This is a genomic window from Nitrospira sp., assembly GCA_029194675.1.
Taxonomy (GTDB): Bacteria; Nitrospirota; Nitrospiria; order Nitrospirales; family Nitrospiraceae; genus Nitrospira_D.
This window is the reverse complement of record JARFXP010000001.1, coordinates 575649-633319: the sequence shown is the minus strand read 5'-3', so window position 1 is coordinate 633319 and position 57671 is coordinate 575649. Positions and strand designations below refer to the sequence as shown.

Below are 57671 nucleotides of genomic sequence, written 5' to 3'. Positions count from 1 at the left end.
TCCCCCTGGATTAGATGAACGGCACCCCTGTTGATAGAGCCGCCGCGCGGTAGCATAATATCAGTAAAAGAAGGCCTCCGTCGCATGAAGATCGCAACGTTCCTGTTATTAGCAAGCCTCCTGTTCGCAACCGGATGCAACCGGGGCCTGTCGGCGCAGCTTGATGCCGATTTTCCCAACTCAAATCAGGACCATTTGAAAATCGCTTCCTATTACTCCCGACAGGCCGTGCTTTCCCGCCAAAAGGGGGCGGAACAAGCCAATCGCGCCTTGATCTACGAACAGATCTTCGGACGTGATTCGGACTGGGTGGCCGGTGCGCAAATGCTCACGCAGTTTTACGAAGACGCGGCGCGTGAACAGGACCGGCAGGCTAGCCTGCATCTGGAACTGGCCGGCAGACGACCCTCGAATCGTTAGGTCCACCAACCTGTTATGGGTTCTGGGACCTGTGCATCAGCGTTTCTCATGCGTCAGGTGCCCGTCCGGTCGCGCCGCCCGGAGAAATTCCGTCCCGAGTACCCCAGGCGGCGTCATCTGAACGGTTCCTCTGGAGGAAAGTGGAATAGAAGAGGTACTGGGACTCTCTGTGCCACAAACGCATTTCCTTCCAGTTACGTCCGAGGCCGCATGAGAGGTTCGCGCCCATCTCTTTTCCACAGGGTCTCCTGTTGATTGGTGACAGAGACCCCTATTCATGGGAGGCCAGCATGGAGAAAGAAGCGATACGCAGTAAGGTCAAGGCCGCTCGACTCGAGAAGAAACTCATGATCGCCGACGTTGCGAGGGCAGTCGGCAAGAACCCCACGTTCGTGGCGGCGGCGTTGAATGGTAATCACCGATTTACCCCGGACGAAGCGGTGAAGGTCGGCAAGCTTTTGGATTTGGACAACGAGATTGTCCAATCCTTGAGCCGCTTTCCGGTACGCACGGATCTACCGAACATGACGGACCCGTTCAAGTACCGGTTGCTCGAAATTGTCGGCCTGTACGGCGATTCCTTGCGTGAGATGGCGAACGAGATGTTCGGCGACGGCATCATGAGCGCGATCGATTTCACGGTGGACATGGAGAAGGTCACCGGCAGCCAGGGTGAAACCCGCTGCAAAATCACGCTGAACGGCAAATGGCTCGAGTATAAGTCATTCTGACGAGAAGTGCGTCCGCGGCTGGGTTTGAAGCTGCTCAAGCCGGGTGGGTTTCTCGTGACCTGTTCCCATCCCGTCTCAGAGACAGATCTCTAAAATAGCATTCGCCTCGCCGCCCGCGACGCTAGGCGAGACATCCGGCTAATTGAAAGACTTTGGTCAAAGCGCCGACCATCCGATCCTCGCCAGCATGCCCGAGAGGCGGTATCTTAAGTGTTATATTGTGCAGGTGTTGTAGCGGAAGGCGACTTCGTCAATCCCGCCGCGATGGACCTCGAGACAGTTGCAAGGTCGTAGTAGCAGTTTCTACAAGCAGTAGTCGGTCTGAGCGCGATCCTGCAATCAAGCCAAAAGGATGGTCGAAAAAGGCTGTCTCGATCTCCGACACTACACCTGGCAAAGGTGGCGGCAATCTTGGGTTTCGGCCTCATGAGCTTCTTGAGGCCGCCCTGGCCAGTTGCATGAACATGAGCTTACGCATGTACGCCGAGAAACAGAGCATTCCGCTTTCGGGTGTATCCGTCGCTGTTTCCCTCAATCGAAACAACCCAGATGGGCCGTTGTTCGAGTACCGCGTAGAGTTTCATGGCGCGCTATCAGAAACTGAAAAGGGCCAACTCCTCTCGGCCTTGGAGAATTGTCCTGTTCGCACGACACTGTCAAAGCCGTTGCACTTCAGGCTTCGCGACCGTTGATGGGGCCTGACCGTGCGGTCGAACGGGAGACGCGAAAAGGCACCATGTACGCTGGTCCGAAAAGAAGCGTTAGCCATGCACGGCTAGCTTTCTGTATACTTTAGCGGGGAGGAACAAACGATGATCCGAACCGTCGAGGCCGTGATTGATGAGCACGGGAATGTGCGCCTGCTTGAGCCTGTCCATCTTCCTGCAGCCCGGCGAGCACTGGTCATGATCTTGGAGGAACATGCGGTGGCCGGGGTGCCCGAAAGTGCGTTACTCAGTGAAGTTGCGCTAGCCGAGGATTGGAATCGGCCGGAAGAGGATGAGGCATGGTCTCACCTACAGCAGGTGCGGTAGTCCTCGTTCGCTTTCCCTTTTCTGACTTGTCACAGACCAAACTTCGTCCGGCTGTGGTGCTTGCTGAAGCCGGACGGGGCGACTGGATTCTCTGCCAGGTGACAAGCAAGCCTTACAGCGACACCCGGGCGATCAAGCTGGAAGATACAGATTTCTCCACGGGGTCGCTGCGAGTCCTGAGCTATGCCCGTCCCGGCAAACTCTTCACCGCCAATCGGGATCTCATCGTTTCGGAAGTTGCCACACTGAAATCGCAATCGTTGAAGCAGGTCGTCGATGCTGTGGTGAACCTCCTCCGTGCGGGCAACGCGTCATGATGAGTGCGAATCTGAGAGAAAACATGCCTAACAAGGCGATGGAGTCCGACGCTCTAAAACAGCGCGGCTCATCGCTCCGTTAGGCAGCACAAAATCGAGACCCCTCGTCGTGCGGGCCGTCTAAATCCTTGCGTTCGGAGGCACAGCGAAAACCATGACCGACGAAGATGAATTTGCGAAACTACAGCGTAAGCTTCACAGCCAATCCAAAGAGGCTCACGTACCCAAAGATGACTTAGCCGAGGTTCGAGAGATAGCCAGGCAAAAGGTTGCTGGCTTCTCTGCATGCCTTGAGAAGAGGGCTGTTGCCATTAGCTCCGTGAATGCCGATCTTTCCCCAATTGAATGTTGGCGAGAAGAAGGGGTTGGAGGTCAGCGTCGGCGAGCGGAAATGGTTGGAGGCGCGCGCCTAGACCGCGTCGTCCTGTCATATTGGACCGAATTTGATACCGTTCCTAGGCCTGCTTTTCAATCTCCTCGTCCCTGGGATCTCATGCGAAAAGGTCACTATCTCCACATAATGTTCTTCAGAGATCGTAAAAGCATCGACGATCAAGAACTATGGTTCAAACTTCCTCTGGAACCATTCGAAAGCTCTTGGGTAATGACAGTTCAACATATGCGTGAGGCAGTATACGGACAAACAGCGCAGTCCGAATCGCAGACTTTGCACACATTTGCCAGTGATCAAGCGCTCGCAGATTTCTGTCTCGACCGTCTCATCAGAATTGCCTATTAGCGTAGCGAAAGGTAGCAATAAAGGGGTCGCCCATCTCGAAGAATCCAGTCAAGAGGCACACAACACCTTCCGCACGTCGCTTTCCATCCTCAGGCATCGTGCGCCGATACTTTGTGGACACCACTCCCCCGTGTGAGGCCTGACGCGCGTCCCCGTTCTCGTGCCGGTGGTGTCGACTCCCAACACTGAGTCGCACCAGTCACCCATCAGGATCAAGGCATGGGAGGGATCTTCCAGGAGGATCCATTCCGGCCCCTGGCACGTCGTGCCCCAGACAACCGTCGGTCCTCGACCGCGTCCATAGGAGAACGGAACAGGATGTGTGGCTGCCCTCTGGCGCCAACCCCGTGCTGGTTCATGGCCGAGGCGACTCAGTTCCCACGCCGGTGGCGAAGGAGCATGAAGGAGTGGGGGCTGGGGCTAATCGGGAGTCCGGGGTCGCCCCCAACCCCTTTGCGAGTTCCCACTCCCACCACGGAAACAGATAAGGTACCGGGAGTCTTTTATTGAGGTCGCCGCACAAGCTATCGGGACGCCACCGCGGTTCAGTCTTCCACGCCCACGCCGATCACGATGAGCACTGCATAGTCCTGCTTCGTGCAGCCCTTGACCGGAGGCATCGTTCCCCCTGGCGCAACTGGAAACGCCGTCTGCTTCGCGTTGGCTGGCGAACACGAATTACCCCCCGTCGCCGGTGTATAGCGTGCGGAATGGCAGGCCAGGTGGGTCACATCGTAGAGCGTCGCGCCCTGATCGAGCTCCCAGCGCCTGTCGCCAGGAGTCTTCGCACAGGCCACTGAGTTGCCCTTCAATCCTGAATTCACACCCTGCTCAGTGGAATTGTCAAAGTATGCTAGCATAGGCGGAACTCATCGCCGGTTTCGGAACAGGGACGTTGGTACGTACTAGGGGAGGTGACCCGTGAGACAGGTGATTATTTACCGTGGAGAGGACGACTATTGGGTGGCGGAGTGTCCAAGCTTACCGGGTTGTTTGAGCCAGGGGAAGACCAAAGAAGAGGCCGTTGGCAATATCCGAGAAGCCATTCGGGGTTACATTGCCGCTTTGGAAGAAGACAAACTTGCCGTGCCTGAAGAGCGGTTCGAAGCTGTGTTGATGGCTGTATGAGTAAGTTGCCGAGTCTTTCCGGCCGAGCCTGCATGAAAGCGTTGGAGCGAGCAGGTTTTGTGATGAAGCGGCAGGAAGGCAGCCATGTCATTCTTCGACGGTCGCAACCCTTCGCCCAACTGGTGGTGCCGGATCACAAAGAACTCGATCGCGGAACGCTCCGTGCCATTATCCGTCAGGCGGATCTCACGGTGGAGGAGTTTCTTCGATTGCTATAGATCGCACAGACACTGAAAAGGTATCGAGCTTTATTTATTGAAGTCGATGCGCAAGTCGTCGGTGCGCCACCGCGGTTCAGTCTTCCACGCCCACGCCGATCACGATGAGCACTGCATAGTCCTGCTTCGTACAGCCCTCGACCGGAGGCATCGCTCCCCTGGCGCAACTGGAAACGCTGTCTGCTTTGCGTGAGCCGGTGAGCAGGAACCACCTACCATCGCCGGTGTATAGCGTGCGGAACGGCAGGTCAGGTGCGTCACGTCATAGAGTGTCGCGCCTTGATCGAGCTCCCAGTACGTGTTGCCATGAGTCTCCGCTCGGGCCACCGGTGTTGCCCTTCAACCTTCATTCATACTCACATAGATGAAAGCGGATATTCGTCTATGTGGATGCAGTCGCTAACCCACAGTTCGATATGGCATATAATGACATATATTGCCATTTCTCGCCATATGTGGCATAGTCGAAAAGGTACATTACTGAAGGAGGCACCCGATGCAGAGTATGAACATTTCTTTGCCTGATCCCTTGAAGCAATTTGTAGATGGGCAGATCGCCCAAGGTCGGTACAGCAGCGCCAGCGAATATGTGCGGGAACTTATCCGGGCCGATGAAAAGCGCAAAGCCGAGGATGAGCTGGAAGCAAAATTGCTGGAGGGATTGAGGAGTTCGAAAGCGGCACTGACGCCGGCAGATTGGAAAGAGATTCGCGCCGAGGCTTTAGCAAAGGTGGCTGCCCGAAAGAAGCCGCGCTGATGGCGACGGTCTACCGGCACGCGGCGGCCAGGCGCGACCTGGTCGAGCAATTTGTGTATCTCGCAGAAGAAGCGGGGCTGGACATGGCAGAGCGGTTCCTGACCTGTGCCGAAGCGAGTTTCAATGATCTGGCCCGTCAACCGATGATCGGCGCACAGCTGACGCTACGTCATCCTGATCTTGCCACGATGCGCAAGTGGCACATCAAAGGATTTGAGAACTACCTGATTTTCTATATTCCACACTCGGATGGTGTTACCATCGTGCGCGTGCTACATGCGGCACGGGACTGGTGGAGCTTATTGGAGATGGAAACCTAGCAGGGGACGGGGAATTCTTGTTTGAATAGCACGTCCGACACGTAAGCCGTCGGTGCGCCACAGCGGTTCAGTCTTCCACGCCCACGCCGATCACGATGAGCACTGCATAGTCCTGCTTCGTGCAGCCCTCGACCGGAGGCATCGTTCCCCCTGGCGCAACTGGAAACGCCGTCTGCTTGGCGTTGGCCGGCGAGCAGGAACCACCCCCCGTCGCCGGTGTATACCGCGCGGAACGGCAGGCCAGGTGGGTCACGTCGTAGAGCGTCGCGCCTTGATCGAGCTCCCAGCGCCTGTCGCCATGGCTGTCGGCGGGATGAATAGTCAGCGCTGCCGTCACCTTGCGGGCGCCCGTGACCAGGTATTTGCCGGGAGGAAGTGGGACGGTCGGTTGCTCCATGATCAAGCCGTGTTCCTCCAGCCACCAGTCCGTCTCGTCGAACTTCCAGCGCGCCGGGGCGACGCCACCGGAATTTTTTAGTGATTGATAGCGGTTCAGCTTCACGCCTCGAGGACCTGGGTCCAGCGGCCACAGACCCCACAATTGCGCACCGCTCCCGGAGGTCGCACGTGGATCGCCCAAAGCCGCGATATACTGAGTCGAGATGCGCGTGAACTTCGTCTGGCCCCCGTCTTCGGTGTGCACCGGCTGAGCCGAGGCGGTGATCGTCACCAGCAATGCCGTCGCAAGGCAGGCGCGGCTGATGAGGCGCTGCTTGCTCCTCGTGCGCCCCGACGTGGTATCTCGCGGTACATGGGTGCGCATCCTGCTCGTCCTGAGTGTTGACATCATCGCGCAACATTCCTTTCCGGCTGGGTCAGCAATAACCAGATCACCGCTATCTTTTACCAGCCCGGCCGTGCGGATATCCAGAATGACATCAACCTCGCTTCGGCGACACGTCAGCCGTCGCCGGGGCGCTGGCTGGCAAGATGGCGGCTGTGAGTGGCGACGGAGCGCACAGAGGCACAACCAGCAGCGCGAGCGGATGGGTCGCGAGGGAGGCACGGCACCGGGGTGACAAAGATCGCTGGTGGAAAAGGCCCTTCAATTGTCCTATACCCTCCGTGATTTCGCGAGCCGCATCTTTTGCCTTGATGGCGGGCAATGATTGGTGTATACGCTCGCACCGTGACGGACGAGAGCAAGGCGCCGAAGGGTCGGCGCAAATCGGACTTCACGCGAGGTTCGCCGTGGAATTGCCGCTGATTCTGTCCGGTCCCATTCTTCGCCGGGTTGAGTCTGGGTTAGTTTCTGTGTGGGTTGCACTGAGCAAGGCTTGCTCAGTGCAGCTGTCCTTGTTTGAGGGCCTCGCGAAGGCCGGCGACCCGCCGAAGGTCAGCCGCGATGCCGACAAGGTAGACTCGCTGGCGATCGGTGACAAGCTTCATCTTGCCGTCGTGATGATGAAGCTCACGGGCGCCGATGTCCTCAAGCCCGGCCAACTTTATTCCTACAACATCTCGCTTACCGAAAAGACGGGTGGTGCGAAGAACGACCTGAAGTCGCTGGGCTTGCTCCAAGACAACGTCCTCAGCACGACGCCTGCCGAAAAGCGGAGGCTGGCGCTCGGATACGTGCTCGATCAGTTGCCCAGCTTCGCGCTTCCGCCGGACAAGCTGACGGATCTGAAGATCATTCACGGTTCCTGCCGTCTTCAGGTGGCGGGGTTATCGGACGCGCTTCCCGGGGTCGACGATCTGATCAAAGAGAAATTCCAGGACCCGAACCAACGCATCCATCAACTTCTCCTTGCCGGCGATCAAATCTATGCGGACGACGTGGAACGGCGAGTGCTTCCTCAGATGATCGCCCTTGGCCAAGACCTACTGGCCAAACGGGAGTTCTTGCCGACCAACGAGCCCAACGGACTCGCGGCGAAGTTCAGCCTGGCCGATGAGCAGAACTTTCCCGCGGGGATGCGCAAGAACCTCGTGTTGTCGGAAGCGCGAATGACGACGGTGGACAATCACTCGCATTTGCTGTCCTTCGGTGAACTGGCGGCGATGTATCTCTTTGCGTGGAATAACGAGTTGTGGCGGCCAGCCGCGATCAAGGACTTCGACGACACCATCGCGGAGTTTCGCGCCAACTACATCGCCAAGGTTCCCGACACCGCGCTGCCGCTCTTCCGCCGTCGCGACGACAAGAATCAACCCAAGATCGCCGACGCGTTGCTTCGCCGATTCACCGACTTCGCATTCAAGACACTCACCGCCGATGAGCTGAAATCAGTCATCAAGAAGAAGGACGATTTCGATCCTGTCGGGCGAGATCCTATCGATACGGATACGTTGCAGCCCGGCAAACTCCCGGCGCAAGGGTCGCCGGTGCGCGCCACGTTTCCCAAGGTCTACACGTTTGCGGAGGGGCTCACGGCGGATGAACTCGGCAAGTTCAAAGACTTCATGCAGCAGGTCAAAGACGATCTCGGGGGCTTGTACAAAGTCATTCTTGATCGAGGTCGGGACAACTGTCTCGAAGCCCTCAAAAACCAACACAAAGTCCGGCGCGCCATGGCCAACGTTCCGACCTACATGATGTGGGACGACCACGAAGTCACCGACGATTGGAACTTGAACCCGATGTGGCGTGATCGCGTGATGACCAATCCGTTGGGTCGCGCCTGTGTCCGCAACGGCATGTTGGCGTTCGCGCTGTTTCAAGGTTGGGGCAACGATCCTGAAAAGTACACGCAAGGAAAGCCCAAGAGGCTCTTGGAGCTCGCGTCGATGCTGTACACCGGCGCATCAACATCGGCGACGCAACAAACCGCGAACGATGAAATCGAGCAGCTCTTGGGTCTGAATCGCCGCACGATCGACGTGACGAAGTTCGACGACCAATTATCCTGGCACTTTTCAGTGCCGGGCACGCGGCATCTCGTGGTGGCTCTCGATAACCGCACACAACGGAACTGGGTCACTCGCGGGGGGCCGCCGACAAATATCATTCTCGGGGCGATCGAGAAACAGATCCCAGCTGGTCCGTTGCCGTCGGAAAAAGAAGTGCTGATTGTTGTCGCGCCGCTGCCGGTGCTCGGTCCGCCGATGTTCGATGAGCTGATTGCGCCGCTGGCGTACCGGGCCTTCGATGTCAAAGAGATCATCGCCAACGGCAACGAAAACCTGCGTGGCATGCCCGGCACGAATCCCGATGCGATTGAAGCATGGGCATTCGATCCGAAAGCGACCGAGGCGCTGCTCAAGCGGCTGGAACCCTACCGCAAAGTCGTCCTGCTTTCCGGTGACGTGCACTTCGGCTCGGCTCAAGCGATGAGCTACTGGAAGAACACCGATCCCGACGGCAATCCCTGCCGCTTCGTGCAATTCACGTCCAGCGGCTTCAAGAAGGTCTTGCCGGAGTATTTACGCGATATCGATCTGCGCCTCTCTCGCGCGCAGCAGCTCGTGCGCGCTCACATCAACGCCGAGCGTCTCGGCTGGAACGCGAAAGCCGATGTGCTCAATGACAAAGCGAAGCGGGCCGTTCCCGCATTGCGGGCGCGGTTGGAAGACGAGCCTATGTTGCTTCCCGCCTACGGTTGGCCGGAGGGAATAGCCGTGAAGCCGGCCACGCCGCCCGATTGGTCGTGGCGGATCAATGTGCTGCTCGACGAACGGCCGGAATTCAACGGTCAGCCCTATGAGCCGGACAAAGAGCGTCCCGAGGCAGCGAAGCCTCCATCGGCGGGGATCGATATCGTCTCCACGCCGATTCCGAATCCCAACTTCCGCAGCAATTTCGCCGACGCCTATCGTCGTCTGGTTGCACGCCATCATCGAAGCTTCGACGTCATGCGCAATGGCAGACAGCTGTGTATCGGCCCCAATCTGGGGCTGATCCATTTCAAGATCCTCAAGGACCCCCAGAATCAAGACGTCCTGCACGCGATTCAGGAACTGCACACGGTCTTTCCGTACGAGTTGCCGAATGCTTCTTCCGATCATCAGCCGTTCACCACTCACAAGGCGCGTCTAACCGGTAATCCTACGGAGAAGCGCCCCGTGCTGCGAGGGCAACCATGAGCGCCGAGGACATTCTGCAGACCGTCGTCGGCAAGGTCGGCGAATTCTACGAGTGGCTGGCCGACCGTTTGAACGACGATGCGGCGCGCGCCGAGGTCCTCATCGATTTGGGGCTACCGCCCAATATTCCCGTGGGGCAGCCGTTCCCGCAGCACCGGATCAAAGGCATCAATGAGTATCGCAAGACGATCAGCGTCGAAACGGAGGTTTCTACGGCGCACGCCCAAGATCTCGGCAAGGTGTTGGGCCTGTCGTCGAGCAAGGCGGCGAAGCTGGTGCTTCCGGAGAAGAATCTCGCCGACATCCGCGCCTATCGCGATGCCAAGGATCCGAGCTTTGACGATTTCAAGAAGGCGCTCGGCGATATCAAGGAAGTCTTCACCGCGCTGACGAACTTCGTGAAAGCGCTGGACGTCGAGGGCATCCATAACATCCCGGAGCTGGTCCACCGCTTGATCGACATCTTGATGGTGGACTATCTGCGTCTGCACTTCGTGCCATACGGCCCACTCATCTATTGGTTGGCGCAACCGCTGGGTTTTCTGGAAGAGCCGCTCACCGCCACGATTCCGCATGTGGTGTGGAACCGCTTTGTCACGATCTTTAGAAAGCGCGGTTGGCTGCTCGACGACGAAGAGCAAGCACGCACGTTTTCGGACAGCGTGTTCATTCCGCTCGCGGCCGCGCTCGTCATTCTGGAGTTTAAGGGGTTGACGTCCTCCACGTCGCGCGAGGACGACGGCGATCTTTCGACGCTGGCCATCGAGCCGCTGTACGGCTGGGAACCCGCGCCCGGCTCCGCCACGCCGCTCCTCGACAAGATGTCCGAGCGCACGCTCTCTCTCCGCTTCAATTGGAAGGAGCGTAGCCCTACTGACCCCAAGAAAGCCATCGACAAGAACGGCACACTCACGTTGCTGTTCATACCCAAGATTCACGGCGGTCCTGGCTTGTTGGTCTCTTTTGAGTTCGGCGCGAGCATCAACGTCCCAATCAACAAAGATTGGCGCTTCAAAGTCACGCCGTCGGTGACGTCCGGGGACTTGTTCTTTCATCTCGACGAGTTTTCCAAGTCCAGCGCGGGCGGTCCGGGACAGCCGAGCATCAAGTTCGGCTTCGAAGGCGGCAGTGCCGAAACGCCGCTCTACCGGCTTGGCAAGGAAGACGGTTCGCATCTGCAATTCGGTAAGTTTGAAGCGGAATTCGAATTGTCTCCGGCCGTTGCAGGCGTGCGGGCGCTCTCGCGCGAGAGCGAGGTGGTGCTGAACCTCGACAAGTCCGGCAACGGGTTTCTGTCGCAGATTCTGCCGGGCGAGAAGCAGATTCCGCTGAACTTGGGGCTGGGATGGTCGACGGAGCGGGGATTTTTTCTCGAGGGCGGCAAGGGTAACGTCATCAAGCAAACCAATTCGCCGCCGCCTCTGCCCTCATCGCCGCGTCTCGCTTCACTGTCGAGAGCCCCGCGGTCTCGCGAAGTCGATGCCGCCGCCGCCGCTGATCTCAATCGCATCACGCCTGTCGGCAAGACGTTCGGGCCTGCGCGGATTCAGTTTCTGTCGCTTGGCCTCAAGCCCCAATCGGAGGACGGGAACGCCAAACTCACTTTGGCCGCAACTCTCGCCGCGGATGTGCGACTGGGTCCGCTGACGGCCAGCTTCGACAAGATGGGATTCGCGCTGACCGTCGATTTCGTCAAGCCCGACGCCAACCTCGGCCTGTTCGATTTGGATTTCGGATTTCAGCCGCCCAAGGCCATCGGCCTGGACATCGACGGCAAGGTCGTTCACGGCGGCGGCTTCTTAGATCTCGATCGCGAGCACTCGCAATACGCAGGCGCTCTGCATTTGGAGATCGAAGGCTTCGCGGCGCTGTCGGCTCTGGGCCTGCTGAACACGAACATACCCGGCGGCGGCTTTTCGCTGCTCGTAATCATCACGGCGGACGGCTTCAAGCCCATTCCCATCGGCTTCGGTTTCATGCTCATCGGCATCGGGGGGCTGTTGGGCATTCATCGCACGGTCAATGAAGATGCGGTGCAGGCGGGCGTGCGCGCCAACACGCTCAACGCCGTGCTCGCGCCGAAGGACTTGGTTCGTAACGCGCCGCAGTATCTGAGCGTGATTCGCAACTTCTTCCCGGTGGCGCGCGATCATTACCTGTTCGGCCTCGTGGCGCAGATCACCTGGGGCACACCGCCGCTGATCACCATCAATCTGGCGCTGATTCTCGAGCTGGGCGTGCGGACGCGATTCCTCATCCTGGGACAGGTGTTGGCCGTCCTACCCAAGAAGGATCTCGCTCTCGTTCGTCTGCAGATGAACATCTTCGGCGGCGTCGACTTCGATCAAAAACGCGCGTTCTTGGACGCCGTGCTGTTCGATTCGCGCCTCGTCGATCGCTTCGTCATCACGGGCGAAATGCGCATGCGTCTGAGCTGGGGCAACCAGCCGTTCTTCGCGCTGTCTGTCGGCGGCCTGCATCCGGCGTTCGTCCCACCGCCGGGCTTGGAGCGCATGCAACGCGCGGCGATCGTCTTTGCCGACTCGGAGAATCTGAAGATCCGTTGCGATTCATATTTCGCCATCACGTCGAACACGGTGCAGTTCGGCGCGCATGCCGAGCTGTTCGCCAAGAAATCGAAATTCAGCATTTCGGGCCAAGCCGGGTACGATGTGCTGATTCAGTTTGATCCGTTCCATTTCATCGCCTCGTTGTCTGCGTCACTGCAGTTGAAAGCCGGCCCGACGAATCTGTTCAAGGTCAGCTTTGCGGGCGAGCTCTCCGGCCCGCGTCCGCTGAACGTCAAGGGTAAGGCGACATTCGAAATCTGGTGGATCGATTTCACCGTGTCGTTCAACGCTACGCTGGTGTCCGGCGAAAAGCCGCCGCTGCCTGCGCCTGTCGACGTGGGGGCCTTACTACGCACCGCGTTGGCCGACGCCGCTGCGTGGAACGCGGTGATGCCGGGAACCAGCGAGCGTCTAGTGAGCTTGCGAGAGGGCCAGGCCGGTGCGGTCCGCATTCATCCCCTGAGCACGTTGACGGTGAAGCAAAGCGTGGTGCCGCTGAACACGCCGATTTCGCGCTTCGGCAATACGCGGCCACAGGGCGGCACCCAAGAATTCCGTATCCAGCAGATTAAGGTGGGCAACGCCATGCTGACGCCGCTGGCCGGTGATCTGGTCCGCGATCACTTCGCGCCGGCGCAGTTTCGCGATTTGACGGATGACCAGAAGCTGTCGAGCCCGTCATTTGAGCTGTTACCCGCCGGCGTCAGCGTCGGCAGTAATGCCGTGGATTGCGGAACGCCGGTGCCGGCTGCTGCGGATTTTGAGGATATCGTCATCCCGAGTCCGCCCGAAGAGCCACGGACAACCACGACCGTTCGGTTCGACTTGGCAAAGCTGTTCTCGGAATGGAGCGCGGTCGGGATGAGTGACACCTCGCGTCTCGGTGCGATCCGCTACCGCGCGGCGGCGATCTCGTCGCTCGCGGAACCGAAGACGTTTACGGTGAAATCGAAGGTCGATTTGTCGAATTTTGAGGGGACGACGACATTCGCCACGCACCTCGAAGCCGAAGATGCGTTGAAAAAGATGAATAAAGAAGACGCAGCGAATTTCCAGGTCGTCGCGAAGCGGTAGTAGGGGAGTGGCGCAGTATCCAGACCGGAGGCCCTGCCACGCGACAGAGCGGGGGCAGAAAGGAGCAGGTTCTATGGCCGACAATGCAGTCCGACATTTCTTACCGTGGGTTCGACAAGGTGCTGCCTTCGGCATCACGACACCGGATTCCCTAGGCTCCGCGCAACGCGCCGACGTCTCGCTCCCGGTGAGCGTGCAGCTGACCAGCTTCACTGTGCCTGCTCGTGATGTTCGTCTTTACGGCCCTGCCGATGTCACTGCGATCGATCCGCGCCAGATCGTTCGGGTGCAGCCGCGCCATCAGACCACGAACTTTGAATCCAATTTCTTCCCGCTGGTCGAATTCGACCGGCCCGATTTCCCATGGCTCTTCACTCCTGCAAAAGCCGGCGCAGGGGAGCGACTGCGACCCTGGATCTGTCTGGTCGTGGTGCGCAAGAGGCCAAGCGTGACATTCGGCCGTACCGACACATCGCCGCTGTCGGTCCTCGAGTTCACAAGCCCTGTGGCGGAGGATCTGCCCGATCTCGAAGAATCGTGGGCGTGGGTACATGCGCAGGTTGTGGGTTCTTCAACCGATACGGTGCCCACGCTCAAGAGCGCCATCGAAAACGCTCCGACACGCACGGTCTCGCGGCTCATGTGTCCGCGGCGTCTCGATCCGGATGTGGCCTATCTGGCCTGTGTGGTGCCGGTGTTTGAAGTCGGACGTAAAGTCGCTCTCGGGCTTCCTGTCGCCGAGCAAGAGCTCGAAAAGCTTGAGCCGGCATGGCGTCTCGATCAGCCGACAGCGCCGTTCCAGCTGCCCGTGTTGTACTCGTGGGAATTTACGACCGGACCGGAAGGCGATTTCGAATCCTTGGTGCGCGACCTAACGCCACAGCCGCTCCCCGAAGAAGTAGGAACGCGATCGCTCGATCTTACCACGCCGGGATTCGGGCTTCCTTCGGGCGGTGTGATCGCAATGAAGGGTATCCTCAAGCCGCCGGAACCCGTGACGGTCCAGCCGCAACCGGTACCAAGCCCGTTGCAGGACAAGCTTGCGGAAATCTTGAACGCGCCTGCCGACGCGCTGAATACGCCGGTGGCCCAGGACCCCATCGTTGCGCCACCCATTTACGGCTCGATCTATCCGCCGAGGGAGCGTGTTGAGGTGGGTGCTACGCCATCGCATTGGATCAATGACCTCAACCTGGATCCTCGGGATCGCATCGCCGCGAGCTTCGGCACGCGCATCGTGCAAGAGGACCAGGAACACCTCATGGCTTCGGCCTGGCAGCAGGTGGATGCGATTGAGAAAGAAAACGAAGAGCGGAGGCGAAAGCAGTTGGCCGCTGCCACGCGTCAGGCGACTTGGGTACGCCACGTCAGGCCGATTGAAGCCGACGGCTTGCTGCAGATCACGGGATCGAGCTTGGCGAAAGTCGCGGTGTCGGTGAAGGTGGGCGACACCAACGTTCAGCGCACAGTGGCGTGGCAGATGAGCGGATCGGAGGCGCCGGGATTCCAGTCTGCCGCCTTGAGACGAGTTGCGCGTCCCCGCGGACCGATCAATCGGCGCGCGCTGACACCGGCGGTGGTTCAGAATCAAACATTCGCGCGGCCGATGGTGAAGCTTCTGCAAACGCTGCCGCCGGTGAACCGGGTCGTGATGACTCCTCCGCCGCGAATCTTCGTTGGCCGTATGGCGACAATCAAGAGCGTCTCGGATGTTGCGAATACGCCGCACATCGATCAGGCGAGACTTGTGCCCGCCAACTTCAATTCCACCGTGCGGCCTCCCGTGCTGACGATCCGTGAGACGCAGGGCGAAGGTTTTCGAGCCGTCGACGACGGAGGGCTGCGCGAGCCCACACTGATGGCGGAATTCCGCCAAGCCGCCGTCGCGCATTTGTCGAAGCTTGTGCGTATTGGAGTCACCGGCAAAATCGTTTTCCGCGTTCCCGACGTGGGGGTGCTGAAAGGACGTCTACAGCCCCTGCAGTTGTCGACCGGATCGAGACGGAGGGGACTAAAAGACGCCGCCATTCCGGACGAAGAGCAAATTCTGGCGCATCCGCGATTTCCGGCACCGATGTCCGAGCGCCTCATGGAACTCGCTCCGGAGTTCCTCCTGCCGGGGCTTGAAGACGTACCACCCAACAGCGTCACGTTGGTGCAGCCGAATTCGCGCTTCATCGAAGCGTTCATGATCGGCCTGAATCACGAGATGGGCCGCGAGCTGCTCTGGCGCGAGTACCCCACGGACCGCCGCGGTAGTTACTTCCGCTTCTTCTGGAATCGTCGTGGCTCGGCGCAGCAGGAATTCATGCAGCCCATTCACGCGTGGAACGGTCCGCTGGGCCGCAATCCTTCGGCCTCCGGAAATCCCGATCAGTTGGTGTTGTTGGTGCGTGGCGAGCTCTTTCGACGCTATCCCAACGCCGTGATCTACGCCGCAAAGGCCACGGGTACGGCCACCAATCCCAAACTCACGACGCAGGAGCGCTACCCCTTGTTCCGTGGCTCGGCGCCGCCCGATGTGGTGTTCTTCGGATTCGATCTGACGGCAAGTGTGGCCCGAGGCATTGATCCCGATCCCGGTTGGTTCTTCGTGATCCAGCAACAGCCCGGCGAGCCTGACTTCGGACTCGACATGCCGAAAGATATCAATCCGCAGCCGCCACGCGTCACGGACTGGAATCAACTGACCTGGCGACATCTGGTGCAATCCGAGGCCGAGCTGCGCGAGCTGATTCATGTGAACGTCGGTGTGAAGCCCGCCACGCCGCCACCGCTGCTCCCCGACACCTCGGCCGATCCGCCTGGAGCACAGTGGGGGGCGAATGGCGCACACATGGCGCGCATCACGCTGCAGAAGCCGGTGCGTATCGCGATCCTTGCCCGACACATGTTGCCTTGAAGGAATTCTTATGCCGGACCCGTTGCTGATACATGGTGATCGCCCGCTCGTTCTGTTTCCGGTTCGCCTGGAGACCCGCTTCTTCGGACAAGAGCTGCGTATCCGTGTGTTTCCGGACAAGATTCATGTCGACACGCACGAGCCGGAGCTCACTGCGGATGAAGTCGAATGGGGCAAGCATTTCCATACGTTGTTCTGGAACGCGACCACGGAAGAAGCGCGAAAGGACGCATGGCGGCAACTTGCGGAGCGTTACGGCGCGGAGCGTGCGTCATGGGTGGTGCGTCAACTGATGCCGACTAATCTTATAGAGCGTCCGACAAAACCGCCCAAATTCCCGTCTCCGCCTGTGCGCCTTGAAGCGCAGAACAATGAAACCTGGACTCGAGCCCCACGCACCACGGTGCTTCCCGATCAGTGGATCGCGACAGCATTCGTGCAGGGCACAGGCGCCGTGACCGTGGCCGGGCAACTGATTCCGGACATTCTGCCTGTGGGCCCGAACCCTCAAGCCACCGTCCTTCAAGGCGACGAAACGCTCGCCGTCGATGACGGCATGAAGTGGATGGTCGACTTCGACGAAGCCGAGCGCCTCGGCATGGGGCTGCGCTTGCAACTGCCGACGGCGACTCCAAGAATCAATCTGCTCCTGGTCTTTGGTGTGAAGAAATCGCTCGATAGCGCAGCGTCGGCGGCTCGGCTGAAGGAGCTGATCGAAGCGCACCAATACACCGACGGCGTGAGCCTCGTCGCGCAAGGCACGCCGACCAACAATACGGAAGACGTTGCGTCCGGCTTCAGCACCGACGATCCGGGATACGACAAAAGCTTTCGTCTGACTCTCGGCGACCCTCAGTTTCAGGCAGGAGACGGATCGGACGGCGATGAGCTCTCGAAGGCCCTTGGTGTTCCAACAGACCTGCTGGCGCGCACAGGCAACGCGGATGCGCGCGAGCAACGCGAAGCCCGCGACATGAATCGCGCGCTATGGTCATCCACCTGGGGTTACTACTTGGAACAAATGATAGGGCTCGGCCTCTTCAACGGCGATCGGCCAGGCCTGTTTCCTGAAGACCTGATCGATGTGAACGTGGAATGGGCGCGACAACACTTTGTCGATCACGTGCGAGCTGGTGGACCACTTCCCACAATTCGCATCGGCAAGCAACCGTACGGCGTACTGCCCGTCACGGCACTCGATTTGTGGGGGGCCACGCCTGAGGATGGAAAGCTGGCCTCAAAGGACGCCGCCGTGGTGGCGTTGATGCGCCGTCTCCAAGACTACTGGAGCGATGAAAGCCGGACGGCGGCGCGCATGGGCAATCACAGCAATCCCGACATCGACTTCAGCGAAGTCTTTGCGATGGACGCGTTGTCCATGGATTACTCCATCCGGAACATCTTCGGACTCTTTTATACCCAAGAGCTGTTCGAGTTCTTGCGGACCCCGACACCCGACGTTTGGAATCGAGTGCAAAGCTCGCAGGCAATATCGGCGCTGAGCCTGATCGCCGGACTTCGCGGGGTCACGCCGCGCGCGGCGCTGACGGTATGCGATCCCGCACGTTCTACCCTAGACTTGCCGTTGGTCCAGGCGTCGTCGACCGCGGACTTCACCTTCAACTACGTCGACCAGTTGTTGAAGGCGCCGAATCTCGATGCCGTACTCCAGCACGCGTCTATTCCGGTTCCATTCAGCCTGTTGTATCTGCTGCTGCGCCATTCGATAATGGTCGAATACGCGAATGCCGCGGCGCACGTGCTTGGTCGTGAACCGCATCTACGGGCTGAGCCGGAGCATGTCCGTTTCTCGCAGCTGCCGATGGAAACACCGCTCGACCGTATCATTGCCGCGGCACTGCACACCGGACAGGCGTTCACTCAACCTGTCGATAAGAACCTGCAGGATTTCCGCAAGAGTCTCGAGGCGTTGAAGGTGTTACAGCCGCAGAAGCTGTCGATGTTGATGCGCGGCACACTCGATGTCACGTCGCATCGCCTGGATGCCTGGGTGACGTCGTTCGCCACGAAACGCCTCAAGAATATGCGGCAAAGGGATCCCGCGGGTGTGTATCTGGGAGGCTATGGCTGGGTCGAGAACCTGCAGCCAGGACCGCCACGGACCGAGGTGCCGGCGCCACCCAACGAGCCCGGGCCAATCTCTGGATTCCGTCATGATCCCGGTTTCGTTCACGCGCCGTCGCTCGACCATGCAGCCACCGTGGCGGTGCTGCGCAGCGGGCATCTGACGCGTTTCGGCCGCACTCCCGATCCAGAAGCCGATCCACTTGCTATCGATCTTTCTTCCGAGCGTGCTCGCACGGCGCAATACCTGCTCGATGGCGTGCGGTCCGGACAACCGCTCGGCGCGCTCTTGGGCTATCGCTTCGAGCGCGGCCTGCATGAGCGTGGACTCGATGCCTTCATCGCGGCGTTCCGCGAACAAGCGCCGCTGAACGCCACGCGTGTCGACGAGAACGGGCAGGCGGTGGAGAGCGTCCAGGCAAACCATGTGGTGGACGGACTGAACCTGCTGCGCCAGATCAACGAACCGAATGCGCGTCCACGTGTTCTGCAGGTCGTTGGTAATCGGGCCGGGTTCCCCGTGCCGCCCATTGTGAATGTGGAGCTCGATGTTTTGGCCGACAGCGTCGACGCGTTGAGCGATGCGCTATTGGCCGAGAGCGCCTATCACGTCGTGCGCGGCAATCCCAGCCACGCCGCCGCCACTCTCGACGCCTTAGAGCGCGGCGAAGCGCCGCCGCCGGAACTGGAAGTGATCCGCACGCCGCGCACCGGTTCCGCATTCACTCATCGTGTGGTGGCGTTGTTTCCGGGCACTCCGGCAGCCATCGCAGACTGGACGCCGACCTCCCGATCATTGGCCGAACCGTTCCTCAACGCGTGGGCAGCGAAGCTGTTGGGAAATCCCATAAAGGTTCGCTGCGTGGTTGAACGTGTGAATAACACGACGGGCGCCGTCATCGATACACAAGAGTTTCGACTGAAGGACTTGAGACTCGCACCGCTCGATGTGATTCACGCACAGGAAGCGAGCGAAGACTCGCGGCTTTCGGAGCTTGAGCAGCGCTTCCTTTTTGCGGCGCGGCGAAAGGTGTCCCTCACGGCGACGCAAACGCTGCGGCTCAATCCCGTGCGGGATCCCTCATGGCCCATGACGGATCTCAGTTGGTCGGAGTTCACCGAAGTGGTGCGGACGGCGCGCAGTCTGTTGAGCGGGGGGCGCGCGCTTCGTGCGGGCGACATCAATGCCGCCGCTGTCGCCGACTCGCCGACCATTCTCGACTCGGCAAACTTGAAGGCGCGGGCAGATCGTGCCTCGGCATCGCTCCGTCAACTGCAGACCAAGTTGAAAACGGCGCTGACCGACGTCACACCGACCACGCTGGCGCCGCTGCGATCCGCGATGCACACGATCGCGTTCTTCGGCATCCCGGGAGCCATTCCGCTCTCGGCAGTCGGCCAGACTGAAGCGGATTTGAAGACGCTCGTTTTCCAAGCGCGATCCATCGACCGCGAAGCCACGGAGCGTCTGGCGAAAGCCGATGCCGCGACGGATTCCGCAGAGCGGCTGAAACATCTCTTCGGCAATAGCTTCGTGGTGTTATCACGCTTCCGTCCGCCGAATTTGCTCGAAATCCAACGGGCGTTAGGCGCGAGCACCGCGATTCAAGACGGCGACCCATTCGCGGTCGTGACGTTCCATCAGCGCATGGCGCGAGTCCGCGAGGGCGTCGCACGGCTCGACGATGCGCTGCAGTATGCCGAAGCGCTCAACAACGGCGACGCGCTCACACTGCAGGTTGCGCAGCTTCCGCAACGCGATGGCGATCGCTGGGTCGGGCTGCCCGCAGAGCCCGGCACGCCGATTCCGCCAGGACGACTCTCGCTGGTCGTGCACACGCCCGAAGCCATCGATTTCACGCAGCCTACCGTTGCCGGGCTGCTGATCGACGAATGGGTGGAAGTCGTGCCCAATGCCAGCGAAACCACCGGCGTCGTGTTCCAGTACAACCAGCCGGATTCTGTTGCACCACAGGCGATTTTGGTGGCCGCTCATCCCAATCCGGTGGAGCAAGCCTTCTGGACGATCCCGTGGCTTCAACAAGTGCTGAGCGAGACCGTCAGTTTGGTCCACATGCGCGCGGTGACTCCTGATCAACTCGACGAGACCAGTCACTATCTTCCTGCGGCGTATTTCGCCTTCAACGCGGAAGGCCATACCGTCTCGACAGACTTTTTTAAGAGGGACTAGCACCATGCCATCCATCACCACGTGGTCTCGGTTAGAGCCCAACGCTCGCGGAGCCTCGCAGAGCGAAACGCTGAAGGCCCGGATTTACGATCCGCTTTGGCTGTTGGCCCGTCAGTGGCAACTCGGAGAGCTGCAGGGAGACGACAACGGCACGCCTGTCTCCACGCGGCTGCGTGCCGAGTGCGCCGAACTCACGCGTTACATGCCGCAAGGCAGCGCGGCGAGACCCGCGAAGTTCAATCCGAAACAGGTCGCGTTGGAGACGTTGGTCGAGCAGGAGACCGTGCATCCGACGCCCGGCACGCTCGTGCGGTTGCGGGTTTGTGCCGAAGCCGGGCAACAGTTCCTGCGCCAGCTGGCGCGCGCGCCGTTCGGCACGAAATATCATCAAGGTTTCCTGACGGCATTCGCCTTGCCGGCTCGCAGCGCGGTAGCCGCGGCGGATGTTGATGCCGAGGCGCTGCGATTTCTGGAGGTGATGTCGGGCCGCGTTCCGGACGGCGTCAAGCTTTACGCCGAGCTCAAAAATGCCCCACTCCCAACGGCTCCGGCGATCGATCCCGCGGATGCTCCAGCGTTCGCCGCGCCGAAAGATGCATTTCTGCGCTGGTACGAAGCCTTGTTTAGGGAGCCTGCGGGTCAAGCCGAAGCGTGGTCGTCGCAACGCATGGAATACGCCTTTTCCGTGGAAGCTCCAACCAGTCCGCAGGGAGTCTTGACAGCGGAATACTACGAAGGTGATCTCGACTGGTACGACTTCGACGTGAAGATGGGCGAGACGCTCGGGGCAGAAGAAGATCGCAAACCCGGCGTGAATCCGCTGCCCATCACCCGAACCACGATTCCGGCGCCGGCGACATATCGCGGAATGCCTGCCTCACGCTGGTGGGAATTCGAAGATGCATCGGTCGATTTTGGCGCCGTGGAGGCCGAGCCCGACGACTTAGCGCGCATGCTGCTGGTTGACTTCGCCATCACTTACGGCAACGACTGGTTCGTGATCCCGGTGGATGTTCCCGTCGGCTCAATCTGCAAGATCAACTCACTGGTCATTACGGACACATTCGGCGTGCGCACGCTCGTGCCGTCGATCGATCAATCCGCCCATCCCGCTTCGAGGCACTGGCGCATGTTCAAAAACAGCGGCAACGCGGACACTCCAACGAATCTCTTCTTGGCGCCGACACTCAAACGCACAATGGAAAGCAAGCCGCTAGACGAGGTGCTGTTCCTGCGCGATGAAATGGCGAATCTGGCGTGGGGTGTGGAGCGCATTGCGGAAGGCGTCTCCGGCCGCCCGCTGAATCGTCGCGAGGACGACCTCGCTCGACAGCGCCGCAATCAACCCGCAACACCCGCTCCGTCCAACGACGGCGCCCTGAAGTGGCGCTTGTCGACAGAAGTCCCCAGCTACTGGATTCCCCTCATCCCCGTTCAGGTTCAACCGGGCCAAAAGTCAATCCGCTTCCGCCGCGGCGCCACCCTGCGCCAGGACGGCACCCTCGAGCCGCAGCCGGCTCTGAGCCAAATCCTGAAACCCAGCGCGGGGCCACTCGATATCTTCGAGGAAGAGATCCCACGCGAAGGTGCACGCGTCACCCGCTCCTTTCAATACGCGCGCTGGTTCGACGGCAGCCCTCTTTTGTGGATCGGCAGACGCAAGATGGTCGGACGCGGCGAAGGTTCGAGCGGCTTACGCTTCGACGTGGCGGAGTAGAACTGCGTCTGGGAGGCATTCCGACCTCCCGCGCAGGGTCGTGTGACGAAATGACCAGAAACGCTCCTCGGAAAATCACAAGCTGATAGATCCGCTCAATCAGCAGAGTTCAAAGAAGAATGTAATCCCAAAATGATAATGTCCGGTTTCACCAAAGTAGAAATGTCCTCTTCGTTGATAGACTGCCCGTTCTTCAAAGGAGGACGGGATGGTGGGAGAGGACAGGGTGATGATGAGTGCCAAGGAGTTGCGGCGGATCCATGTGATTCGCCAGGTGCGGGACAAGCGGATCACACAACAGGAGGCGGGCACCATGTTGCGGCTGACGGAGCGTCAGATCCGGCGCCTTCTTGGGCGGGTAAAGGAGGAGGGCGACCAGGGACGTGTCCATCGGGGACGGGGGAAGCCGTCGAATCGGCGCATCGCGGAGCCGGTCAAGGCGAAGATGCTGCGGCTGTATGAGACACGCTATGGAGACTTTGGGCCGACGTTGGCGGCGGAGAAGTTGACGGAGCGGCACCGACTCGAGGTCAGCGACGAGACTCTGCGGCGCTGGTTGCGGGAGCGGGGGATTGATCATTTCGCACGCCGGAAGCGACCGCATCGCGCGTGGCGTGCGCGCAAGGCGCATGTCGGGGAACTGGTGCAACTGGATGGGTCCCATCATGATTGGTTGGAGGGGCGCGGCCCGTGGGGTGTCCTGATGGCCTACATCGACGATGCGAGCAGTCGCGTCTTTGCTCGGTTCTATGAGTACGAGGGCACGATCCCGGCGATGGACAGCTTCCAGCGCTACATTCGGCACCAGGGGATTCCGCTGGCCATCTATGCGGACAAGCATACGACCTACCAGTCGCCAGCTGAGCCCACGGTGGCGGAGCAGCTGGCCGGGGAGGCACCCCAGAGTCAGTTCGGACGGGCACTGGATGAGCTGGGGGTTGAGCTGATCGCGGCGCACTCCCCACAGGCCAAGGGGCGGGTGGAGCGGCTGTTTAAGACGTTCCAGGATCGACTGGTCAAGGAGTTGCGCCTCGCACGGATTGGGACCTTCGAGGCGGCGAACCGATTCCTGGAGGGCTATCTGCCGGTCTACAACCGCCGGTTCGCGGTGCGGCCGGCGCACGCAGTCAATCTGCATCGGCCGAAGCCGACGGCCCAGGTGCTGGAGCGAAGCCTGTGTATCAAGACATCCCGGTGTCTGCGGAAGGACTTCACCATTGCTCATGAAGGGCGGCTCTATCAGGTTCACGACAATCTCCGCGCCACTCGTGTGGTGGTCGAAGAACATGTGGATGGGACGATGCGGCTCACGCACCACGGACGGGCGCTCGCCTTTCACGCGATCGCGGCGCGACCTGTGTCGGCGGCAGCGGTCACGGCGGTGTCCCGATCGCAGCGCCCGATCAAACCGCCGGCGGATCATCCATGGCGCAAGCGATGGCGGCAGGAACGAGGACACCACCCGGCGGCGGCCGGAACATAAACCGGACATTTCTATTTGGGCTTGACACAGAGTTCAAAGAAGAATTGAAATGTGCTCGCCATACCTGAGAGACTGTTCAGGACATGATGGCAGCAGTTCCACCATTCACCAGTGAACAGGCGGCACTCTTAGCTCGATTTTTGTCTTCACCGCTGCGTCCCAAAGACACCTTGACCTATCCTCAGTTAGCCGGCTTCTTGTTCTGCTTGGCGAATGGGCCTGAATTGATTCCACCGTCCGAATGGATTCCGCTGGTCTTCAACGATCAGGAGGCTCGGCATGAGACTCGTGAGGAAGCGGAGCGGGTGCTCCAGGCGATGATGGCGCTCTACGACGAGTGCATTCGTGAACGAACTGGTGGAAGTGCCTCTCTCCCGCCAGGGTGCGAGATGAGACCGTGGATGATGGACAACTTGAGTGCCGATGCGCCACTGAGTCAGTGGGCGCAAGGGTTTTCAATCGGCTACGACTACCTTGAGGAGGTGTGGAACGAGTACACGCCGGATGAACTCGATGAGGAACTTGGAGCGTTGTTGATGACGCTCACGTTCTTTTCCTCCCCGAAACTTGCCGAGGAATACCATCAGGAAACGAACGGGAAGGGGAGTCTGGAGCAGTTGGCCCAATCAGTGATGGAGATCTTTCCGGAGGCGATGCGCGAGTACGCTCACCTGGGACGATCGATCTATCAAGCGCGGCTCGAAGTAGGTGACCTCGATCTAAACCACTCAGCTCACGCAAAGATCGGACGGAATGATCCCTGTCCCTGCGGCAGCGGCAAGAAGTTTAAGAAGTGCTGTAGCCTGACGAAAGGAACGAATTCGGGCCCTGTCTTCCACTGACACACAGGACTGCTGAAGGTGCTCATTCTCTAGGAGCCTTTCCGACATTGCCTTCGTGACGAGGTGAAGGAGGTGCTGGCAGATGCTAGGCTACAGGTCTCGAAAAACCGGAAGCGTATTCGCGGGAATACGTTGAGGATTTTTCGTGGCCGAGAACGAAGCAGATGCCGGTACATCGTTCGCCGCAGTAGAAAGGTCAGTGTCGGACAGGCTCCTATGACAGACAGGGCGATGGGTTTCGGCTATACTCGCGGCATGTCTGATCGATCTGGTTCCATCAGTTCCTTTTCAACTGAGTCTCGTCGCATATTCTACGAAGATCATCGGTCGTTGGCCCTGTTCATGCTCTTGATCGTATTTATGGCGCCGTTTGCGGGGCTCTACGTGGCAGGGCTTTTGGGCGTGGTGGTGGGGGTGCTGGTTTCTGCTGCTGCCTATGTATTCACGCCCTGTCTCTGTATGTGGCTCGGCGGCTGACTCACAGAGTCAGCCGCCTTCCCTCGGAGATTATTGCTGAATAGCTGACAGGAGCCAGCGTCCATCCCGCACGCGCATGAAGGTCCAGACTTCGTACGATTCGGTCGCGGTTGATTCACTGCCTTCGATCACATAGCCTGGCTCTCCACGTGGGATCGTCGTGGAGACCGTGTAGTCTCTGGCGTTCCAGCGTAGGTCCACGGTCGCATAGTCGGTGTTGCCTTCGGACCAGGCTTCGCGCACATCTCCCTTGAGTAACTCCACTCCTTCCACGTGATTCTGAACGCCTCGACTGCTGTCCTCGACCAAGGCGGTGCTGAAATAGCTCAGCATTTCCGGCGTCAAAAATGGTCTCAAGGCCGCCACGTCTTGGGCGCTCCAAGCGGATTGAATGTCGGTCAGCAGTTGCTGAAAGGCTGCCTTATCTTCGGTGGTCACGGTATAGGCATTATCAGTCGTCGCCTCGGCGGTGGAGTTGTTGGGCGAGATGTCGAGCAGGCTCCCTCTGGCCGCTGTACTGCGTGAGAGCCCGGTGAATACCGGCGCAGGTGTCTGCTTGGATTTTCTGAAGAAATACAGTGCGCCCATTCCTACAGCCAGCAGGAGGAGGATGAGGCCGTAAGAGTTGTTGGAAGCCGGTGCTGCGCCCGACTCCGTGTCCGTAGTCTTGGCACTGCTCTCCGTCGCTCCAAAGAGCATATGACCGATCCAGGTTCCGGCGAGACCACCGGCGATTCCGGCGAGCAGGGGATTGCGTTGCCACCAGGATGACGGCGTGGCTGGAGCCGGTTGCATTGGCGGAGCGCCCGAGGCATTCGGTGGTGGCGTCGCCGACGGTTTCGGGGTGGTGGACTGTTCAATCGGCTTGGCGCCGTTGTCTTGGTAGGTACGGGATCCACGGCTCCCGATACCCATTGATGAGTTTCCGCCACGAGCCCCGCTCGAAAATCCTCCACCCGATCCCCGCGCCTTCGCAAACGAGAGGGTCGGTAGGCCGATGAGCGACGCGACGATGCAGACGGCTATGAGTTTTGAACTTTTCAACATGGGTTTCCTTTCACAACAGGGTGGCACTTTCCGACAGGCACAGGAACATCCTAGCAGCTTTGGGTGAAGAAAACCCGACATTCGCTCGATGACGGGCCGGGCGGACAGTGCGCGTGAGAGCGGCAGGGTCGCACCGATCTTCCACGCTGGATGTGACGATCGGCGGCGCTGAGAGCGGGCGAAGCGGTTGTATCAAGAACCGAATAACGAGTTGTCGAGGTCAACAGGTCGCTACGGGCGGACGGTGAAATTCGGCCACGACGGGAAACACCAGCGCGGCAAAATCCCAGTACCGCATGCGAATCGCCTCCGAGTGGGTACCTCCTTCAAAAACGATTTCCTCGTCATGTGTGAGCGCCCGATCGACATATACAGGAAGCCCATAGAGTGTGCCGAGCGGCGGCATGGCGCCCAATTCGCAGTCCGGAAAGAGCTGCGCGATCTCTTCCTCGGTCGCAAGCCGGACGCGGTGGGTTCCGAAGAGCTTTCGTAGGCGCTGAACATCCACTTTCTCCGTTGCAGGCAGCACCGTCGTGACAAATCGCTCCTTCACTTTCACGATAACCACCTTCGCGATTTCTTGTTCCGGCAGATGGAGTGTCTGGGCGACGGCAAGAGCGTGGAATGTCTGTGAGTGTGGCAAGATATCGTAATGAACGTGTTCGCGATCGAGATGACTCTTAAGCGTGCGTGGAATAGGCATGATGGTACCTCCTGTGGTGGCCGACCTCCAGACGGAGATCGTTGGTGGGTGATACAGACAGCGGACTGCAGGGGGACGAGAGGACGATAGTCGGGATGATGCTCATGGGTACAACTCCACGTAGATCATAACGACTGGCCGTGCAGGGTGCATTATATTCCGTTCGAAAGTTTATGCAACAGGTATTTAGGAACCCGACAGGCATTTATTTAGGAACCAGACATGTCTTCATTTCTACAAAGTTGGTTTGTGAAGGGATAGGTCGTGCGAGGTGATTTTGTGCGGAGTTCCTCTTGATTGGGAATGGTGGGACAGCCGATTCAGTCCGTCGAGCGCCGCGGTGCGGTAGCATTCGGCCATCGTGGGATAATTAAAGACGTTGTGGATGAAGTACTCCACCGTTCCACCGTAGGTCAGGACCGATTGGCCGATATGGATCAATTCTGTCGCGCCTGGCCCGATGATATGGATGCCCAGGAGTGCGTGCGTCGTACGGTGAAAAATCACCTTTAGGAGACCGTGGAGGTCACCGCTGATGTGGCCACGCGCCATTTCTCGGAAAAAGGCCCTCCCGGTGGCGTGCGGAACGTCGGCGGCGGCGAGTTCCGCTTCGGTTTTTCCCACCATCGAGACCTCGGGAATGCTGTAGATGCCGTACGGAATGACCTTGATGTCGTGCGCCTCGGAGACGTGAAATGCGTGACAGGCGGCGAGGCGTCCTTGTTCCATTGCTGTCGCGGCGAGCGCGGGAAACCCGATGACATCGCCTGTCGCGTAGATGTGGGGAATGGCGGTTTGGTACTGGGCGTTGACCGCGATCTGCCCTTGCTGATCGACGGCAAGGCCGATGACGGGGAGATTCAGTGCCTCTGTATTGCCGATCCGTCCCATCGTGTAGAGCACCATGTCGGCTGTTATTGTTTTGCCGTCTTGGAGTTGGACCGCTGGACGTCCTGTTTCCTGTACTGTGATACTCAGATGTTCCTGCCCGAGCCGCATCGTGACACCGTTGTGCTGCATCTGAGCGTCAAGTGCTTGGGCGATTTCCTGGTCCAAGAACCGCAACATCTGAGTTCGTCGATCGATGAGGGTGACTCTGATCCCAAAGGCGGCCAACATCGAAGCATATTCTGCGCCGATGACTCCCCCGCCGATGACGATGATGCTGGTCGGGTTCTTGGTCGTGCGAAGGAACGAGTCGGAATCGCACACGATCAGGTCGTCGAAGGGGATCTCCGCGGGGCGGCGTGGCCGTGACCCTGTGGCTAGGACGATGGTCGAGGCATGGACATGATCAACCTGCCCGTCCGATCTCACCACGCTCAAGGTATGGGGATCGACAAAGCCGGCTGTGCCCTGGATGATCTCGATGCCGTTACGCCGCAGCTGATTGGTGATGACCGCCACTTCAGTCTCGATGACCTGATCCTTGCGTGTCATCAGGTCCGGGAGCGTCAGCTGCTTGGTGAGTTCGGCGCCCAGGTGGTGTAACCCTCGACGTCCCAATCCATGAATGTACTCGATCGTGTCCTTCAAGGTTTTGCTGGGGAGAGTCCCGGTATTGAGGGACGTTCCGCCCAGCTGTGGTGCCTTCTCGATGATGGCCACACGTTTGGACAGTTTCGCTGCTTGGACCGCCGCTTTCTGGCCGGCCGGTCCACTGCCGACCACCACCATGTCGTAGGATCGCATAGAGGATCTCGATGATCTGTTTCGTCGGTGTGTTGTGTCTACCATATCGTGGCGAGTTCCACCCACCAAGGAAATAGATGAAGTTTGTCGCCGAATCTGATGCAGCGCCTTCCGGATTCACCTATTGGCCAACCCATGAAACAGACGCCGTGGCGCCGTGGCAGTCGCTTGAAGAGCGGACGGATAGGTGGTATCGTGAAAGTCTCATGCATCAGACTCGTATCATCAGATGGTCCATGGGAATCTGTCTCACGATGAGCGTGAGTCTGTGCGGGACGCTCTCCTATGCAGGTACGATCAGAGACGGAGGTTCCGTGATTGGGCCGGCAATGCCCAACAGGATGATCTCGTCGGCTCCCACCCAAACGAAGGCAGCAGTGAGGCCGAGGCCGTCCACAGCTGTGCCGGAGGAGAATGAATTCGTGCTGCGGAATATTCCGACTCTGTCGAAACCGATTTCAGTGGGAGGGCGGACGCTTGTGCCTTACATCGGGGCAGGGTTTGGTGGTGGCTATGCGACGGAATTTGATCGTGCGCTCAATCCTGCGGCATCTGCTTCCTCCACTACTTCCGATTCCTCGAATGCTGGACCGAGAAGCTTGCTCGGACACAACCTCATCCCAAACGAAGTCCAGCTGGGTATCCGTTTCCCTTTCTAGCCGGTCTCCATCATCCGCAGACGCAGGAAGCCACGGTTGCCCGTGCTCCCCAGTAGTCTGCTACAGAGGATGGAGGAAGCCGACGGCTCCACTGACTGTACTGTGCAGCAGGCCGGCACCTGTTCGTTTACCGGGCATCTGAACTACGGAGGAATTTTGTGAAAGAGGGGTGTCGTCTGCTGTTGGTCGATAAAGACGGCGTGCTGGTTAGTGAATTTCAATTGACGCAAACCGCCTTGGCTCAGCCGGAGGCGTTTGTGGCAGCGCTACAAGAGTCGATCGAATCTGTGGAAGAAGAAGAGTCTTGAGAAGAGTCCGGGCTAGTACCGCCACAACGACGTGGGCAGGAAAGTCCTTACCCACATCGTCTCACTCACAGTCAGTTGCCTACTTTCAGCAGCCAACCATCGGTCTTGTCACAGTCGTTGGGTCCTTTGGCGAAAATGTCGAGTCGGATGTAGCTGCCTTTGATGCTGGGGGGCAGCTTCCCTTTGACCAGGAACCCGTTGTTGATCGTGGTCACCGTGACCGGGACTTTTTCCTCCTTGATTTTCACGGTGATGCTTGGGGAAAGGGCGGTCTTAGATGCAAGGAAGGAGAACTCCGATTTCGGCGCCACCGTTACATTATTCTTATCCACGGAGAAGGGAGGAGGCGTGAAGGCAGAAAAGATGACGTCGACACAAGAGTCCACGCCGCTACTGAGATTAGGACCCGCGTCGTACGCCCAGACTTGACCGACGGTACCGTACACACCCATTGCCACAACAAGCCGGAAAAGATTTCGCAGACTCACGGTTATGCCTCTCTGGTGAGGGTGGATGATTAGACCAGCATGAATAACGCGGCGGTATTTTGTACGCCTCATAGAGAAAAAACAACCCCCTTCCCTGCCGATTGTGAAGGCCGATCACCCGCCCGCGTCGGCCGCCTGGAGGACATACTGCAATTCGCCCTGAAGCCCAAGCCGGTCAGCCCAGTTCCAGAGGTAGGGGAGGTCCAGCTGCAGGCACGGGTTCTTGACGATGCTGATCACATCGTCAAAATCTCGTGGTCGGCTCGCTCGCAATTTCATGAGAACGAGGTCTTCTGGTGAGGTCATCCAGATCGTCAAACCATGAAAATCGACAGCCCGGCGCCGCTCGAGCACAGCGCGATCGAAGGGGCCCAGTGAAAAGACGAGGTCCACGGGAAAATGAGGGGCGGTGGGATGCGCGAGTCGTAGGACGACTTCACGAGCCATCGGATTGGCATCGTGCCATGTCTCGTTGATCGCAAATCCAGCTGTGCACAGGAGACCGAGGAACGGCTGGGGGTCATTGCATTGAGCGAGAATAAGAAAGTCCACATCGTAGGTGGCACGTGGAGTCCCCCAGACACCGAGTGCTAATGCTCCGATCACACAGTAGGGAGCGTCCGTAGTAGACAGGGCGCGATGGGCTAACTCCACTACATCGAGGTAGTCGCTTTGAAAAGCATCCTGTTTGCCCATGCTACGAACTAGGAGTGAGGAACAGTCGAACGAGTGCGATCGGATTCCTCTATGGCGCCACGTAGAGCCATCACCCAGCGGTGTTGGGCACTCGACAGACGACAGACGGCGAGGATCCCCTCGGTTGCAGAAGCGGGGTAGTCCGTAGGATTGATCTGCGCCGCGCTCACATGCAACTTGCGCAGCCAGATGGGCGGGTTTGCGGGATCGAAAGCCATGAAGCGATTGTACAGGATGGAGAGAAAAAGGCAAAGGCGCATGATCGCGGACAGCGATGGGGAATGAATGAGGCACATAGGATTATCGGTCGTAAGCCATTGGGTTCTAACGACTGAGGGCGTGATTTCTTAGAGGAAAGGGGGTAAGCTTCCGGAAATTTATCAAGAAACCCTGTTGTAAGCTTTCCTTCCGATCATTTGGGGAGTCGTGCATGGCGAAATCGAAAACGAAATCAGAGCCACAGAACGGGGAATCAGCAGGGCTTGAGGCAAAACTCTGGGCTGCCGCCGATGCGCTGCGGAACAACATGGACGCGGCCGAGTACAAGCATGTCGTCCTCGGTCTGATTTTTCTCAAGTATATTTCGGATGCGTTTGAAGCGAAACACGCCGAGCTTGAGGCGGAAAAGAAGCAGGGGGCCGATCCGGAAGATCCGGACGAATACAAGGCCGCGAGTATTTTCTGGGTGCCCAAAGAAGCGCGGTGGTTACACCTCAAGGCGAATGCTCCGCAGCCGACGATCGGCTCGATGGTCGATGATGCGATGAGCGCCATCGAGCGGGATAACCAATCGCTGAAGGGAGTCCTACCAAAAGACTATGCCCGGCCAGGCCTCGATAAGCAGCGGCTTGGTCAGCTCATCAATTTGGTCAGCGACATTGGTCTCGGCAGTCCAGCGGATCGGGCTAAAGATATTCTCGGGCGGGTCTACGAATACTTCCTCTCGCAATTTGCGAGCGCCGAGGGCAAAAAGGGTGGGCAGTTCTATACACCTTCTCGCGTTGTGTGTGTACTGGTGGAGATGCTGGCTCCATACAAGGGCCGTGTCTATGACCCTTGCTGCGGATCTGGCGGCATGTTCGTCAGCAGTGAAAAGTTTATCGAAGCGCACAGCGGGAAGCTCGGAGATATTTCAATTTATGGCCAGGAGTCGAACTACACCACGTGGCGACTCGCCAAAATGAACCTGGCCATTCGCGGCATCGATGCACAGATCGCGCACGGAGACACCTTCCACAACGACAAACACCCTGACCTGAAAGCCGACTATGTGCTGGCCAACCCGCCCTTCAACGACAGCGACTGGCGTGGCGAGCTGCTGAAAGACGACAAGCGTTGGGTCTATGGGGTGCCGCCAACCGGCAATGCCAACTTTGCCTGGGTGCAGCATTTCATCCATCACCTGGCCCCGACCGGACTTGCCGGCTTCGTGCTCGCGAACGGCTCGATGTCGTCCAATCAGTCGGGCGAGGGCGAAATCCGCAAGGCCATCATCGAAGCTGACCTCGTGGACTGCATGGTGGCGCTACCAGGGCAGCTGTTCTATTCAACGCAGATTCCTGTCTGCCTCTGGTTCATTGCACGTAATAAAAGGAATGGTCCCCGTTCGGCAGGCTCAGGGCAGGGCTTTCGTGATCGGCGCAGCGAGACGTTGTTCATCGATGCCCGTAAGCTCGGCGCGATGGTCGACCGTGTGCACCGTGAGCTGACCGACAGCGACATCGCCAAGATCGCCGGTATGTATCACTTGTGGCGAGGGGATAAGGAAGCCGTTCGTCCTGAGCATGTCGAAGGGCGAACCACCTATGAGGACATCCCTGGTTTCTGTAAGGCAGCGAAGCTCGACGACATCCGCAAGCACGGCCACGTGCTCACCCCCGGCCGCTACGTCGGCGCCGAGGCGCAAGAGGATGATGGCGAGCCGTTCGACCAGAAGATGAAACGGCTGGCTGCGACATTACGCCAGCAACAGGCCGAGGCCGCGAAGCTGGATGCTGCAATCGCCGCCAACCTGAAGGAGCTTGGGTATGGCTGATGCTCTTTCAGTAGGAGGCGTAATCATCAGTGCGCTCTCCTTGGGCGTATCGGCGATCGCCATTTACACCAGCTGGCAGGCAAATCGTCAGGCGATTGCTGCCCAACGACGAATTGTTGAAATTGAAGAACAGCGAGAGCGAGACAGACAGCGAAGTGAGCTACAGGCATCGTTGCATCCCCAACTGAGGAAGATAAACAGGCAATCATACAGACTTTATCTGGTGAACTCGGGCAAGGCGATCGCGCGTAACATACGAGTCAGATTAGAAGGGAAGAGGTTTAGCGAGCATCCCGCAGCTATTCAGGGGGACGACATTCCATCGCAGGTTGGTCCGAATTCTGAGGCGGGCTGCTTAGTAAACATTACAATGACCTGTGCTCCACCGTTCCAAATTGAAGTTGAATGGGATGATGAATCAGGAAAAGACCGAATCTATCAGGGAACGTTAACGTTCTGATGAGAACAACGCAGAAGGCATATCTTAAATATCACTAAAGGCCCCAAGACCGTCCAAGACCGCTGTGCTGACTATGCAGATAAGAGGAGCCTGAAGGAGCTCGGGTATGTCGGTTGAGTGGCAAGATCGTACGATTGGTGACCTCTGCGACGCGGGAGTTCTAGAACTTCAGACGGGGCCATTCGGCACGCAGTTACACGCCTACGACTATGTCGCCAACGGAGTTCCCGTAGTTCCCACAGAGGCGATTCGTAATCGACAGATCAATCACTCTGTTCTTCCCAAGATAACGCTAAGCAAAGTTGAGGAGCTTGCACAACATCGGCTCAAACCAGGCGATATCCTATTCGCACGTCGAGGCGTGCAGGCAACAGGTCATATCGGTTGCGTGCGTGAGGCCGAAAGCGGGTTTATCTGCGGAACGGGCGCAATACGCTTACGCGTTAGAGCTCATGACGGTAATATCAGCCCTGACTTCCTGTCCCATGTGCTTGCTAACCCAGCGACGGTGGAGTGGTTCAAGTTCCACGCAATCGGAGCGACAATGCCCAACCTCAATGAAGGCATCATTCGATCATTCTCATTCAAAATTCCGCCGCTACCCGAACAATCTGCCATCGCCCATATCCTCGGCACCCTGGACGACAAGATCGAGATGAATCGGCGGATGAACGAGACGCTGGAGGCGATGGCACGGGCGCTGTTCAAGTCGTGGTTCATTGATTTCGTCCCCGTCCGCGCCAAGACCGAAGGCCGCGACCCCGGCCTGCCAAAGCACGTTGCTGACCTGTTCCCTGATTCATTCGAGGATTCGGAGCTGGGGGAGATACCGAAGGGGTGGGAGGTGGGTGCGTTTGGTGACTTCCTGTACCAACGTGTGGAGCGCTGTGCCGCGTCGCTGGAGACGGCAGCTCGTCCATACGTCCCAATCGACTGCATTTCGCCGAAGTCACTCTTTCTGTCTGAGAGCAAGTCGGGTGAGGAAGCTCAGAGCAGTCTCACCAAATTCTACAAGGGCGATATTCTGTTTGGAGCAATGCGGCCGTATTTCCACAAAGTGTGTATCGCCCCGTTCGATGGGACGACCCGTACGACGGCCTTTGTTCTGTATCCACGACGCGCTCATGATTTTGCTTTCGCGACATTGCAGTTACACCACCCCGATACGATCGATTTCGCAACCCGGCATTCCACGGGAAGTACAATCCCCTACGCGGTCTGGACTGATTTGCTCGACACCATGCCTGTAGTTGCCCCGCCCCAAGACGTTCGCGTGGCGTTCAATCACCTGGTGCGACCGATTCTGGTGCGCATTCCGGAGCCTTACTTCGAGAACCGCACCCTCGCCGGCCTGCGCGACACACTGCTGCCCAAGCTCATCTCCGGTGAGCTAAGGGTAAAGGACGCCGAGCGTATTCTTGAGATTGCGTGATGGATATCTCGTTCCACTATCCGCCAGAATTGCTACAGTTGTTGATCGATACAATCCCGAAGCTCTGTAAGTCCAAGCGCGATCTGCTCCTATTCTTCCAAGGCGCGGGCGTGTCCAAGAGTGTGCTAGCTCCCTATGAAGAAGCATTGCGAACCAGCAAGGAGACTTTCAATAAGTATCACGTGACCCGATCGCTCCTAGCCAACGTCAATGAAAAAGGCGAGGGTGCGTTGCGAGAACGGCGGGAGATACTTAAACGTGTGACTGAGTTTGACGACTTCAGCGTGTGCTGGGAGAGTGACCGTGCAGCAGCCAGAGGGCTAGTTGCGCAGGTGCGAGAACTGGTCAACGTCAAAGATAGCTTTACTCGGATGCGCAACGAGAAAGACGAGGAAAGGAAGAAGCGGATTGCAGATCAGGAAGCAGCAGCGAAATTACGGCGGGAGCAGAAAGCAAAGCGGGACAAAGTTAAAGCTGACTTATACGCTTTATTCGCCCAACAAGATGCACAACAACGCGGAAAACTGCTTGAGCGTGTACTGAACGACCTGTTCAGGTGTTACGACATTTTGGTACGCGAGGATTTCACGATTAGAGGCAACTGCGGAGAAGGGGTGATCGAACAGATAGATGGTCTCATTGAGCTTGATGGACATCTTTATCTGGTCGAAATGAAGTGGTGGAATGCCCCGATTGGCGTAGAAAATATCGCTCCACATCTCGTTCGAGTGTTTAGCCGCGGTGGTCAAGCGAGAGGGTTATTCATTTCCTATTCCGATTTCACTGATCCAGCCATTGCACAGTGTCGGGATGCAATGGTTCGTGGGGCTGTCGTGGTGTTATCGAAGTTAGACGAAATAGTCTCGCTTCTTGATGCAGAACGTGATTTCAAGAAGTGGTTGAATGCCAAAATCAACGCTGCCATTGTCGACAAGCAGCCGTTCGCCCGTGAGTTCGGTTAGCCTTTATGAGTAACTTCTCTGAATCCGTAGTCGAAGATGCCGCCCTTGGCTGGCTCGAAGCGTTGGGCTACCAGGTGCTGCATGGTCCCGACATTGCCGTTGGTGAACTAGCCGCTGAGCGCAGCAACTCGAACTATTGCGATGTTGGGTTGGATCAGCATCTGTGCGAGACAGTGCAGCCGCTCGTCCATGGCGATCTGTGGTTCGAGAGCCCCGAGAAGTTCGTCGGGATGGGAAGGTGACGGAACGGGCCGGTTGAAACTAGCGAACAGCCGACACGCATTCTAGCGTTCAGCCGCTCCAAAGACTTGCATTCAGCCGCTGCCGGATTTACCATCAGCTGTGTCCAGAGCTGCCACCCAGTTCCTTCGTTACCTCGCGCCCCGTCTGCGCGAGGCGCTCGGCGATACCCCGGCCGTACTGATACACGGACCGCGCCAGAGCGGCAAGACGACGCTGGCGCGGTCCGTCGGCGAGCCACGTGGATATCGCTACGTGTCGTTCGACGACGAGGCCATGCGCCTCGCCGCCAAGGGCGATCCGGTCGGCTTCGTGAACGGTCTCCCAGCAAGGACCATCCTCGACGAGGTGCAGAGGGTTCCGGAGATCTTCACGTCGCTCAAGGCTGTCATCGACCATCGCAGAACTCCTGGCCGTTTCATTCTCACCGGCTCCGCCAACGTCCTGTTCGTTCCCAACCTCGCCGATTCGCTCGCTGGGCGTATGGGCATTCTGCGGCTTCATCCGCTCGCACAATGCGAGATTGAGAACCGGCGGCCGCGCTTCATCGACACGCTGTTTCGCAGAGGATTCAAGACAGGGATCGCTGACCGCCTTGGCGTAGCCCTTGCTGAGCGCATTGCGGCTGGTGGATATCCCGCTGCCATGGCGCGTCGAGCCAAGGCGCGCCGGTGTGCCTGGTATCGCGATTATGTCGAAACGCAGATCCAACGCGACGTGCGAGATCTGACACGTATCCATTCGCTCGATGCGTTGCCGAAACTTCTTGCTCTGGCCGCTGCCCAGACCGCACGGCTTGTCAATGTCGCGGATCTCTCTTCGCCTTTCGAGTTGACCCGCCAGACCATCCATGAGTACGTGACGCTACTCGAACGCGTGTTCTTGCTGGAACGTTTACCGTCGTGGCATACAAACCGGTTGAGCCGACTCGTCAAGCGGTCCAAGCTCCATGTGGGCGATACGGGTGTCGCCTGTTCGCTGCTCGGTGTCGATGCTGTGGGACTAGACAGGGACCGGCGGATGTTGGGCTCTCTCTTGGAGACGTTTGTGTTGCAGGAGTTACGGCGCCAGGCAAGCTGGCGGCCTGAACCTCTCAGTTTCTTCCACTTCCGCGATCGCGATGACTTCGAGGTAGACATCGTTATGGAGAAGGGCCATTCGGCCGTAGCTGGCATTGAGGTGAAGGCCGCCGCCACGGTTGGCGAAGCCGACTTCCGGGGGCTTCGCAAGTTGCGCGAAGCCGCCCGAGAACGCTTTATCGCCGGTGTCGTTCTCTATGACGGCAGCGCGTGTGTCGACTTCCGCGACGGCCTGTTTGCAGTTCCTGTGCGAACGCTCTGGGAGTCGCCATGACAGCAGCCTTCGCCGAGTCCATCGTCGAATCCGCCGCTCTCGCCTGGCTCGAAGCACTGGGCTACCAAGTGCTGCACGGGCCGGACATCGCAGTGGGTGAACTGGCTGCCGAGCGCAGCGACCCGAACTATCGCGATGTGGTGCTGGAGCGGCGGCTACGCCAGGCGCTTGTCCGCCTGAATCCTGACCTGCCACCAGAAGCACTCGAAGACGCTTACCGCAAGCTGACCCGCACCGATGCTCCCTCATTGGTCGAACGGAACCGCGCTGCGCATCGGATGCTCGTCCATGGGGTGAACGTCGAGTATCGCAGGAAAGATGGTTCGATTGCGGGCGCGCAAGCGGGAGTGCTCGATTTCGAAAAGCCCGATAACAATGACTGGCTGGTGGTGAATCAGTTCACCGTCTCTGAAGGCCAGCATACGCGGCGGCCGGACGTGGTGCTGTTCGTGAACGGATTGCCCCTGGCGGTGATCGAGCTCAAGAACCCGGCGGACGAAGATGCAACCATCTGGTCGGCCTATCACCAACTCCAGACCTACCAGGCACAGATACCTTCATTCTTTGCCACGAATGCAGCGCTGATTATTTCTGACGGTGTCCAGGCTCGCATCGGGAATCTTGGGGCTGGGAAGGAATGGTTTAAGCCGTGGCGAACGATTGCGGGGGTTCAGGACGCTGCGCCCACGATTTCTGAGTTGCAAGTTGTCCTGGAAGGAGTCTTTGAGAAATGGCGGTTTCTCGATCTGGTGCGGCATTTCATCGTTTTCGAAGATGAGGGGCATGGGAAGATCGTTAAGAAGATGGCGGGCTACCATCAATTCCATGCGGTGAATGTGGCTGTCGAAGAAACATTGCGGGCTGCTCGATATGCGGCAGAGCATCGAGCCGCCGATCCCTTGGGTCAATACAAGTCTGGGCATCAGCCTGGTGGTGAGCCTGGCGACCGACGGGTAGGAGTAGTGTGGCATACACAGGGATCGGGTAAGAGTTTGACGATGGCCTTCTATGCGGGGCGAGTGATCCTCCATCCGACGATGGCCAACCCAACCATCGCCGTGCTGACCGATCGCAATGACCTTGACGATCAACTCTTCGGGACCTTCGCGCGATGTCGTGACTTGCTTCGGCAAGACCCTGTCCAAACCACCGACCGCGCCGACTTGCGTGCAAAGCTGAGCGTGGCGTCCGGAGGCGTAGTGTTTACCACCATCCAGAAGTTCTTTCCTGAAGAGAAAGGCGACCGTCATCCCGTGCTTTCTGATCGCCGGAACATCGTCGTGATCGCGGACGAAGCTCACCGGAGCCAGTATGATTTCATCGACGGCTTTGCCCGCCACATGCGCGATGCGTTGCCGAATGCATCGTTCATCGGATTCACCGGGACGCCGATTGAGAAGACCGATGCGAACACCCGCGCTGTATTCGGCGACTACATCAGCATCTACGACATTCAGCGGGCAGTCGTCGACAAGGCGACTGTTCCCATCTATTACGAGAGCCGACTTGCGAAGCTGGAGCTGAAAGACTCCGAGCGGCCAAGGATCGACCCCAAGTTTGAAGAGGCGACTGAGGGGGAAGAAGTCGAGCGGAAGGAGAAGCTCAAAACCAAGTGGGCCCAGCTGGAAGCAGTGGTGGGGTCGGAGAATCGGATCAAGTTGATCGCGCGAGACCTTGTCGATCACTTCGAAGATCGCCTGGCCACAATGGATGGGAAGGCGATGGTGGTCTGCATGAGCCGACGAATCTGCGTGGAACTCTATCGAGAGATAGCTGCCCTACGTCCAGAGTGGCATGCCGATGCGGATGACCAAGGGTCGATGAAGGTGATTATGACCGGCTCGGCTTCCGATCCGATCGAGTGGCAGGGCCATTTCCGGAATAAGAAACGCCGCGAGGACATGGCTCTACGGTTCCGTGCCCCTAAAGATCCCTTTCGACTCGTCATTGTTCGTGACATGTGGCTGACCGGTTTTGACGCGCCAAGTCTCCATACGATGTACCTCGATAAGCCGATGCGCGGGCATGGGCTGATGCAGACCATTGCGCGTGTGAACCGCGTATTCAAGGATAAGCCCGGGGGATTGGTCGTGGACTACCTCGGCCTCGCCGACGAACTGAAGCAGGCTCTTGGGACCTACACTGAGAGTGGCGGAACCGGTAAGACGGCGATTGACCAGGCAGAAGCCGTCGCGGTGATGTTGGAGAAGTATGAAATATGCCGAGGCCTCTTCGGTTCATACACCACGTCTGCCGGCCTGGCGCCGGGCTTTGATTGGTCGCCATGGATGACCGGCAAGCCGCAAGAGCGACTCTCGGTCTTGCCTGCTGCACAAGAGCATATTTTGAAGCAGCAGGACGGGAAGGCACGTCTCCTCCGTGCTGTGACCGATCTTTCGCAAGCCTTCGCGCTGGCTGTGCCGCATGAGGAGACCTTCCGCATTCGCGATGATGTCGGGTTTTTTCAGGCTGTCCGTTCTGTGTTGGCGAAGAGCACTCCAGGCGAGCGGAAAACTGACGAGGAACTCGACTATGCGATTCGACAGATCATTTCAAAGGCAGTGGTGTCCGATGAGATCGTGGACATTTTTGCTGCTGCTGGGCTCAAGAAGCCGGATCTCTCGATTCTCTCTGATGAGTTTCTCGCGGAAGTACGCGGGATGCCTCAGAAGAACTTGGCGGTTGAACTGTTGCGTAAGTTGCTGAGCGGAGAGATCAAGGTACGGTCTCGGAGGAACGTCGTGCAGGCGAAGTCCTTCGCAGAGCTGTTGGAGCAGGCGGTGCGAAAGTACCAGAACCGAGCAATCGAAGCCGCACAGGTCATCGAGGAGATGATCGGCTTGGCCAAAGACATGCGTCGGGCCCATGAGCGAGGGGACAGGCTTGGTCTGACCGAGGAAGAGATGGCATTCTATGACGCGCTCGAAACCAACGACAGTGCGGTGAAGGTGCTCGGAGACAAAACGTTACGGACCATTGCGCGCGAAGTGGCGGAAGCAGTTCGCAAGAATGTCACGATTGATTGGACGGTACGGGAGAACGTCAGAGCTCAGCTCCGTGTGATTGTAAAGCGGATTCTCAGGAAGTACGACTATCCACCAGATAAGCAGGAGAAGGCGACCCAAACTGTGTTGGAGCAGGCGGAGGTCTTGTGCGCTGAGGTGGCAGCGTAAAGCACGACTCTGTGGCATCCGAGGTCTTTGACCCTGAAGAATCTTGAACACTAGAAAAGGTACCGGGATTCTTTTCCTATTGGGGCGATGGCGTGGTAAGCCCTAGCCTGGTGTTTACGAGTCCGTGGGCCTGTCAGTGGGCCGTCACAGCGCCATTGAGACTGTCCGGCCTGGTTCCATCCCCCCTCTTTCGGCTAGTTACAACCTCTCGGCGCTTTCGTGCAGATTCCACCCGGCCCGTTTTGAAGCCGATTTGACGAGGACTTTCTTGACAGCTAACTGACAGCCCCTTAGACTCACGCACCCATCTGATTAGGAACACAATGCATCTGCTTGTTCCTGTGTGGTCATGGTCCTCACGGTCTCTTATCCCCAGACAAAGGAGTGTGAATGTATGGGCGAATCTAAAGACACCACTATTGCGTTGAATGTACGATTGAAACCCTCCGAGCCCTCCGCTCACCCACGTGCAGCGAATTACACCAACGTCGGCGTTGCGCAGGGCATTGCCTATCTGGATTTCGGCTTCATCGAGCCGGCGCTGCTTGCTGCGATTGCAAAAGCTGCGAAGAATGGTCAAGCGGCCCCGAAAGGCTTGGACGGCCATCTCGTCACCCGCGTCGCGATGGACCTTGGTGCTCTGACTCGACTGCAGCAGCAGATTCAGCAGGTGCTGGTGGGGTTGCGCGACGCAAGGAAACCAAAGACAAAAGATTGAATGGTAGAAGAACAGGCGAGTCATGTGGAGCGCAATGAGGAAACTCACGGCAACAAGCAAGAAGACTTGAGAGGTCTGATCATGCAGCGATTGTGGCTGATTCTGACATTTCTCGTGATGACCGTAAGCCCGCATCGGGCGGCCTGGGGAGATTCAGCACCGCCGTATCCAATCGTTGATTCAGGCGTATGGGCAACGAACAGCTTCCCTGGGGATGTGTATTGGCTCGACAATGAGCGGGTGCTGTTTTTGGGCAGCGAGCAGGGGAAGCCTGTCTCAAAAGAACATGAGGCGGTTGTGGTATGGGACACAATGAAGAATTCTGTGGTCGTGCAGAAACACAATATCTCATCCCTATGTTATCGGAACGGCATCGTGTTGTTGGGACAAAAGATAGATAACCCAGCCGGCGGCCCCTGGAAGTATAGATTCTTTCGTGGGCCGTTGGGGAAAGAGCAACCGTATCAGCAAAACACTAATGACTTACCAGATCCCTTGAATTGTAGAGCAGTGAAAACGAATGCTAGTCATGAGCGTGGTCACAGTGGTCGGTACCTGATTGAGGGACATGGATACCTAGATCTGGGGGATAAGCATGCCTCTCCTCGCATGAATTCGCCAGTCGTGTTTTTCAAAAAAGGAGACTCGGAGGGATTGGCCTTACCGTTTGGTGTACGTCAGGTGGAGCGCATCGACTATGTTGATTTCAAAGGTGCGTACTTCTTGTATGGGTGGTTCTTTGATCCTGCCACAGGGGGTGTTACCAATCTTTGGCCAAAGAATAGGCCACATCCAGTTTGGTTTTTAACGCCTGACGGTAATGTCACCGAGATAAAGATTCCATCAGGAGCGTGGAATGCAGGAGGCGGTGTTCGCTTTGATCCAACGAGGAAAGGGATGACCATCACATACCATGGTGGGTTTAAGTCTTACAACGACCCTGGCGCTCAGGGAGTCTATCTTGTTCAAGAGAACGGAGACACGCAAAAAATCATCACAGGATTCGCTATTCGAGTCGGTATTTCGCCAGATGGGTGCAAGATTGCTTTCTCTCACGCGCCCAATCTTGAATCTGATCGCCGCCCCACCGACAAGAATCGTCGAACGCTCAAAATGATTGATCTCTGCTCAAAAGGAGCCCAACCATGATCTCCGAGACTCAAGCGCAGACGTTCTTAGCCGCAAGCAGTCTGGCCTATCAGCCTGCTGGACCTAGTCCTGGCAGTGGTTATCAATTTTTGCGAGCGTTCCCCGACGCCGGGACAGGCTTTCTCGCTCTCGTTTACCGAAACCTTGACACGAACAAATGCATTGTTGCATTTACCGGAACGCAACCGAGTTTTCAGGACGCGTATTCGGATCTCAATTTGGGGTGGCCTCAGTGGGCCGCAAACAAAGGTCCTCTATTTGATTTTTTGGCTGAGCTAAGGTCTAACGGGAATCTTAATCAAGTAGACTTCACTGGCCATAGCCTTGGAGGAGCTCTCGCACAGTATGCGGCATATGATTACTCCAACGAAACAAATCACGCCCCACTTACTTTAACCACATTTAACGCCTTTGGTGGTGTGCAAGGCATTGTGCAAAATCTTGCTCCTGGCCAGGGCTACGATAGCGCGCGTTTGGCTGGCATTGAGGTGAACCACTTCCGTGCCGCTGGTGACATGGTCAGCCGCCTTGGTGAAGGCCACGTCGGCGGCAATGTGCGCGTGATTGATTTTTCCACTCCCGATTTCATCGCAGCCCACCGCCTAGAAACCTCTTTCTTGAACCCGACCAACGCTGGGTATCAGCTCACAGTTCTGCCGTTTGCCACGCCGAATTACTTGCATGTCTCCACAGGGCAGCAGCTTGGCGCTGCGCTAGGCAACCTGTTCAACGACGGGACCTATAACGAATTCGAGGCCGCGCTTCGGACAACGGGGGCATTGTTGCTCGTGCTGCAACTTGCTCCAACCAATGAGATCGATCAAGTGATGGACGCCATGTTCCCGCAGTATGCCCATGTGAATTGGAACACGGTGCGGTCCATTCTGCCGGTTTCCGGTGGGGCTGTGGCGCTTGGCGGTGCAGGGCTGATTTTTGCCGCCGGCGTCTATGAAGGCCTACAGGGGGCGGCGGAACAGTTGGGTGAGGTCAAAGCAGTTCTCAGTCGGATCCTGGGAGAAAACTTCGCCTCGCTCAACAACTTACCGACCGGGCAAGCCACTCTTCGCATGTCTGTGTATCTAGCGGCCACGTCAGGAATCGGCTTGGTCGGCTCCGCGCTGGGTCAAGCCTTAAGCGGTCTCATCATTGATTACGCACAGCTCACGACACATTTGCTCAGTGATGCCGATTGGCTGACCAATAGCATGAACTATTTGCGAGCACAAGCGAACGCAGCAGGACAGAATGCAGCAGACTTTAGTGCTCGGTTAGCATCGGGAATCTACCAAGAAGCTGGCGCTTTAGCGGGTGCCGCTACGGATTTCCTGACCAACACGACAACGGTCCTGGGAATCTTCCTTCATGACACAGCCCAAGGCATAGGCAATGCCGTGCTGGATTTGCTTCACGATGTGCCAGACACCCTCTTTGATCTCGGTCGCTCGCTCAGCTTTGCGGAGCTCAATCCGTTCACCAACGCGTATGCGCAGGCGCTAAGTGATCCGAGACTGGATTCCGCGCTTCGGACCGCGCTTGAAGAGGCTCAAGCCATTGTCCAGCAGGCCGGCCAAACGGTGGTGATCCAGACAGGAGTGGGGCCGAATCCGTTTCATACGCCTGGTTTTGTGCCGGGCGGGGCATCGAATGCCACGGTCGAGGAAAACCTTGGAGAAGTGTTCCGTCTGTCGTTACCTTTTGCAGCGGGAACGGGCGGGCAACGAGTCGTAGTACGATTGCAGGGCTCACAGGCCGACCAACTCAGTGTTGCGACGGACGACGGCGCACAGACCATCGGAGCCGATGGGAGATTTCAAGTGATCGTGCCGGAGGGTGCCGATCAAATCCTATTTACCCTAGTCGCGAGCGACGAGGTGTCAGCCGACGCCACCGTTACACTCTCCGCCACACTGGTGGATACCAATGGTGATGCGACACATACGACGCAGATTGAAAGCGTGGTGAGCATGAAGCCCTTCGCAGGCAATACGGATACCCGCTACCAGATATATGAAGAAAATTGGGAAGGGGTGACGGATGGAGTTGCGATGGGTGTTGCCGGACTCTTTCTGGCTGGATCTCCTGATGGCACGATCGAAATTACTGGGGCGTATCATCAACATCTGACCGGGGGAGAAGGTCGCGATGCAGTTATATTTGATCATCTGGCCCATGGGGACGACGTGTTTGTCGGAAATGGAGGAAACGACTACTTAGTTGGAGGAAGAGGTCACGATGCTCTTTATGGTGGAGACGATAACGACACGTTGCACGGAGATTACTTTCTTGATGACGAGCCGGAAACTCCTTGGACGTATCCAATCCCTGACCCTCGGGGAGCCCGTGATGGGAGAGATTATCTTGATGGCGGAAACGGGAATGATCTCTTAGGGGGTGGTGGAAATGCCGATCGACTGCTTGGAGGGGCCGGCAATGATGTGCTTTGGGGGGATGTCTATACAACTGGCAAGATTGTTCAGCGGAACCCTGACGGAAGCTATGTGACCCAATATGCCACGGGTGTTCTTCACCCGGGCGACGATGTGCTGGAAGGAGGCGCGGGCAACGATGCGCTTAGCGGCGATAGCGGAGACGACTTCCTGGACGGCGGTGAGGGGGATGACGTCCTCATTGGAGACACGGAGCAAGGTCTGAATTTGATTTATCCTACCACGCCCGGCAATGACTTTCTGACCGGCGGTGCCGGCAATGATCAATTGGATGGGAATGCCGGGGATGATGTGTTACTGGGCGGATCGGGGAATGATCTGTTGTCTGGGGATGATGACGGTATTGATCCATCTCAGGAAGGGGATGATTGGCTGGAAGGGGGCGACGGGGATGATGTCCTGTTTGCCCGTGGTGGTGATGATACCTTGCTCGGCGGTGCCGGCGTCGATGCACTATATGGCGGGGTGGGGAATGATAGTTTGGTCGGTGGCGAGGGGAATGACGTAGGGTTTGGAGGCACAGGAGACGATGAGATCGTTGCGGGAAAGGGAGACGATCAGTTCGATGGGGAAAGCGGTAACGACGTCGTATTCGGTGATGAAGGAAGCGATGTGCTGATCGGCGGCGATGGCTTGGATGAACTGGACGGCGGCGAAGGCGATGATCTTGTGAGTGGCGGAGCCGATGCAGACACGATCTTTGGCGGAGAAGGGAACGACGAACTCCAAGGCGGATTGGGTGATGATGTCCTCGCTGGTGATGCTGGCGACGACAGAATCTTCGGTGAAGAGGACAACGATCAGATATTCGGTGGCGATGGCAATGATGGGCTGAGGGGAGACGACGGCGATGATCTGATCGACGGAGGCGCGGGTGACGATATCCTCGTCGGTGACGCGGATGGTCAGATCGGAGGAAGTGGAGGAAACGATACTCTTGCTGGGGGTAGTGGAAACGATACGCTGGTAGGTGGAGGCGGGCAAGATACGTATCTCTATGATTTAGGCGACGGGTTTGATGTTATCGAAGAAGCCGCTGGAGAGGGGAACCGGCTCGTGTTCGGAGCGGGAATCAGCTCAAATGCCATTATAGCGGCTGTGGGTCCGAACGATTCTCTCGTGATTCGCACCGGTAACGGAGAAGATGCGGTTCAGATCCAGAACTTTGGCACCAATAACCTGAATGGGGCCCATCCGATCGACTCAGTTGAATTTTCTGATGGGTCCATCCTCACCTACAGTCAGCTCGCCGCAAACGGGTTGAGCATTTCGGGAGGTCTCGGCAATGATCAGCTCACCGGCACGTCACAAGGAGAACGAATTTTTGGAGGGGCCGGCAACGATGTGGTCAATGCAGGGGCTGGAAACGACGTATTGATGGGTGCCGCCGGCAACGACACGCTGTTTGGTGAAGCGGGGCAGGATACTTATATCTTTGCTAAGGGCGGCGGGTTCGACACCATCCAGGACACGTCAGAAGAGGGCAATCGCCTGGTCTTTGGCTCGGGGATTTCACAAGCCAATCTCAGTCTCAGTTTCAAACAAGTCACTATTCCTGGTGGAGGCGGCGAGGAGGAGGGAGATCCCGGTACGGCCATTAATTACCTGGTCCTACGCCCCGGGGGGGCGGGTGATGCGGTGGAGATTCAATGGTTCGATCCCGGCAACCAGTTGGCATCCCTTGGAGTTGACCAGTTCGTGTTTGCGAACGGGACCATGTTGACGTCTTCCCAGCTACTTGCGAATGGATTGGAACTAGTGGGTACGGCCGGATTCGACACTCTGGATGGCCAAGAGATCTACCGCACGATTCGAGGGCTTGCCGGCGACGACCTGCTGATTGGAGGGACGATCGGCAACGTGATCGACGGGGGCGATGGACGCGATGTGCTGCTCGGCAACGGTGGGCTCGATCAGATCTCCGGCGGGTCTGGTGACGACGTCATGCGGGGCGGCGATGGCAACGATGTACTGAACGGGGATGCTGGGAATGATTCGCTCGAAGGCGAGGCAGGCGATGATGTACTGATTGGCGGCGTCGGGGACGATCAATTGCTCGGTGGAGACGGGAGCGATACCTATCGCTTCAATATAGGAGATGGGCTCGATTCTGTGTTTGATTCCGGTTCTGATGCTGATACCGATACGGTCGTGTTCGGCAGCGGCATCACGTCCAATTCGGTCTCGCTCTCCTCGCAGTTTGGGCAGATCGTTATTACCGTGGGAGGCGGTTCAGACGGGATTCAGTCAGGCTCTGCCTTCGATGTGTTCGGATCGCAGACGATCGAGCAGTTTCAATTTGCGGATGGTACGGTGCTCTCCTTTGCTGATCTGGTGGCACGTGGCTTTGATATCGACGGCACCGAGTTCGACGACTTTTTATCCGGCACCGATCTGGTCGATCGCTTCCGCGGTGGGCTCGGCAACGACCGATTTGAAGGTGGAGAAGGCAACGATTCCTATTTCTTCAACCTGGGCGACGGCGTCGACACGATCATCGATTCCGCATCAGCCGAGGCAGGCAACGAGGTTGTGTTCGGGACCGGCATCACATCAACTGATCTCCGTCTCAATCTTACTTCCGATCAGTCTCATCCCAATCAGAGTGATCTGCTGATTCGAGTCGGGACGAGCGGCGATGCGATTCAACTCGATACGTTCGAGCAAAAGAATGTGCTCGGCCTACGCACGGTGGAGTCTTTCCGCTTTAGTGGCGGAAGTGTTTTAACATACGAGCAACTGCTCGCCGGGGGGTTCGATCTGACCGGAACTGACGGCGATGATCAGATCACCGGCACGAACACGGTGGATCGGGTTGTTGCCGGTGACGGTGCCGACGTGGTTCGGAGCGGACTGGGCGACGACACACTCGATGGCGGGTTGGGGACTGACCGGTTGATCGGCGGGCAGGGCAACGACTCGTATCTCTTTGGCCCAGGGGCAGGTCAAGACACGATTGTAGAATTTCAGGGCAGCCTGGATGTGATTCGCATGGCACCCGAGGTGGCTCCCTCAGATGTTGTCGTTACCCGGAACAACCATGACCTTGTCCTGAGTCTCAGTGGTGGCGCCGACCGGCTGACCCTGTCTCTCTACTTCCTTGCCCCTCCGTTTCAGATCGAGCTGGTGCAATTTGCCGATGGCACGGTTTGGGATCAGGCCTTCATTGAGAATCTCACGCGGTCGGTCATTACCGGGACGGAGGGACCGGATTCTCTCGTTGGCACGAGTGATCACGATCGTTTGGTTGGCCTAGCCGGAGACGACCAACTAATCGGATTGGCCGGTAACGATCTACTCGATGGAGGGACCGGGGCAGATCAACTCACGGGCGGGTTTGGTGATGACGAATATATCGTGGATGATCCAGGAGATGCGGTTACGGAGCTAGCGGATGAGGGAATCGATACGGTCAAGAGCAGTGTCACACGTACCCTGGAAACCGATGTCGAGAATCTTACATTGACGGGGAGTGCGGCTATTCATGGCACCGGCAATGCACTCGACAATGTGCTGATCGGCAATAGTGGTGCCAACGTCCTGACAGGTGGATTGGGGAACGATACCTATGTGGTCGGCGCGGCCGATACGGTGGTTGAATTGACCGGAGAGGGAACGGACGCGGTGCAGACCAGCATCAGCGCAACGCTTGGAGCCAACGTGGAAAACCTCTCGCTCACCGGCAGTGCTTCATTGATCGGAGTGGGAAATGAACTGGACAACGTGCTGAAGGCCGATGGGTCGATCAGTGTGCTGGCGGGTGGTGACGGCAACGACACCTATGTCATCGGACCGAACGGCGATGACGATATCCTTGTTGAAACCACCACAGGCGGCATCGATAGGGTGATTGCCGGCCACGATTATCGCCTGCCGGTGAACATCGAAAATCTCACCCTGCTTGATCCTCGAGTGCCGGACTTTGCGAGTTTCTCCCTCATCCTCTACGCTTCATTCGAACAATCGGTGGCCGGATATGGGAACAATTTAGCGAACACCCTCATCGGCGGCCGGGCGAACAATATGTTGGACGGCGGACTTGGCGCCGACACGTTGATTGGTGGCGACGGCAATGACACCTATGTCGTGGACCATGTCGGCGACATGGTCATTGAGGAGGCCAATGAAGGTGTAGACACGGTGCAGAGCACTGTGAGTTACAGTCTCAGCGTGAATGTCGAGAATCTCACGTTGAGTGGAACCATCTCCATCAATGGAATCGGTAACATGCTGGATAACGATGTACGGGGCAACGATGCATCCAACGTGGTCGACGGATGGTCTGGGAATGATGCACTTTTCGGATTCGGTGGGTCCGATACGTATCTCTTCGGCCTGGGCTCGGGTCGCGATACGGTGTTCGATTCAGAGGCAGCCGGTGAGATCGATACGATTCAGTTCGATTCGACGGTGGCTGCTGAAGCTGTCGAGGTCTACCGCAATGGATTCAACCTTGAGCTGGCCATCAGCGGGACGACGGACGAGTTGACGCTTCTGTCGTTCTTTGGTTCGCCCGAATACGATCAGAAGCAGGTCCGATTTGCCGATGGCACGCTGTGGAGCAGTGCCGAGCTGGGCGCACGGGCGCTGATCGGCAACGTCGTCACAGGGTCATTCGAAAGTGAGACCATTCTGGGAAGCGATGGCCATGATGTGTTGATCGGATCGGGCGGGAACGATGTATTAATGGGAGGGCGTGGTAAGGATACCCTATACGGAGATCTCACGTTCCAACCGCTGTCTGGACAACAGGTCATTGGTGACGACCGGCTGATAGGAGGGGCCGGTGACGACAGCCTCTTCGACTTCAGGGGCAATAATCTTTTCGATGGAGGGGCAGGGGACGATACACTGATCCTCGGGACAGGTGTCGATCGGGTTCTCTTCGGTCGAGGAGCTGGTGTCGATCACGTGACGCTGGACAATAACAGGAACGACATCGATCTCATCGAGCTGGCCGCCGAGATCGCTCCTGCCGATGTTGCAATGACGTGGCGCTCTCCTTCCGTTGCCGACATTATTATTTCTGACAGCGGGGACCGACTGACCGTAGTGCTCTCCACCGATTGGTTCGCGGTGGGGCCGGAAACCACGCAAGCAATCGTGCGATTCGCTGATGGTACTCAATGGAACTTGGTTTGGTCATCTTCGAACGTCGATATCCTCACAGCTACTTCATCCGATGATGTCCTCGCAGCTTCCTTTCCCGCCACTCTCGCCGGGCTGGATGGGGATGATACCTATCTCTTGGGAAGCTCGGGCATCCCTGGGAATTATGAGGTTATCGAGGCGCCGGGCGAAGGGATTGATACTGTTCAGAGTGCGTACGACTACACCTTGCCCGCCAACGTCGAGAATCTTTTCCTCACCGACTTCATCGCCGACAACGGGGTCGGAAATGAACTTGATAATCTCATCGTGGGTAATACACGTGACAACATCCTTGACGGCGGTGCCGGGAACGATGTGTTGGTTGGAGGGATCTTTCGTGAGCTAGAAGGGCCACCCTACATCGAAGGAACCGGCAGCGATATTTTGATCGGTGGAGAGGGTGATGACATTCTGATGGAGGATGCTGGAAACCTCTCGTTTGTTGGTGGGATACCATTCCTAGGCGGCGGGCTGGATAGACGAGACGCCGTTCCACGTGAAGCCGACGATCTTTTAATCGGAGGGCTCGGCAACGATACCTACATCGTCCACGATCAAGAGCAAGGGGCGGTGGAGTTGGAGAATGAAGGAACCGACACAGTGAAAAGCACCGTTTCCTATGTGCTGGGAGAGCATCTCGAAAATTTGGAACTCATCTCACCCCCGGCGATCTCAGACGAGGAGGAGAACCGCATGCCTCCGTCGCCGCTCAATGGTACAGGCAACGAACTGGACAATGTCTTGATCGGCGCGGAAGATGCGAATGTGCTATCTGGTCTCACAGGTCACGATACTCTCGTTGGCGGGCTCGGCAACGACATGCTCCGCGGTGGGGCCGGCCACGATACCTATCTCTTCAATCTCGGCGACGGCATCGATACGATCGAGGATGTCGCGGCTGTCGGCGAGGGGAACCGAATTCAATTCGGCGTAGGGATCAGCCGGAATGACCTCACCGTGGCGCATGATGAAGTCGCTCGAACGCTCACCATTCAAGTCGGCACGGGTGGGACGGACCGGCTGGTGCTAAACGGCTTCGATCTGACCGGTGTGAATGGCACATCCGTCGTTGAAACTCTTGCCTTCTCAGATGGCAGCACGGCAAGCCTTGCCGGCTTCTTCGGACCGACTATCACCGAAGGGAACGACACGATCACGACCGGAACCGGGGATGATGTAATCGATGCGCTCGGTGGCAACGACATCGTGGATACCGGTGCCGGTGACGACACCATTGCCGGAGGAACCGGGGATGACACGCTTACGGGCGGTCCTGGCGACGACACCTATGTCTATAATCCTGGTGACGGAGTCGATACGATCAATGATACAAGCCTACCTAGCGGTACGAATACGCTCGAATTTGGTGCGGGAATCGATCCCACCGATCTCAGTCTGGATTTGGGTTCGCTGCTGATGCGTATCGGCACCGGCGGTGATGCTCTTCATCTGTCCTATTTTGATCCAAACAATGTGTTGGGGCCGCGCACGATCGAAACCTTCCGATTTGTCGATGGCACCGTCCTGTCTTATGACGAGCTTGTCCAACGCGGGTTTGATCTGACGGGGACCGACGGCAATGACTCCATCACCGGCACGAATGTGGTTGATCGGATCACGGGTCTCGCAGGGGACGATCTCTTGATCGGTGGGCGCGGCAACGATTCACTGACGGGCGGTCTCGGAAGCGATACCTACATTTTTAACATTGGTGATGGAAGTGACACGGTTGATGATACGGCGCTGCTCGGCGCAGGGAATCGAATTCGATTTGGAGCCGGCATCAGTCAAAATGACTTGATCTTCATGCAAGACGAGGCTGCGCGCACCTTGACTATCTATGTCGGGATCGATGGGACCGATCGACTGGTGCTTGCCGATTTTGACCCCCGTGGCACGAATGGTTCCCTGGTGGTTTCGGCACTGGAGTTTGCCGACGGGAACGTGATGAACCTGATTGACCTCTATCCTCCGAACCATGCCCCGACGGTCACGGTTCCGGTGGCAGACCAGACCGCCGCCGAAGACTCACCGTTCGTTTTTACGGTTCCCAGTACTACCTTCACCGACCCAGACCAGATCCACGGCGATGAGCTATCCTATGAAGCCACGTTGGCCACCGGCAGCCCGCTGCCGGCATGGCTGGGCTTCGATCCGATCACACGCACGTTCAGCGGTACGCCAGGTGCCGGCGATGCTGGTGTGCTGCAGCTCGCCGTCACTGCCACAGACCAGGGTCATCTCAGCACGACCGAATTCTTCACGCTCTCTATCTCTGGTCCTCTGCCCCAAACACTCGTGGGCACGCTGGAAAACGATGTGCTGACCAGCGGCCGGAGCGACGATACGTTGCGCGGGCTGGCAGGGAGCGATCAGTTAAATGGTGGACAGGGTGATGATCTGCTCGACGGCGGCGCCGGCAACGACACAATGTATGGTGGCCACGGCAATGACACCTATGTCGTGGATGCCACCGGTGATGTCGTGAGCGAATTGGTTGATGAAGGCACCGATACGGTGCAGACCTCGCTCCTTACCTATACCGTGGGTCCGAATGTCGAAAACCTGATACTGACAGGGACTGGGCCAAGCATGGGGACGGGGAATACCTTGAGCAATCAGCTGGCCGGCAACAGCGAGGCCAACCTGTTGGACGGCAAGGCCGGGGCCGATACCATGGTCGGTGGTGCGGGGAATGACTTGTATATAGTGGATCAGGCCGGTGATGTCGTGACCGAAGCGGCCAACGAAGGCGTCGACACGGTCGCCAGCTCTGTGACCTATGGTCTTGGGGTGAATGTAGAACACCTGGTCTTGACTGGCTCGGCGGCGATCAATGGGATCGGCAACGATCTTGACAACCGGCTCACGGGCAATAGTGCCGCCAACGTGCTGACTGGGTTGTTAGGCAATGATACCTATGTGATCGGTGTCGATGATACGGTCATTGAAGAGGTAAACAGCGGTACGGACACGGTGGTCAGTAGCATCACCCACACCCTTGCTGACAACGTGGAGAATCTGACTCTGGTGGGCTTCACCGCGATCAGTGGAACCGGCAACGAGCGGGCCAATGTGCTGAATGGTCTGCTTAGCCTAGCGGGCAATACCCTGACAGGAGGAGGCGGCAACGATACCTACATCATTGGTTCTGGAGACACCGTGGTGGAGGTCGCTGATGGGGGGACTGATGAGGTTCAGACGGGCCTGACCCATACGCTCGGTGCGAACGTGGAAAATCTCACGTTGACCGGAATCAGTGCCGTCAATGGAACGGGTAATTCGCTCAACAATATGCTCACCGGCAACGGTGCCAACAATGTCCTTAACGGCGGAAACGGCAACGACATACTATCCGGCGAATTGGGAAACGACGTGCTCATCGGAGGGACAGGGAACGATACCTTCCTGTTCTCTCGCGGTGAGGGGCAAGATGTGGTGCGGGACAATAGCGGGCCAGCGGACCAGATTCTCTATGATACCGGCATCAATCCGCTGGATCTCGTGATCAGCCGCCAGGCCAATGACCTGCGATTAGCCATCCATGGTTCGACGGATACGGTCACGATCCAGAACTGGTATACGAGCACAGCGAATCGTACGGAAACGATTCAAACAGGCAACGGAGAGATTCTGCTCAGTACGCAAGTGGACCAGCTCATCCAAGCGATGGCGGGTTTTACGCGGCAGACCGGCCTCACCTGGGATCAAGCCATCGATCAGCAGCCGCTGGATGTGCAGGCCGTTCTCGCTGCCAGCTGGCAATAGATGAGGAGTAGGAGTGGCTCAGAGGGTTCAGATGGTCGCACTAATCGCTGGGGGGCTCGAAGTGTCCTGAAGGGCGTTGTTGCCACGGCACGGGCGTTTCCCGAGATTGTTTCACCAAACTGCGGAGACTCATCTCAGCGGCCCGCAAGAATCTTGGGTCACCGGCTTGCATGAGTGTCGTCAAAAGGACATAGAGCGATCGATCAGTGTGGGATCCCGCCAAGATCCGTTCTGTGACCGGATCTATCTGAGAAGCGCGCGGCTCTTCCATCTCATCTGACTCTGCGAACAGGCATTCGAAGGAGTGTGGACTGTCGAACAGCCATGAGGGAGGAATGCGAAAGGCGGAAGCAATCGCTTCAATCGTACCGGCTGTGGGGTCCGCCTGATCCGCCTCGATCTGCTCAAGGAAGCTGTGGGAAATACCTGCCGCGTCTGATAACGATTGGATGGATTGGTTTCTCGAGAGTCTCCAGCCCCGGATGAATTGCCCTATCGACATAGGGCCATAATACACAACGAAGGGGTGAGCTGCAATAACATTGCGCGAGGAAAATGTGATTTGTTCAGTAATATGAACATCTTATGTGCTACTTCAAGATCAGGCATGAAATCGGTATAATGCTGCCGCAAGTTTCATCTCGTTGAAGGAGGTGGGGACCCATGTTAGGAACCGATATTCGGGGCATCATGGCTGAAGAAGAAGAGGTCCAGCGTCGTCAAGAGGCGCTTAAATCTCTCATGACGATGAGGGCCAGGCAACTTCGAGAATCCTTGGAGGAACGAATCAAGCGTGCCAGGAACAGCGGGGATTGGACTCAGCTGTCCAAGGCGGAATGCGCAAGTCTGCACAAGCAGGAAAAGGCCCACTTGAAGTCTCAGCTTGAACAGTTGCAGTTCGAGCAAACTCGGACTCGCGGAAAGCTGACTGCACTGAAGCGAGCCAAGGTGAGGGCGCAGCGTATCCGTGCGGCGGAAGCAGCCTCCGAACGAAGGCGCAGGTGATCGACGGCTGCAGCTGTCTTGGTACGTATGTTCTTCAGTGTGATGACGGGTGTATAGGTGTATAGTGGGTGCCGTGCCGAAGCTACCGGCTCTCACTCGTGCACAGACCTCCCTGATCCGGCAACTGTTTCGCGATAAGAAAACCAGATCGAGAGAAGGAGCCTTTGTCCTTGAAGGGACCAAGTCCTGTCTTGATCTGATTCATCGGCACCCTCAGTCCATCCTCAGCCTGATCGTATCGCCGCGGCTTCTCTCTGACGAGGCCGAGGCGGACCGCAAGGTGCGCACGAAACTGTCTGTGCGCCAGTTTGTTTGCCCGGACGCCGATTTCGAAAAGTTGAGCGATGTGGAGATGCCGCAAGGGATGCTCGCGGTCGTCCGTCAGCCTCGATGGGACGAGGAGCAGGTGTTCAAGCAATCGAGAGTATTTGGAATCTACGGGGACAGGCTTCAAGATCCAGCGAATGTGGGAGCGATTATCCGAACAGCCGCGGCGTTGAATCTGTCCGGAGTATGGTTGAGTGCCGATTCCGCCGATCACTTCAGCCCTAAAGTCATTCGTGCTACGGCCGGCACCATCCTGAGCCTTCCGGTCTTCCAGGCGCGAGACTTTCGAGCCTTCTCCTCGTACGGATGTGACATCTATTCGGCAGTCCTGGCTTCGACTGATATTATCCCGATCAGGAGTATTCGGACGATACCCAGCCGCCTCATGATTGCTGTTGGAAACGAAGGAGCGGGGTTGGCTCCGGACATCGTGAAGGCGTCTCGCGTCAGGTTTTCTATTCCCCTGGCCCAGGGGGTGGAGTCATTGAATGTCGCGGCAACCGCGGCGATCTCGGCGTTCTACTTCAGCGGATTGCCGCTCGAGTCCGAGTGCGGTTCGGCAAGACCCCAGCGCATTGCCTAGACATTTGAAAATAGAATGCATTCGGTCTACCATGATTTGCCGTCAATGATGTTGCCACAGGAGATGACGATGAGAATAGTTCTCGTGCTGGTATGTGGGATGAGTCTAGGACTTGGTGTGACCACGGCCTCTGCACAATCCGATGGGCAGCTGTACAGTCTCGACATGATCGTCAATCTGGCTTTGGCGAGAAATCCTTTGGTTTCGCTCGCCGAGGGAAACATCGACCAGCAGAAGGGTCACCAGGTAACGGCAGGCGCGTACCCCAACCCGACTGTACTCAGCCACGGCGGTCATGGGAATCTTAAAGACACGATCGTTGGACCACCGGAGAATGTTACGTCAATCACCGAATATAACGTGACAGTCGGTCAACCGTTCGAATGGCCGGCCATGCGGGCCGCTCGGCAACGAGTTGCGGATCTCGGGCTGGCGACCGCCAACGTCGGCATGTTGGAGACCCGATTGAATTTAGTTTCGCAGGTGAAGGTGGGCTTCTATGATCTGTTGTTGGCACAACAAGGCGCCGACCTCGCGCGCCAGAACCTTGACATCGTCGAGGGGGTGGCGCGGATCGTGAAAGCAAGGGTCACGTCGGGCGAAGCGCCTCAATTTGAATCCATCAAGGCCGAGGTCGAAGTCCTGAAGGCTCGGCAGCTACTCGCACGTGCGGATAATCTTGTTCGGGTCAACCGCGTTGCTGTCGACACCTTGACCGGTGGTGCGCTCGGGCCAACCTATATGGTCCACGGTGAATTCAGAATGCTTCCTCGTGACTTGCGGATTGAAAGTTTAATGGCCCGTATGATGGAGCAGCATCCGACTATCCAGCGCTTGCTGAAGTCCGTAGAGCAATCGGATTGGAAGATTGAATTTGAACGGCAAGCGCGGGTGCCGAATCTCACCGTCGTCGGCAGTTATTGGCGCGAAATCGGGCGGGAAGCGATCCAAGGGGGCCTCTCCGTTCCACTGCCGCTTTGGTACCGGCGTCAGGGAGAAATTGCTTCATCGTTAGGCGCGAAGCGTCGTGAGGAAGCCGAGCTGCTCCGGATGCACAACGAACTGGGACGCGCCGTCTATCAACACTATCAGGATGTCCGCACCACGGCGGAGTTGATTGAGGTGTTCGATAAAGGCCTACTGAGACAGGCTCAAGAGGCTCTGAGGATTGCGCAGTTTAGCTTCCAGCAAGGGGCCTCCAGCCTGCTCGAAGTATTCGATGCGCAACGTGTACAACGGCAAATCCTACTGGACTACGCCCAAGCACGGCACGACCTCTCCGTCTCGCTGACCAGACTTGAACAGGCGGTGGGAGGATTGTTGTGAGGAAAGCTCACCGGTCGATCAGACTGATTCACATTCTCGCCTGTGTTGTCATCGGTCTCATGACCGCTGGTAGCGGGTGCGATTTTTCTGCTTCCGGAGACGCGGCTTCGAAGCCTCCGGTGCCGACACCGGCCGAGGGAATCGTTCGATTGCCGAGTGATCAGGTAGTCAGTGCAGGGATAGAGGTCCATCCCGTCGCTCGCAAGGAATTTCGAACCCATCGAGATTTCCCGGGCACCATAGCACCGAACCAGCATGCCCTGGCGGAAGTGACGACGCTGGTACGTGGACGGGTCACAGAGGTGTATGCGGATCTAGGCCAACAGGTCAAGGCAGGTGACCTGCTTGCCCTCCTATACAGCGGCGAATTGGGCATAGCGCAATCGGCTTATCTGAAGGCGGTTGCCAGGCTGTACGTCGCTGAGCAATCCTATGAACGGGCAAAGATGCTTTTGGAGGAAAAAGTCATCGGCTTGGCTGAGTCTCAACGGCGTAAGGGAGAAATGCTCAGTATTCGCGCGGAAAAACGAGAAGCTCGGGATCGGTTGGAACTGTATGGAATGTCGGAGAAGCAGATTCGCCAACTCGATGGCGACCACTCGATTCGATCATTCGTGCCGATCGTGGCGCCGTTCGACGGCCGGGTGATCGCCAGGAATCTGACCAAAGGAGAGGTCGTCGAGACGACAGAGAAGTTGTTCGTCGTCGCGGATCTTTCAGAGGTATGGGTGCTTGCCAACATTCCTGAAAAGGACATCCCATATATCAATGCTGGCCCGACCCCGGAAGATCAGCGCGTCGAAGTGCTCGTCAACGCCTATCCGAACCAGGTCTTCCACGGGACAATCACGTATGTCGGCGACGTGCTCGATGTCGCCACGAGGACGATGAATCTGCGGCTTGAACTCCCCAATCTGG

General features: G+C 57.8%; 41 protein-coding genes (1 of these 41 only partly in view). 33 read left to right on the top strand and 8 right to left on the bottom strand.

The annotated features are described in order from the left end of the window. The first annotated feature begins 84 nt into the window (after positions 1 to 84). From P0120_02940 to P0120_02920, 5 genes are all read left to right on the top strand, one after another. Positions 85 to 420 (top strand): hypothetical protein, encoded by a 336-nt coding sequence (locus P0120_02940; protein ID MDF0673288.1) that lies wholly within the window; start codon positions 85 to 87, stop codon positions 418 to 420. Between the two features lie 290 nt (positions 421 to 710). Continuing rightward, on the top strand, positions 711 to 1151 hold the full coding sequence (gene cynS / locus P0120_02935) for a cyanase (GenBank protein MDF0673287.1): 441 nt from the start codon (positions 711 to 713) through the stop codon (positions 1149 to 1151). Between the two features lie 812 nt (positions 1152 to 1963). Further along, on the top strand, positions 1964 to 2185 hold the full coding sequence (locus tag P0120_02930) for a hypothetical protein (protein ID MDF0673286.1): 222 nt from the start codon (positions 1964 to 1966) through the stop codon (positions 2183 to 2185). After that, positions 2158 to 2502, top strand: a complete 345-nt coding sequence (locus P0120_02925; GenBank protein MDF0673285.1) for a type II toxin-antitoxin system PemK/MazF family toxin — start codon at positions 2158 to 2160, stop codon at positions 2500 to 2502. Before P0120_02930 ends, P0120_02925 begins: the two co-directional genes overlap by 28 nt. Positions 2503 to 2656: 154 nt before the next feature. Further along, positions 2657 to 3241, top strand: a complete 585-nt coding sequence (locus tag P0120_02920) for a hypothetical protein (GenBank protein MDF0673284.1) — start codon at positions 2657 to 2659, stop codon at positions 3239 to 3241. A gap of 545 nt (positions 3242 to 3786) precedes the next feature. Here P0120_02920 and P0120_02915 read toward each other — a convergent pair. After that, on the bottom strand, positions 3787 to 4101 hold the full coding sequence (locus P0120_02915; protein MDF0673283.1) for a hypothetical protein: 315 nt from the start codon (positions 4099 to 4101) through the stop codon (positions 3787 to 3789). A 61-nt stretch (positions 4102 to 4162) separates the two neighbouring features. Here P0120_02915 and P0120_02910 point away from each other — a divergent pair, with 61 nt between their 5' ends. From P0120_02910 to P0120_02895, 4 genes are all read left to right on the top strand, one after another. Next, entirely contained in the window at positions 4163 to 4369 is a 207-nt protein-coding gene (locus P0120_02910) for a type II toxin-antitoxin system HicB family antitoxin (protein MDF0673282.1), read from the top strand. Next, positions 4366 to 4587: a type II toxin-antitoxin system HicA family toxin gene (locus tag P0120_02905; GenBank protein MDF0673281.1), complete on the top strand. Its 222-nt coding sequence runs from the start codon at positions 4366 to 4368 to the stop codon at positions 4585 to 4587. Before P0120_02910 ends, P0120_02905 begins: the two co-directional genes overlap by 4 nt. A gap of 496 nt (positions 4588 to 5083) precedes the next feature. Then, entirely contained in the window at positions 5084 to 5344 is a 261-nt protein-coding gene (locus P0120_02900) for a type II toxin-antitoxin system ParD family antitoxin (GenBank protein MDF0673280.1), read from the top strand. Further along, positions 5344 to 5664: a type II toxin-antitoxin system RelE/ParE family toxin gene (locus tag P0120_02895; GenBank protein ID MDF0673279.1), complete on the top strand. Its 321-nt coding sequence runs from the start codon at positions 5344 to 5346 to the stop codon at positions 5662 to 5664. The genes P0120_02900 and P0120_02895 overlap by 1 nt, the downstream gene beginning before the upstream one ends. A 67-nt stretch (positions 5665 to 5731) precedes the next feature. Here the strand turns inward: P0120_02895 and P0120_02890 are convergent, their stop codons facing one another. Beyond that, entirely contained in the window at positions 5732 to 6427 is a 696-nt protein-coding gene (locus P0120_02890; GenBank protein MDF0673278.1) for a hypothetical protein, read from the bottom strand. Positions 6428 to 6855: 428 nt separating this feature from the next. Here P0120_02890 and P0120_02885 point away from each other — a divergent pair, with 428 nt between their 5' ends. The 8 genes from P0120_02885 (at position 6856) to P0120_02850 (ending at position 25031) form a co-directional block, all read left to right on the top strand. After that, the gene (locus P0120_02885) at positions 6856 to 9690 is read left to right on the top strand and encodes a hypothetical protein (protein ID MDF0673277.1); all 2835 of its coding nucleotides are present in this window, start codon (positions 6856 to 6858) and stop codon (positions 9688 to 9690) included. Continuing rightward, complete coding sequence (locus tag P0120_02880; protein ID MDF0673276.1) at positions 9687 to 13334, top strand: hypothetical protein; 3648 nt, start codon at positions 9687 to 9689, stop codon at positions 13332 to 13334. The genes P0120_02885 and P0120_02880 overlap by 4 nt, the downstream gene beginning before the upstream one ends. A gap of 73 nt (positions 13335 to 13407) precedes the next feature. Continuing rightward, on the top strand, positions 13408 to 16236 hold the full coding sequence (locus P0120_02875) for a hypothetical protein (protein MDF0673275.1): 2829 nt from the start codon (positions 13408 to 13410) through the stop codon (positions 16234 to 16236). Positions 16237 to 16246: 10 nt separating this feature from the next. Beyond that, positions 16247 to 20512 carry a hypothetical protein gene (locus tag P0120_02870; GenBank protein ID MDF0673274.1) on the top strand — a complete coding sequence of 1422 codons (4266 nt, stop codon included), beginning with the start codon at positions 16247 to 16249 and terminating at the stop codon, positions 20510 to 20512. Positions 20513 to 20516: 4 nt separating this feature from the next. Continuing rightward, on the top strand, positions 20517 to 22229 hold the full coding sequence (locus tag P0120_02865; GenBank protein ID MDF0673273.1) for a hypothetical protein: 1713 nt from the start codon (positions 20517 to 20519) through the stop codon (positions 22227 to 22229). A 208-nt stretch (positions 22230 to 22437) separates the two neighbouring features. Further along, entirely contained in the window at positions 22438 to 23712 is a 1275-nt protein-coding gene (locus P0120_02860; GenBank protein MDF0673272.1) for an ISNCY family transposase, read from the top strand. A gap of 83 nt (positions 23713 to 23795) precedes the next feature. Next, the gene (locus P0120_02855) at positions 23796 to 24554 is read left to right on the top strand and encodes a UPF0149 family protein (protein ID MDF0673271.1); all 759 of its coding nucleotides are present in this window, start codon (positions 23796 to 23798) and stop codon (positions 24552 to 24554) included. Positions 24555 to 24770: 216 nt separating this feature from the next. Beyond that, complete coding sequence (locus tag P0120_02850) at positions 24771 to 25031, top strand: hypothetical protein (protein MDF0673270.1); 261 nt, start codon at positions 24771 to 24773, stop codon at positions 25029 to 25031. A 30-nt stretch (positions 25032 to 25061) separates the two neighbouring features. Here the strand turns inward: P0120_02850 and P0120_02845 are convergent, their stop codons facing one another. The 3 genes from P0120_02845 to sthA form a co-directional block, all read right to left on the bottom strand. Continuing rightward, complete coding sequence (locus P0120_02845) at positions 25062 to 26078, bottom strand: TIM44-like domain-containing protein (protein MDF0673269.1); 1017 nt, start codon at positions 26076 to 26078, stop codon at positions 25062 to 25064. 220 nt (positions 26079 to 26298) lie between these two features. Then, entirely contained in the window at positions 26299 to 26781 is a 483-nt protein-coding gene (locus tag P0120_02840) for a YbaK/EbsC family protein (GenBank protein ID MDF0673268.1), read from the bottom strand. A gap of 234 nt (positions 26782 to 27015) precedes the next feature. Next, the gene (gene sthA, locus P0120_02835; GenBank protein MDF0673267.1) at positions 27016 to 28473 is read right to left on the bottom strand and encodes a Si-specific NAD(P)(+) transhydrogenase; all 1458 of its coding nucleotides are present in this window, start codon (positions 28471 to 28473) and stop codon (positions 27016 to 27018) included. Between the two features lie 77 nt (positions 28474 to 28550). Here sthA and P0120_02830 point away from each other — a divergent pair, with 77 nt between their 5' ends. Both P0120_02830 and P0120_02825 read left to right on the top strand, forming a co-directional pair. Continuing rightward, entirely contained in the window at positions 28551 to 29132 is a 582-nt protein-coding gene (locus P0120_02830; GenBank protein ID MDF0673266.1) for a hypothetical protein, read from the top strand. A gap of 158 nt (positions 29133 to 29290) precedes the next feature. Continuing rightward, complete coding sequence (locus P0120_02825) at positions 29291 to 29440, top strand: hypothetical protein (GenBank protein ID MDF0673265.1); 150 nt, start codon at positions 29291 to 29293, stop codon at positions 29438 to 29440. 71 nt (positions 29441 to 29511) lie between these two features. Here P0120_02825 and P0120_02820 read toward each other — a convergent pair whose 3' ends face one another. Both P0120_02820 and P0120_02815 read right to left on the bottom strand, forming a co-directional pair. Further along, complete coding sequence (locus P0120_02820) at positions 29512 to 29928, bottom strand: hypothetical protein (protein MDF0673264.1); 417 nt, start codon at positions 29926 to 29928, stop codon at positions 29512 to 29514. A 114-nt stretch (positions 29929 to 30042) separates the two neighbouring features. After that, a complete protein-coding gene (locus P0120_02815) occupies positions 30043 to 30624 on the bottom strand; it encodes a DUF6036 family nucleotidyltransferase (GenBank protein MDF0673263.1) in 582 nt (193 codons plus the stop codon). 430 nt (positions 30625 to 31054) lie between these two features. Here P0120_02815 and P0120_02810 point away from each other — a divergent pair, with 430 nt between their 5' ends. From P0120_02810 to P0120_02765, 10 genes are all read left to right on the top strand, one after another. Then, complete coding sequence (locus P0120_02810) at positions 31055 to 32659, top strand: class I SAM-dependent DNA methyltransferase (protein MDF0673262.1); 1605 nt, start codon at positions 31055 to 31057, stop codon at positions 32657 to 32659. Continuing rightward, positions 32652 to 33119, top strand: coding sequence for a hypothetical protein (locus P0120_02805; protein ID MDF0673261.1), 468 nt, complete (start codon positions 32652 to 32654; stop codon positions 33117 to 33119). Before P0120_02810 ends, P0120_02805 begins: the two co-directional genes overlap by 8 nt. 106 nt (positions 33120 to 33225) lie before the next feature. Next, a complete protein-coding gene (locus tag P0120_02800; protein MDF0673260.1) occupies positions 33226 to 34551 on the top strand; it encodes a restriction endonuclease subunit S in 1326 nt (441 codons plus the stop codon). Then, positions 34551 to 35513 (top strand): restriction endonuclease, encoded by a 963-nt coding sequence (locus tag P0120_02795; GenBank protein ID MDF0673259.1) that lies wholly within the window; start codon positions 34551 to 34553, stop codon positions 35511 to 35513. Before P0120_02800 ends, P0120_02795 begins: the two co-directional genes overlap by 1 nt. Positions 35514 to 35518: 5 nt before the next feature. Continuing rightward, positions 35519 to 35755: a hypothetical protein gene (locus P0120_02790; protein ID MDF0673258.1), complete on the top strand. Its 237-nt coding sequence runs from the start codon at positions 35519 to 35521 to the stop codon at positions 35753 to 35755. A 100-nt stretch (positions 35756 to 35855) separates the two neighbouring features. Continuing rightward, the gene (locus P0120_02785) at positions 35856 to 37106 is read left to right on the top strand and encodes an ATP-binding protein (GenBank protein MDF0673257.1); all 1251 of its coding nucleotides are present in this window, start codon (positions 35856 to 35858) and stop codon (positions 37104 to 37106) included. Then, a complete protein-coding gene (locus tag P0120_02780; GenBank protein MDF0673256.1) occupies positions 37103 to 40279 on the top strand; it encodes a type I restriction endonuclease subunit R in 3177 nt (1058 codons plus the stop codon). The genes P0120_02785 and P0120_02780 overlap by 4 nt, the downstream gene beginning before the upstream one ends. A gap of 394 nt (positions 40280 to 40673) precedes the next feature. Then, positions 40674 to 40997, top strand: a complete 324-nt coding sequence (locus tag P0120_02775) for a hypothetical protein (protein ID MDF0673255.1) — start codon at positions 40674 to 40676, stop codon at positions 40995 to 40997. Between the two features lie 216 nt (positions 40998 to 41213). Further along, positions 41214 to 42146 carry a hypothetical protein gene (locus tag P0120_02770; GenBank protein MDF0673254.1) on the top strand — a complete coding sequence of 311 codons (933 nt, stop codon included), beginning with the start codon at positions 41214 to 41216 and terminating at the stop codon, positions 42144 to 42146. Beyond that, on the top strand, positions 42143 to 53512 hold the full coding sequence (locus tag P0120_02765; GenBank protein ID MDF0673253.1) for a calcium-binding protein: 11370 nt from the start codon (positions 42143 to 42145) through the stop codon (positions 53510 to 53512). Before P0120_02770 ends, P0120_02765 begins: the two co-directional genes overlap by 4 nt. Positions 53513 to 53552: 40 nt before the next feature. On the opposite strand, the gene P0120_02760 is transcribed toward P0120_02765, so the two are convergent. Beyond that, the gene (locus P0120_02760) at positions 53553 to 54014 is read right to left on the bottom strand and encodes a helix-turn-helix domain-containing protein (protein MDF0673252.1); all 462 of its coding nucleotides are present in this window, start codon (positions 54012 to 54014) and stop codon (positions 53553 to 53555) included. Between the two features lie 161 nt (positions 54015 to 54175). Here P0120_02760 and P0120_02755 point away from each other — a divergent pair, with 161 nt between their 5' ends. The 4 genes from P0120_02755 to P0120_02740 all read left to right on the top strand — a co-directional run. Then, entirely contained in the window at positions 54176 to 54517 is a 342-nt protein-coding gene (locus P0120_02755) for a hypothetical protein (protein MDF0673251.1), read from the top strand. Between the two features lie 73 nt (positions 54518 to 54590). Continuing rightward, on the top strand, positions 54591 to 55427 hold the full coding sequence (locus P0120_02750) for an RNA methyltransferase (GenBank protein ID MDF0673250.1): 837 nt from the start codon (positions 54591 to 54593) through the stop codon (positions 55425 to 55427). Positions 55428 to 55496: 69 nt separating this feature from the next. Further along, positions 55497 to 56753, top strand: a complete 1257-nt coding sequence (locus tag P0120_02745) for a TolC family protein (GenBank protein ID MDF0673249.1) — start codon at positions 55497 to 55499, stop codon at positions 56751 to 56753. Next, positions 56750 to 57671: the 5' portion of an efflux RND transporter periplasmic adaptor subunit gene (locus tag P0120_02740; protein ID MDF0673248.1), read on the top strand. 278 nt of this gene lie beyond the right edge of the window; only the first 922 of its 1200 coding nucleotides appear in the window; its start codon is at positions 56750 to 56752; the stop codon falls past the right edge of the window. The genes P0120_02745 and P0120_02740 overlap by 4 nt, the downstream gene beginning before the upstream one ends.

Coding starts and splice junctions, on each gene's coding strand:
- P0120_02760 (MDF0673252.1), bottom strand. CDS start 54,014: ATGTCGATAGGGCAATTCATCCGGGGCTGGAGACTCTCGAGAAACCAA.
- P0120_02920 (MDF0673284.1), top strand. CDS start 2,657: ATGACCGACGAAGATGAATTTGCGAAACTACAGCGTAAGCTTCACAGC.
- P0120_02805 (MDF0673261.1), top strand. CDS start 32,652: ATGGCTGATGCTCTTTCAGTAGGAGGCGTAATCATCAGTGCGCTCTCC.
- P0120_02855 (MDF0673271.1), top strand. CDS start 23,796: ATGATGGCAGCAGTTCCACCATTCACCAGTGAACAGGCGGCACTCTTA.
- P0120_02890 (MDF0673278.1), bottom strand. CDS start 6,427: ATGCGCACCCATGTACCGCGAGATACCACGTCGGGGCGCACGAGGAGC.
- sthA (MDF0673267.1), bottom strand. CDS start 28,473: ATGCGATCCTACGACATGGTGGTGGTCGGCAGTGGACCGGCCGGCCAG.
- P0120_02830 (MDF0673266.1), top strand. CDS start 28,551: ATGAAGTTTGTCGCCGAATCTGATGCAGCGCCTTCCGGATTCACCTAT.
- P0120_02895 (MDF0673279.1), top strand. CDS start 5,344: ATGGCGACGGTCTACCGGCACGCGGCGGCCAGGCGCGACCTGGTCGAG.
- P0120_02930 (MDF0673286.1), top strand. CDS start 1,964: ATGATCCGAACCGTCGAGGCCGTGATTGATGAGCACGGGAATGTGCGC.
- P0120_02875 (MDF0673275.1), top strand. CDS start 13,408: ATGGCCGACAATGCAGTCCGACATTTCTTACCGTGGGTTCGACAAGGT.
- P0120_02845 (MDF0673269.1), bottom strand. CDS start 26,078: ATGTTGAAAAGTTCAAAACTCATAGCCGTCTGCATCGTCGCGTCGCTC.
- P0120_02810 (MDF0673262.1), top strand. CDS start 31,055: ATGGCGAAATCGAAAACGAAATCAGAGCCACAGAACGGGGAATCAGCA.
- P0120_02905 (MDF0673281.1), top strand. CDS start 4,366: ATGAGTAAGTTGCCGAGTCTTTCCGGCCGAGCCTGCATGAAAGCGTTG.
- P0120_02865 (MDF0673273.1), top strand. CDS start 20,517: ATGCCATCCATCACCACGTGGTCTCGGTTAGAGCCCAACGCTCGCGGA.
- cynS (MDF0673287.1), top strand. CDS start 711: ATGGAGAAAGAAGCGATACGCAGTAAGGTCAAGGCCGCTCGACTCGAG.
- P0120_02900 (MDF0673280.1), top strand. CDS start 5,084: ATGCAGAGTATGAACATTTCTTTGCCTGATCCCTTGAAGCAATTTGTA.
- P0120_02840 (MDF0673268.1), bottom strand. CDS start 26,781: ATGCCTATTCCACGCACGCTTAAGAGTCATCTCGATCGCGAACACGTT.
- P0120_02790 (MDF0673258.1), top strand. CDS start 35,519: ATGAGTAACTTCTCTGAATCCGTAGTCGAAGATGCCGCCCTTGGCTGG.
- P0120_02880 (MDF0673276.1), top strand. CDS start 9,687: ATGAGCGCCGAGGACATTCTGCAGACCGTCGTCGGCAAGGTCGGCGAA.
- P0120_02755 (MDF0673251.1), top strand. CDS start 54,176: ATGTTAGGAACCGATATTCGGGGCATCATGGCTGAAGAAGAAGAGGTC.
- P0120_02765 (MDF0673253.1), top strand. CDS start 42,143: ATGATCTCCGAGACTCAAGCGCAGACGTTCTTAGCCGCAAGCAGTCTG.
- P0120_02860 (MDF0673272.1), top strand. CDS start 22,438: ATGGTGGGAGAGGACAGGGTGATGATGAGTGCCAAGGAGTTGCGGCGG.
- P0120_02915 (MDF0673283.1), bottom strand. CDS start 4,101: ATGCTAGCATACTTTGACAATTCCACTGAGCAGGGTGTGAATTCAGGA.
- P0120_02870 (MDF0673274.1), top strand. CDS start 16,247: ATGCCGGACCCGTTGCTGATACATGGTGATCGCCCGCTCGTTCTGTTT.
- P0120_02925 (MDF0673285.1), top strand. CDS start 2,158: ATGGTCTCACCTACAGCAGGTGCGGTAGTCCTCGTTCGCTTTCCCTTT.
- P0120_02745 (MDF0673249.1), top strand. CDS start 55,497: ATGAGAATAGTTCTCGTGCTGGTATGTGGGATGAGTCTAGGACTTGGT.
- P0120_02795 (MDF0673259.1), top strand. CDS start 34,551: ATGGATATCTCGTTCCACTATCCGCCAGAATTGCTACAGTTGTTGATC.
- P0120_02815 (MDF0673263.1), bottom strand. CDS start 30,624: ATGGGCAAACAGGATGCTTTTCAAAGCGACTACCTCGATGTAGTGGAG.
- P0120_02775 (MDF0673255.1), top strand. CDS start 40,674: ATGGGCGAATCTAAAGACACCACTATTGCGTTGAATGTACGATTGAAA.
- P0120_02850 (MDF0673270.1), top strand. CDS start 24,771: ATGACAGACAGGGCGATGGGTTTCGGCTATACTCGCGGCATGTCTGAT.
- P0120_02940 (MDF0673288.1), top strand. CDS start 85: ATGAAGATCGCAACGTTCCTGTTATTAGCAAGCCTCCTGTTCGCAACC.
- P0120_02800 (MDF0673260.1), top strand. CDS start 33,226: ATGTCGGTTGAGTGGCAAGATCGTACGATTGGTGACCTCTGCGACGCG.
- P0120_02780 (MDF0673256.1), top strand. CDS start 37,103: ATGACAGCAGCCTTCGCCGAGTCCATCGTCGAATCCGCCGCTCTCGCC.